Genomic DNA, 57671 nt, shown 5'->3' with positions numbered 1-57671 from the left:
TACCCATTCAGTTTTTCAAAAGTCACAATGTAGTTTCTAATACAGATCCTGCACAAGTAACTTTTACCAGCAGCGGTACAACTGGGATGATTACCAGCAGGCATTTAGTGACCGATGTTTCCCTATACGAGGAAAGTTACCGCAAAGGATTTTCTCAGTTTTACGGCAATATCGAAGATTACGTTGTTTTAGCGCTTTTGCCGTCATATTTAGAACGTGAAGGCTCTTCGTTGATTTATATGGTAGAAGATCTTATAAAACTCTCTAATCAGCCTGAAAGTGGGTTTTATTTGCATAATCACGACGACCTTATCAAAAAACTTCTTGAATTGGACGAAGCAGGCCAAAATGTAATCTTAATTGGGGTTACGTATGCTTTATTAGATTTAATCGAAAAACATCAATTCAACCTTCAAAATACCATTATTATGGAAACTGGAGGAATGAAGGGAAAACGCAAAGAAATGATTCGTGAAGAACTACACGACATTTTATGCAAAGGTTTTGGCGTTTCATCCATTCATTCAGAATACGGAATGACAGAGCTTTTAGCGCAAGCTTATTCTTTAGGCGAAGGTGTTTTCGAATGTCCGTCTTGGATGCATATTTTAGTTCGAGATCCAGAAGACGCTCTCACTTACGTGAATGATGGAAAAACTGGCGGAATTAATGTAATTGATTTAGCCAACATTAATTCATGTTCCTTTATTGCTACGCAGGATTTAGGCAAAAAATATTCCAACAACTCTTTCGAGGTATTGGGACGTTTTGATAATTCTGATATTCGCGGTTGTAATTTGATGGTATTATAGTTTAATCGTTGATTTGTTTAATCGGTTAATCGATATTCACTGCATTGTTCAAACGTTCTTACGAAACTTATAACTGCAAACCAAATTTTAATTCTACTACCGACGAGACATTCCTACGGAATGTTTTTTTCAATAAAAAAATCCCAATATTCTTTCGAACATTGGGATTTATATATTTATTGTAAAGATTTGTGCTAAATCGATTAAACAATTAACCGATTAAACAACTCTTATTACAAAATAATTTTTTTTTCCACTTTGCAACAATACAAACTGATAATTAATTAAATCATTTGCTGTTAAAACAAAATCTTCTTTTATTTTTTCTCTGTTTACAGAAATTGAGTTTGCTGTTAAAGCTCTTCTTGCTTCTCCGTTAGATTTAAAGAAACCCGTTTTTTCATTTAAAACTGTGATAATATCCAATCCGCTTTCTAAATCAGCTTTTGTGATTTCAGCTTGAGGAACTCCGTCAAAAACTTCTAAGAAAGTCGCTTCGTCCAATTTTTTCAAATCTTCTGCAGTTGAATTTCCAAACAAAATATTAGAAGCTTGAATCGCTTTTTCTAATTCTTCTCTATTATGAACAAAAACAGTAATTTCTTCTGCCAGTTTCTTTTGTAAAACTCTCAAATGTGGAGCAGTTTTGTGCTCTTCGATTAAAGCCTCAATAGTATCTTTATCTAAGAAAGTAAAGATTTTAATATATTTCTCAGCATCAACATCTGTTGTGTTTACCCAAAATTGGTAGAATTTGTATACAGAAGTTTTATCAGCATCCAACCAAACGTTTCCACCTTCAGATTTACCGAATTTAGATCCGTCTGCTTTTGTAATTAAAGGCGTTGTTAAGGCGTAAGCTTTAGCATTCTCACCTCCCATTCTACGCACTAATTCTGTTCCTGTGGTAATATTTCCCCATTGGTCAGAACCACCCATTTGCAGAATACAATTGTTGTTTTTATATAAATGATAGAAATCGTAACCTTGAATTAACTGATATGTAAATTCTGTAAAAGACATTCCCTCACCTTCGCCGCTAAATCTCTTTTTTACAGAATCTTTAGCCATCATATAGTTTACGGTAATTCTTTTTCCAACTTCACGTGCAAAATCGATAAAAGAGAATTCTTTCATCCAATCGTAGTTATTTACCATTACTGGTGCATTCGCTTCGGTTGAATTAAAATCTAAGAAACGAGACAAAACGCTTTTAATTCCAGCTACGTTTTTAGCTAGAGCTTCTTCATCAAGCAAGTTTCTTTCATCAGATTTACCAGAAGGATCTCCAATCATTCCTGTTGCTCCACCTACTAAAGCAATCGGTCTGTGACCAAAATTCTTTAAGTGAACCAATAAAATGATCTGTACCATACTTCCGATGTGCAGTGAATCTGCCGTTGGATCAAAACCGATATAGGCAGTGGTTGCTTCTTTTAGCAATTGTTCTTCCGTTCCAGGCATACTATCATGGTATAACCCGCGCCATTTTAATTCTTCAACTAGATTCTTCATTTTTTTAAATAATTTGCGCAAATGTAATCAATGTCAATGGTAATGGCAAAAAAGTCTGCAACGAAGACACTAAGGCACAAAGTTTTTGTTTTTTTACAGTGAAAGTATTTCGTAAAATTTATTGAAATAAAAAATTTTGCACCTTAGTGTCTTTGTGGCAAAATCCAAAAAACCTTTGCAATTTTGTCCCTCTGCACCTTTGCACCTTCCAACCAAAAACTTATCTTTACAACATGATATTAGTAACTGGCGGAACAGGTTTAGTAGGCTCACATTTATTGCTTCATTTAATAGAAAATGGAGAAAATGTTCGGGCAATCTACAGAACTGAAAAGAATGTTCAGAAAACAAAATCGGTTTTTGACTTCTATAAAAAAACAGATTTGTTTGAAAAAATCAATTGGCTTGAAGCCGATATTCTAGACATACCTTCACTTGAAAGTGCTTTTATCAATATTAAACAAGTATATCATTGTGCAGCTTTTATTTCGTTTGATCCAAAAGACGAAGAAATCCTTAGAAAAACTAATATTGAAGGAACTGCAAACATCGTCAATTTTGCTATTGCCAAAAACGTAGAAAAATTTTGTTTTATCAGTTCGATTGCTGCTTTAGGAGACATTGCACCTCACGAAACACAGATTACAGAAGAGACAGATTGGAATCCTGAAAAACCGCATAGCGATTATGCCATTTCTAAATATGGCGCCGAAATGGAAGTCTGGCGCGGACACCAAGAAGGCTTAAATGTTATTATTGTAAATCCAGGAGTAATTTTAGGACCGCCAAAAATGATGGATATTTTTGATGAAGGCAGCAGCGAAATTTATCGAAAAGTTTCTAAAGGACTTCCTTTTTACACACTTGGAAGCACGGGTTTTATTACGGTTGATGACGTGGTAAAAATCAGTTTTGAACTGATGAAAAGCGAAATAAAAAACGAACGCTTCACTCTTATTTCAGACAATATCATTTTTAAAGATCTTTTAAACACCGTTTCTGACGTCTTAAAAGTAAAAAGACCGCATATTCATGCAACACCTTTTTTAATGAATTTATTATGGATGACTGACGGAATATTTTCGACATTGTTTTTCAGAAAAAGAAGCATTACAAAAGCAACGGCAAAAGCTTCGTACTCAAAAAATCTATATAGTAACGAAAAAATAAAAACCGCTCTAGGAACGGTTTTTACTGATATTCATAAATATATTTTAGAAAACTCTAAATTATAATTCTCTTCTTTGCTTTCTTTGCGCCATTCTAATTGAATCGATATTAATTTTCGAAATTCTTTTTTGAACTGAATCTTTCGAAACTTGTTTTGATTCTTTGGGTTTATTTTTATTTTCTTTGGCTGCTTTTTTTTCATCTATTTTAGCTAATGAATCTGCAGCTCTTTGATTGACTTCAATTCTTTTATTGACCTGATCAAACATGTCTTTATAATTATCATAATCAGAAGCATAATACATATTGTTCTGTGCAAATTGAAGACTGTCTACTTTATATTTTTTCAAAACAAACTTTGTCGGATCGTTATCTATAGAATCCAAAGACAATGGTTTCTGATATCTCATTGCTTCCAAAAGAGATAAATCATACATAATATCAATCATTTTATCTTTCTCAATAAGCTTTGCAGGCTGTTTAACCACATCCTTTTTACAGCTTATAGAAAGAAACAAAACCAATATTATTACTATAAAATTCTTCATAGCTGCTTTTTATCTGTCAAACAATAATCTTTTACCCGCTCTGGTATCTTTTACTTTGAAATTATTGTAAACTAATTCACCGTTTACAAAAGTATGCGTTATTCTAGATTTGAAAGTATAACCTTCAAACGGAGACCATCCACATTTGTATAAAATATTTTCTGGCTTCACGCTCCAAGGCAAACTTGGATTAACGATTACTAAGTCGGCGTGGTAACCTTCTTTAATAAATCCTCTTTTTTCTATTTTGAAAAGTTTAGCTGGATTGTGGCACATTTTTTCCACGATTTTCTCCACACTAATTTTTCCCTGATGATGCGCTTCAAACATTGCTACAACTGCGTGTTGCACTAGCGGACCGCCAGATGGTGCATTCAAATAAGATTGCTGTTTTTCTTCTTTTGTATGAGGAGCATGATCTGTTGCAATAACGTCAATTCTTCCGTCATTTAAAGCTTTCCAAAGCTCCGCACGATCATCGGCTGTTTTAACTGCAGGATTCCATTTAATGAAATTTCCTTTTGTTTTATAATCTTCGTCTGTAAACCAAAGATGGTGTACACAAACCTCAGCAGTTATTTTTTTCTCTTCTAATGGAATTTTATTCGTAAACAATTCCATTTCTTTTGCTGTTGAAAGGTGGAAGATATGCAGCCTTGCACCAGTTCTTTTAGCTAAAGCAACCGCTTTTGAAGAAGAAATGTAGCACGCTTCTGCACTTCTAATTAAATTGTGCGCCGTAACAGGAACATCGTCGCCGTATTGTTCTTTAAAAGCCACAAGATTATTTTTAATTGTAGTTTCGTCTTCGCAGTGAACTGCAATCAACATTGGAGTGCTAGAAAATATTTTTTCCAAAACCGCTTCATTATCCACCAGCATATTTCCTGTAGACGAACCTAAGAAAATCTTGATTCCTGCAACATTTTTGGGATTTGTTTTTAAAACTTCTTCCAAATTATCATTTGTCGCTCCCATCATAAACGAATAATTCGCAAATGATTTTTGAGATGCAATTTGATATTTATCTTCTAATATTTCTTGAGTAACCGCATTTGGAACAGTATTCGGCTGTTCGATAAAAGAAGTGATTCCTCCCGCAACAGCAGCACGAGATTCTGATTCAATATCGCCTTTGTGCGTTAAACCAGGTTCTCTAAAATGCACCTGATCGTCTATCGCACCTGGCATTAAATAATTTCCTTCGGCATCTATTACGATACAATCTGAAGTTTTTAGCGAAATACTGTCTGCAATTTCAACAATCAGATCGTTTTCAATTAAAACATCACCTTCAAAAATTGTCCCTTCGTTTACAATTTTGGCGTTTTTTATTAAAATCCTGTTCATTTCGGTTGGTTTATAATGAATTGACTAATTTTCTTAATCTAAGCGAAATCACACCAAGTATAGCTTCTTTAATAATAGCATTGCTCATTTTAGAAACTCCTTTTGTTCTATCTGTAAAAATAATTGGGACTTCGGTAATTTGAAATTTGGCGCAGTAAGTTCTGTACTTCATTTCAATTTGAAACGCGTATCCAACAAACTTTATTTTATTTAAATTGATTTTCTCCAGAACTTCTCTTTTGTAGCAAACAAAACCTGCAGTGGCATCGTGAATTTTCATTCCGGTGATAAATTTCACATAAACAGAAGCAAAATAAGACATAAGAACTCTACTTAAAGGCCAGTTTACAACATTTACACCTTTTACATAACGAGAACCAATTGCAAGATCTGCTCCGCCAAAATGACAAGCATCGTATAATTTTTCTAAATCATTTGGGTTATGCGAAAAATCGGCATCCATTTCAAAAATAAATTGATAATCGCGTTCCAAAGCCCATTTAAAGCCATGGACATATGCAGTTCCCAAACCTGATTTTTTTGTTCTCTGTTCTAAAAAAAGTTTTCCCGGATATTCTTCCTGCAATGCAATTACTTTTTTTGCAGTATGATCTGGAGAATTATCATCGATAATCAGCAAATGAAAAGGTTTATGCTGTGAAAGTACGGCTCTAACTATACTTTCTATGTTTTCAATTTCGTTATAAGTGGGAATTATGACAATACTATCATTCATTTTTTCTCGGTAATTTCACCGCAAAAGTAAACTTTTTATAGCATTTGATTCATAATAAATATATAATAAAAGTATTGCATCAAAAAATTACTAATTTTGCAAGGCTATGATTGAACAATTACATCCTCGAATTCTTGAAAACAAAGACTGGGCAACACTTTTATTTGTGTTGACCTTTGCTGTTGTTGCCATGACAAAATCGGCTTACGAAACAAGATTTAGTGAGTTTAGTAAACTTATTTTTTCTGATAAATACGCTAAAATTTACAGAGACAACAGCCACATGAAAAACAGCTTTACGGTCGGGTTATTTTTTGTGCAGATTGTATCGTTTGCCTTTTTTATTCTGCTTACACTGAATATTTTTGGACATGCTTCAAAAACCGACTGGGTTTTATTTATTCAGATCGCTACTTTCCTACTTTATTTCATTTTAGGAAAATATTTAATCGAGAAAATTGTAGCAGCTTCTTTCAATATTGACGAATTTGTAGAGCTTTTTAACTTACAAAAAGTAACGTACAGGACTTATATTGGCGTTTTAATCCTTCCAATCAATGCAGTTTTGTTCTATTACAACAATATTCCACAAATTATACCGCTAGCAATCATAGGCATTTCGCTGTGTATTAGCGTATACTCTTACTTTATTTCAATTAAAACGTATCAAAACGTAATTATCGGTAAGTTATTTTATTTTATTTTGTATCTTTGCGCTCTTGAAATAGCCCCTTATTATTTTCTCTATTATTGGATAACAAAAGGGAGTGCTTAGAAAATATTTATAATATGAAAGTGAAAACAATTTTGGTGTCACAGCCTGAACCTAAAGTGGAGAATTCTCCTTACTTTGAGCTCCAACAAAAACACAAAATAAAAATTGATTTCAGACCATTTATTCATGTAGAAGGGGTTAGCGCAAAAGAGATTCGATTACAAAAAATCGATCTTAATCATTACACTGCGATCATTTTAACAAGTAGAAATGCTGTAGATCATTTTTTTAGAGTGGCTGATGAAATGCGTTACAAAGTTCCTGAAGGGTTGAAGTATTTTTGTCAATCTGAGGCTGTTGCGTTTTACCTTCAAAAGTATGTTGTGTACAGAAAACGTAAGATTTACGTTGGAGCAAAAGATTTTGCAGATTTATCTCCGTTAATTAAGAAGTACAAAGACGAGAAGTTTTTACTTCCTGCATCTGACCAATTAAATGCAGATGCTCCTGTTACATTAAACGGTTTAAAAGTAGATTGGGCACAAGCAATTTTCTACAGAACTGTAATGAGTGATTTATCTGATTTAGCAGATGTTTATTATGATGTCTTAGCTTTTTTCAGTCCGACAGGAATTAAATCATTGTTTAAAAATTTCCCAGATTTTAAACAAAACGACACCAGAATCGCCGTATTCGGAAGCACAACTCAAAAAGAGGCTTTAGATCATGGTTTAAGAATTGATATTCTTGCTCCAACTCCAGAAACGCCTTCTATGACAATGGCTCTAGAGAAATACGTAGCAGAAGCTAACAAAGGAAAATAACCTTTTATAAAATATACAATTTTTAAAATTCCAAATTCCAAGTTAACCGCTTGAAATTTGGAATTTTTGTTTTTAGGCTTTTTTCGCTCGTTTCCTGTAGTTGGAACTACGGGTTATATTTCAATTGGGAATTTAAAAAATAGGGATTTCTTTTTCCAACGTATTTTAACTACATTTGATTCCTATTGACAACCCAAATCGCAAAAATAGTTTCAAATTGTAAGTTATGAAAATCAACTCCCTCTTAATTGAAATTGACGGAATCGACAAAGAAATCCTTCGCTATCTTATGGACGATGCCCGAAAACCAATCTTGCAAATTGCTAATAAAATAGGAATTTCTGGAGCAGCAATCCACCAGAGATTAAAAAAACTAGAGCAATCTGGAGTTATTTCTGGTTCTAAATTCACCGTTAATCCAAAAGTTCTAGGTTATAATACCATGGCCTTTGTTGGCGTTTATCTAGATAAAGCTTCAAGAAACTCTGAAGCTGTAAAAGAACTCCGCAAAATCCCAGAAGTTTTAGAATGCCACTATACCACAGGAAACTGGTCAGTTTTGATTAAAATTATCTGTCGTGACAACGAACATTTAATGCAGCTTCTTAATACCAAAATTCAAGCTATTGAAGGGGTTTCCAGAACCGAAACTTTTATTTCGTTAGATCAACAAATTGATAGACAGATCCAGCTTTAGAATTAGAAAATGTGCCAATGTGCCAATTTGAAAATTAGATAATTTTATGCTAGCTGTTATTCTGAGTGAAGTCAAAGGGCTTAATTACCTATAAAGGCTTCGACTCCGCTCAGCCTGACAAACTTAATAAAAAAACAAAACCCGACAGATTTTAAAAAACTGTCGGGTTTGCAATAAATTATCTAATTAACTAATTATCTCAATTAACTAATTAGTTCCTTCTGCTTCCAGAATAAATTGATATATAGTACAGCAACGTTGCAATCGAACCAATTGCTGCTACTACATAAGTTCTTGCTGCCCATTTTAAAGCATCTTTTGCTCCAGCTTGTTCTTCTTGCGTAAGCATGTGCTTATTTTCTAGCCAAGCCAATGCACGGTTACTAGCATCATACTCTACCGGAAGTGTAATAACAGAAAACAAAGTTGTTGCCGCGAAAATGATGATTCCGATTAATAATAAACCTGGAAAAACTTTAATCATTAAAATTCCAGCAATTAAAATCCATTGTACATAATTTGAAGCAACACTTACAATTGGCACTAACTTAGAACGCATTGTAAGCCATTCGTAACCAATTGCATGCTGAACTGCGTGACCGCATTCGTGCGCTGCAACAGCTGCTGCGGCTGCATTACGATGGTTATAAACTGCTTCACTTAAATTTACTGTTTTATCTGAAGGATTATAATGATCTGTTAACTGACCTGGCGTTGAAATCACACGAACATCTGTAATTCCGTTATCGGCAAGCATTTTTTCAGCAATTTCTCTTCCGCTCATTCCGTTTCGCAATTGCAATTTCGAATATAATTCAAATTTACTTTTCAGCTGCGAGCTTACCAGCCAGCTGAACAACATTATAGCTCCAGCAATAATTAAATATCCTGATCCCATTTTTTTGTGTTTTTAGATTGATTTTTAAATTTACAAAACAAACTGCAAAATGCGAACCATTTTAACAAAATGCCATTTTGACATTTTTTTACCACTTTTGGCTTAATTCAGCATGTTGTTTTTAAGCAGAAAAGCAATTAATTCTGCCACATTTTTCATTTTGTACTTCTGAAGAATATTACGTCGGTGCGTTTGAACGGTTAGAAAGCTCAAAAACAAATCGTCGGCTATTTCTTGAGTCGATTTTCCTTGCGAAAGCAATAAAGCTATATCACGCTCTCTTCGGCTCAAACCCGGAATTCTTTCCAAATCTTCAGACAAAGGCTGGCTAATTATGGTTTTTACTTCTTCGCTAAAGACAATTTCGCCATCAATTGCTTTGTAAATACATTCTTTAAACTCATCAAAAGAAGCGTTTTTAAGAATATAGCCGTTCCCTCCGTTCTGAATAAACTGCATGACCAAACTTCTTTCAGACTGGCTGCTCATGCCTATAATTACAATTTTAGGATGCTTTTGTTTAATTGTTTTGCACAGATCAACGCCATTTATTACGGGCAGAAAAATATCCATTAAAATCAAGTCCACTTTATGATCTTCGATATAATCTAAAAGCGCAATTCCAGATTCAAATTTTTCTACAATTTCTATATTATCTAAATCCGCCAGCAAACCTGAAATTCCAGAAATCACAATCGGATGATCGTCTACTATTATTGTTTTATACTTCATAATCATGATTTGGGTTATATTTTAATTCAATATAAGTTGACGTTCCTTTATCAAGAACCGAATCAATTTCTATTTTTCCATTCAAAAAAGCCACACGGTTTTTAATATTTCGCAAGCCCATTCCATCTCTTTTTTCTGCATATTCTACATTAAAGCCAATTCCATTATCTTCTACGGTAATAAAAAACACATCTTTGTTCTGCGAACAAGAAACCAGAATCTGCGATGCTTTGGCATATTTTAAAGAATTGTTCAGAAGTTCCTGAATGATTCTGAAAATCATGATTTTAAAATGCTGCGGTAAAGTTGTTTTTTTTATTAAATACTGAAAATCAATCGTAGTTTCGGCGGTTGAATGCGAAGCACATAAATCTCTAAGCGCATGTTCGAGACCCAATTTCATCAAACTTTCGGGCATTAAATTCTGAGAAATATTGCGCAATTCTTTAATCGAATCATTTAACAAACCATTAATATTGGGTGCATTTTCTTTATTCTCACGGTCGGAAAGATTCAAATGCATCTTAAGCCCTGAAAGCATACTTCCGAGTCCATCGTGCAGATCTCTCGCAATTCTTTTACGCTCAACTTCTTCGCCTTCAATCAAAGCATTTGAAATTGATAGTTTCTGCTGGTTTTCTAATGCTTCAAGTTCTTGTTTATGATTGACTTCTTTTTGAAAACTTATTTTTTTCTGATAATTATTCCAGCTCCATAAAAACAAAACCGTCAGAAACAATACAAACGAAAGCACCGCAAAAAGCATCATATTCAAACGATTATTATTAACCTGCAAAACCGCTTTTTCATTTTCTGACTGCAGCAAACCAATTTTCTTTTCACTTTCCGCTTTTTTATATTTTGCCTCAAGCTCAACAATTTCACTTTTCAATTTGGCATCGTTAAGACTGTCGTTTATTACATTGTATTTATTCGAATAATAATACGCTTTCGGATATTCTTTTGTTGCATTATAAACTTTAGACAGTTCTTTATAATAATTTTTTTTATCTACAATAAAAGGCGTTTTTGCGATTAGATATTCTAAATTGCTTTTGGCTTTATCGTAATTTTTCAGTTTAAAAAGCACTTCATATTCTGCAAATTTCAATCTGTTTACTGCAATGGCATTTTGATGGCTTTCTGCCGATTTAATTCCTTTTTCAAAACTCACTAATGCTTCATTGTGTTTATTCTGTTTAGAATAATAAAGCCCTTCTGAGTAAAAATAGGAATCATTTAGATTTGATTCTGGGTATTTTTCTAAAGTCGCATAAGCTTTATCCAGAATTTCTTTTGCATCATAAAAATGTTTCAGCTCAACCAAATTCTCTGCATTTATAATATACGTTTCCATCTTAGACTCTGCTAAGGTTGCAGATTTCTTGGTTGCGCTCTCGATATATTTCTGAGCTTGATCCAGATATTCAGCTGCTTTTTCGCGTTCATCATTATTCATAAAAATAATAGCAACTGCTTTATTTAATGCACTAATTAATTCATAATCGCCACTTCTTTTAGCAATAGGAATTGCTTCATTTACCAGCAATTTCATGTAAGCGTTTTCATTATTTTTGCGCTGCTGCATAATTCCATAATTCTGAAGTATGACAGCACGAAGTTTATAAGCTTCTTTATTTCGGTATTTTTTAAGTTTAGAATTGGCTTCTAGTAAAGCTTTTTCAAAACCTTCCAAATCGCCCTTTTCTATAAAACTATAGGCATTATAGAAAATAGAAGCATCTTTTAGAAAAGGAAATTTGGCTTTAAGCTTATTTGCCTGTTCAAGATATTCTTTGGATTTTTTTGCATCCTGCGCCATCAAAAACAGTTTTGACAATCTAAAACTATTCAAACTTTTGACACTGTCTGATTTTGTGTCTTTTGTGATTTTAACAATACTGTCAATATAAACAGTATCATCATCTAAGGAAAGAATTACTTGTGAATTGGAAATTGCAGTAAAAAATACAAAAAATAAAAAGGCGTAGAGTTTCTTCATAAATGTGGCATTTACTCAAAGTTATTAAAGCTTAATGACTTTCAAAAAGAAATTAAGCGCTTTTACCTGATATCAGGTAATAAAAAATACATTTTATCAGGTATTGCCGCCCCGTAAGTAAGGGTCTAATTTTGTTATGAATCAGATTATTAATTATAAAGAATATATTATGAAATCAATTTTGAAAACCTTAGCAATTGTAATGACTCTTGCTTTTACAGCAGTTTCATGTAGTAGCGATGATGATAAAGACGGAAACAACTCAAGAGACGTTAAATATGAAGTAACAGGAAGCTTTTCTGGACAAATGGATGCAGTTTATATGGAGTCTGGAGATGCTGGACAAAGTGTAGATATTACCAAATTACCTTGGACTAAAGAATTTACTGCTTCCGCAGGTACTACCGGTGCTTCAGTCCAAGTTTCAGGTCATGGAGGTGTTGTTGATCAAACTTTAACTGTAAAAATTTACGTTGGAGGAAAAGTAGAAAAGGAAACGACTGCAATAGCAAAAAGTGACGGAACAATCGTTGCAATCCCTGGTACTTTCATCTTCCCACAATAGTTTATAGAAATTTAAAATTTTAGATTTTTGTTTTTGGTAAAAGAAAGCTTCGCAATTGCGAAGCTTCTTTTTTATGATTCTAATTGATGATTGACTTCTTCAAATTTTTCAATCAGACTATTAATTTTTTCTTGCTGTTTTCTGGTTTGTTTTGGATGGATATAAAACCAATTAAACAACATCCAGAACAATGTCATTCCATAAATCAAAATTGCCATAAAAGGCTTCATTCTACTTGCATATTCATACATATACAAACAAATCCCAACGGTTAGCAAAACAAAATATAAAGTCATCAGTTTCTTCTGCATAAAGTTTTGTTTCCTTTTAATCGAAATCAGATTTTGCAAATACTGCTGATTGGTCTGATTTGCTTCAATGTTTTTATAATTCCCTAACAATTTATTGTAGACCATTAAAAAAATCAACATTGCCAAAATCACCAAAACAATTCCAATCTTAGTCGAAACAAATTGTGGCTGATAATAAAACCAAATAAAGGCAATAAAAGCGCTGGTTGCCAAAAGCAAAATATTCGTAATCCATAAACAACGCAAACTTGTTTTCTTAAACTTATCTATTCGCGCCAGCAAATCGGTCATATCTGGCTGACTTACGGATTGTTTTTTCCATAAATCTTTAAAATCTATATTATTATCGTTGTCCATTTTCTTTAAATTTTTGAGTCAGTTTTTCTTTAATTCTGTGAATTTTCACTCTAACATTTGCTTCAGAAAGTCCGACGATTTTGGCAATTTCATTTTGTTTGATATCTTCTAATTCTAACGAAATAATGATACGATCGGTTTCTGGAAGCTCGGCAATGCATTTGTACAAGAATTGAATCTGAGGTTCTAATGATGTTTGTTTTTCTTCTGAAAGATGAACAGGAAGTTCAGATTTAGGGAAACGCTTTTGTTTTTCTATCTGCCTAAGACAATTATTGGAAGCAATTCTAAAAATCCACGTTCCAATAGAAGATTCGTTTCTAAAAGTTTCCAGTTTCTGCCAGACAATTATAAAAGTTTCCTGAGCCAAATCCTGCGCAGCATCATAATCGTTTACGAAACCCATGCAAAGCCTAAAAATTCGATCCCAATATGTTTTGTAGATTTCTTCGAATTCCATTTTAAGATTTTAAAAAATTATTCAATTGTGCCAAATACCAAGCTGTATCATCATACATTATAAAATGCAAACCTTTATCGGCATATTGAAAATTGGCTGTTTTCAGGTTTGTATATTGCCCTTCTATTACTGGTTTTAAATTTATAAAATAAGATTCTAATAAAACTAACGACGGACATTTTATCTGTGTGATTTTCGCTCTTAAATCGGTATTATAAAAATCGCAATACATTTGCCCAAAAGTGGTTCTATCCGATTTTACACTCCAATCAACCACCATATCCAGTTTAGATTTATCTTCTAAAAGTCTTGGCATAGTTTGCTTCTGCATATCGCGAAATTGAGTCTCGTTCATCGACGTCATTTGAGTAATCATTGGCGAACAGTCATTGTTTTCTTTTGATTTAAAAGAAGCGTCGCTCAAAGCCGCCAAACACGGAAGCGCGTCCACAACCACAATTTTCCCAATTAATTCAGGATAATCTGCAGCAATGGCAAGTGCCAATCCTCCACCCATGCTATGACCAACTAAAATTGGCTTTTCAATTTTATTGTCTTTGATGTAATTGGCGATTTCGTTTTTCCAATTTTCAAATGAAGGATTTGGCTGAGCTTTCACTCCAGCAAATCCTGCCATTGTAAGTGTATAACAGGTGAAATCTTTATCAAAAACTGCTTTGGTATCATTCCAAACTTCTCCAGAAGAAGCAAACCCCGGAATGAAGATTATAGATTGTTTCCCTTTTCCTGTTTTTAAAACTTCAAACGGATATGATTTTGTTTGTGCAAAAACATTTAGACATAATGCTGAGAATAAGAATGCGATAATTAAGATGATATACTTTTTCATTTTTAATAGTTTTTAAGTTGTTAAAATTCTAATAGCAATAAATTGTTAATTAAATCGGATCCATGCTTTTGATACGGCAACTATTAAAATGTTACAACGGAAATGAAAATTTTTATAAAAAAATTACAAATCCCAATGTTGGTGCGGGTTTTAACCGCACAGTATGCAAAGGTTTTTCGCAAAGAACGCTAGGTTATTTGCTCGCAAAGACGCTAAGTCGCAAAGTTTTTTTCATAATCTTGTCATCCTGAGGAACGAAGGATCACACAAGATATTCCGCAAACTAAATCGTCAATCTTTGTCGAGTTGCATGTGTGATCCTTCGTTCCTCAGGATGACAAACTGAACGGTGTACTTCTTGAAAATGACACTCTCATTTTATGTCAGTCTGAGCGAAGTCGAAGACCACGTTAGAAGCTCCACAAGCAAAATCACCAATCTTTATAGAGTCACTCGCATGGTCTTCGACTTCGCTCAGACTGACAAACTATGCACTTTTGAGGAATAAAATTCGAGAAAATTCGTGTAATTCGTGGCGAAAAAAGCATAAAAAAAATCCCAAACTCCAACAATTGGAATTTGGGATTTAAGATATTGGAATTTTAAAACAATTAACCGACTAGGTTAATTATTTTCCCAGGAACGATAATCACTTTATTTGGCGTTCTACCGTCTAAGTGTTTTTGAGTTCTTTCGTCTTTCATAACGATTTCTTCGATTTGTTCTTTTGTTAAGTCTAAAGGCAATTCGATAGTGAAACGCATTTTTCCGTTGAAAGAAACTGGGTATTCTTTATTAGTTTCAACTAAATGTTTTTCTTCAAAAATTGGGAACGCCACTTCAGAAATTGAAGTCGTATGTCCTAATTTTGACCATAATTCTTCAGCGATATGAGGCGCATAAGGTGAAACCAAAATTGCTAATGGTTCTAAAATCGCTCTTGAATGACAGTTTTGAGAAGACAATTCATTAACACAAATCATAAACTGAGAAACCGAAGTATTGAAAGAGAAATTCTCGATATCTTCTGCTACTTTTTTGATGGTTTTATGCAACGATTTTAAGTTGTCTTTTGTTGGTTCGTCGTTGTTTACGATTAAGCCATTATCGTCAAAATACAATTTCCATAATTTTTTCAAGAAACCAAATACTCCTGAAATTCCGGCAGTATTCCAAGGTTTTGCTTGCTCTAATGGACCTAAGAACATTTCGTATAAACGTAATGTATCTGCACCATATTCATTACAAATATCATCTGGAGTTACTACATTATAGTACGATTTAGACATTTTTTCAACTTCACGGCCAACAATGTATTTTCCATTTTCATCAAAAACAAATTCAGCTGTAGCAAAATCTTCTCTCCAAGCTTTGAATTTTTCTATATTTAATTCGTCTGAAGAATTAACAAAATTCACATCAACGCGAATTGGCTGTACATTTTGACCTTCAATTTTATTTTTAGATACAAAAGTATTTGTTCCTTCTAATCTGTAAACATAAGCCGTTGTACCCAAAATCATTCCCTGATTGATCAGTTTTTTAAATGGTTCTTCGGTTGGAGCAAAACCTTTATCTTTTAAGAATTTGTTCCAGAAACGAGAATACAATAAGTGACCAGTTGCGTGCTCACTTCCTCCAATGTATAAATCTACATTTTCCCAGTAAGCCAAAGCTTCTTTAGACGCAAATTCATTTTCATTGTGCGCATCCATATAACGCATCCAATACCATGAACTTCCCGCCCAACCTGGCATTGTATTCAATTCTAAAGGAAAAATCGAAACATTATCAACTAAATCGGTATTAACAACTTTATTTTGTTTTGTATCCCAAGCCCAAACTGCCGCGTTTCCTAATGGAGGCAATCCGTCTTCTGTTGGTAAATATTTCTCTACTTCTGGCAAAATAATTGGCAAATGCTGAGACTCGATCATTTTTGGCAATCCATTCACGTAATAAACTGGAAATGGCTCACCCCAATAACGCTGACGAGAGAAAACTGCATCACGCAAACGGTAATTGGTTTTACCTTTTCCTTGTCCGATTTCTTCTAATTTTTCAATCGCTTTTTGAGTTCCTTTTTTATAATCTAATCCGTTTAAGAAATCAGAGTTTGCGATTTCAACGTTATCTTTTGATCCATAAGCAGCTTCAGAAATATCAACATTAGCGAAGATATTTTTGATTTCCTGCATTCCGTTTTGGCCTTTAAAGAAATTAGCAAAAGCGTAATCTCTTTCGTCTCCGCAAGGAACCGCCATTACAGCGCCAGTTCCGTAACCCGCTAAAACGTAATCTCCAATCCAAACCGGAATTGGCTCTTTTGTAAAAGGATGTTCCGCATAAGCTCCTGTAAATGCACCCGAAATGGTTTTTACATCGGCCATACGCTCGCGCTCAGAACGTTTTGCCGTTTTTTCGATGTATGCCTCAACTTCTTCTTTTTGTTCCGGAGTTGTGATTTTAGCAACCAAATCATGTTCTGGCGCTAAAGTCATAAAAGTTACTCCGAAAATAGTGTCAGGACGAGTAGTGAAAACCTCGATTACTTCATTGTGATCTTTCACATTAAAAGTCACCAATGCTCCTACTGATTTCCCAATCCAGTTTCTTTGTGATTCTTTGATAGACTCACTCCAATCAATATCATTTAGACCTTGAAGCAAGCGTTCGGCATAAGCAGAAATTCGCATACTCCATTGTGTCATTTTTTTTCTTATAACAGGAAAGCCTCCACGCTCCGAAACTCCGTTTACAATTTCGTCATTTGCCAATACAGTTCCTAAGCCCGGACACCAGTTTACTTCGGTTTCTGCCAAATATGTCATTCTGTATTGCAACAAGATTTTTTCTTTTTGCTCTTCAGAATAAGAATTCCATTCATCAGCAGTAAAAATCGCTACGTTATCGTCGCAAACTGCTTCAACTAATGCATTTCCACTTTCTTCAAAAACAGTTACAAGCTCTGAAATATCAAATGCTTTTCCTTGTTTTCGGCAATACCAAGAATTGAACAATTGGATAAAAATCCATTGTGTATGTTTGTAATAATCCGGATTTGATGTACGCACTTCACGCGCCCAATCAAAAGAGAATCCGATTTTATCTAATTGTTTTCTGTAACCAGCGATTTGTTTTCCTTCTTTGTCAACACCACCGTCAATGTTTACGCGCGTAGTATCCTCTGGACGTTGCCCTGTCTGGATTGCATATTGTTCTGCTGGTAATCCGAAACTATCGTAACCCATTGGATGCAAAACATTGAAACCTTGGTGTCTTTTGAAACGAGAATACACATCTGAAGCAATATAACCCAACGGATGCCCTACGTGTAATCCTGCTCCAGACGGATAAGGAAACATGTCGAGAACATAATGTTTCGGTTTTTCGGAGTTATTTTTTGCTGCAAAAGTTTGATTTTCTGCCCAATATTTTTGCCATTTGGCTTCAATTTCGTTTGGATTGTATTTCATTTTATAAGGTTCAAAGTTGCAAAGTGACAAAGATTCAAAGTTTTTCTCACTTAATGAATTATCGCGCAAATTTACATTTATTGTGCATTGTTGCAAAGCTATTTCATTGACAAACAAATAAAATAACAAATTACTTATTTTTAATTAAGTAAAAATACGTATTATTGCAATTATAAATACGTATTTAATTCTTCTGATATGTCTGAAAAAAAGAAATATAATATTGAAGTCCGTATTTGGATTGAAGAAACGGAAGGCGCTTTCTTGGGAATTGGCAAAATCTGGCTTCTTGAAAATATCAGGAAAACGGGATCGATTACCAATGCCGCCAAAGAAATGAAAATGGCGTATCGGCAGGCTTGGCAATTGGTTGAAGAAATGAATCAGCGCGCCGAAAGTCCTTTAGTAGAAAAATTACTTGGCGGAAAAGGCGGAGGCGGCGCTAAATTAACCGAAGCGGGAGAAAGAGCTATTGTTGTATTTTACGAAGTCGAAAAACGCATTAAAGAATTTGCCCAAAAAGAAACTCAGAATTTAAAATTTTAATTTAAAGAAAACCACTCACAGAGATTTTTAATCTCGCAAAGACGCTAAGTCGCAAAGAGAATAATTTTAAAACTTAAAAAAAGAAAAAAAACTTTGCGCCTTTGCGTCTTTGCGAGATTAATAAAAACCAAAATCAGATTAAGCATTTAAACCAAAATCTTTTTTTTAACTACCAGTATTCATTTTAAAACATACTGAAACAAAACTAAAACCATGAACCAAAAACTCTATTTATTATTTCTTTTTATAAGCCTGAAAAATTTTTCGCAAACCGAAAAATCAAAAAACCAACAAGACAGCATCAAAAAAGAAGAACTAAACGAAATCGTGATTACCGCTTCCCGTCGTTCTGAAAACATAATGCGTTCGCCAATTAGTATCGAGCAATTAAAATCGGCGGAAGCCAAAATAATGGGTTCGCCAAGTATTTACGAAGCTTTGGAAAATGTAAAGGGTGTACAGATTATTACACCAAGTTTAGGTTTTAAAGTCATAAATACTCGCGGATTTGCCAATTCGACCAACGTGAGATTTTCGCAATTAGTTGACGGAATCGATAATCAAGCACCACATTTGGGCGCTCCAATTGCAAATGCTTTAGGTGCAAATGATCTGGATATTGATAAAATCGAAATTATTCCGGGAACCGCAGCGGCTTTATATGGAATGAATGCTATTAATGGTTTAGCCAATATTCAGACCAAAAATCCATTCGAATATCAAGGTGTTGCCGTTCAGCAATTAACTGGTGTAAATCATGTTGGGAATATTGATCGGTTTTCACCGAAAGTATATTCACAATTTAATTTGAGATTTGCGAAAGCTTTCAATGAAAAATTTGCCTTCAAAATTAATGCTTCAACAACTGGAGGAACAGATTGGGTTGCCGATGACAGAACCGATTTAGCTCCAAACGCAAATGCTTCAACTGGTTTATTTGGCGCTGATAACCCAGCTTACGACGAAGTAAACGGATACGGAAATGAATCGGCAAACCGAAAAACCTTAAACTTAAATGGCAAAAATTATGTTGTTGCGAGAACGGGTTATCGCGAAACTGATATTACAGATTATGACATTAAAAATTATAAGGCTGATTTTGGATTATATTTTCGTCCAAAGAAAAATCATGAACTTTCTGTGACTTACAAAACAGCTTTAATCAATACAATTTATCAGCGCTCGAACCGATTTAGACTTGACGATTATACTTTAAATCAGTTTTCTGCCGATTATCATACCCCTATTTTTCAAATAAAAGCTTATGCTACTACAGAAAATACTGGAAACTCATACAATCTGCGTTCACTTGCTGAAAATATGGATCGTGCCTATAAATCAGATGATAAATGGTTTGCCGATTACAGCACAGCTTACAAAAATGCAATTTCGGCTGGAGCAAGCGTTGCTGATGCACACAGAATGGCAAGAACTCAATCTGATCAAGGAAGATTTTTGCCAGGAACTGAAGCTTACGAACAAAAGAAAAACGAATTAATCGATATTAACAATTGGGATATTGGTGCGGCTTTACGCGTAAAATCGACTTTGGTTCATGGCGAAGGTTTATTTAATTGGGACAAAGCTTTTACTTCTTTCTTCGAAAAAATCGATGCTAAACTTTTAAGCGGTTTCGATTACAGAAATTATATTATTGTTCCAGACGGAAATTATTTTATCAATCCTGTTCATACTGATGAAAACTTAACGTATCAAAAATATGGTGGCTTTACACAATTGACCAAAGATTTCTTTGCTTCAAAATTGCGTTTGGGCGCTACAATAAGAGCAGATAAAGCCGATTATTTTGACACCAAATTTACGCCTCAGTTCACTACTGTTTATTCACCAAAAGAAACATTGAATTTTAGAGCTTCATATCAAACAGGTTATCGTTTTCCGAGTATTTTTGAAGGATTTTCAAACGTAAATTCTGGAGGTGTAAAACGTGTCGGCGGATTAAGAATAATGTCTGATGGAATTTTCGAGAATTCATACACAAAAGCTTCCATAGACAAATTTCAAGCACAAGTAAATACAGATGTCAATACAAATGGTTTGACTCAGGCACAGGCAATCGAAAAAAACAAAAATATGCTTCAGAAAAATCCGTACACTTATTTGGAACCTGAATTTGTAAAATCGTTTGAAGTTGGTTTTAGAGGAATGGCTTTGAACCGAAATCTTTTTATCGATGCCGATTTCTATTACAACTCTTATAAAAATTTCATTGCTCAAGTCGAAGCTAGTATTCCAAATACGACAGATCCAAATTTGATTCCGACTGCTTTGTATTCGAAAAACACTCAAAATCGTTACCGTCTTTGGACTAATTCCAAAAGTAAAATCTACAATTACGGCGGAAGTTTAGGCTTAAAATACCGTTTTGACGAAACTTTTACGGCACTCACGAATCTTACCTACACAAAATTGGACAGGACAGATGATAAAGACGGTTTAGAAGACGGTTTCAACACACCAGAATTTAATGTAAACGGAACTTTAATGGCTCAAAATATCTGGAGAAATCTGGGCGCGAGTGTAAGTGCGCGTTATCAAAACAATTTCGACTACGTTTCTTTTTTAGTCAGCGGAACGGTTCCTGCATATTGGACAATGGACGCTCAAGTTAATTACTATTTCAAAAAAACTGGAATTACAACAAAATTGGGCGGCACGAACGTATTGAATAAAACATATACTTCAATTCTTGGCGGACCATCAATTGGCGGATTATATTATTTATCTTTAGTTTGGGAAACCAAAAAAATCTAATAACAAAACCCATTATATGAAAACTAAAAATTATATTTTCATTCTTCTGATTGCTTTTTCGTGTTCAATGTGTAATACTTCTAAAAAAGAAGAAAAAGTTTCAACTGAAAAAACTTCTGAAACTAAAAAACATGAACACACAACACTTACGGCAGAAGACAGCTTAAAATTAGTAAATCATCAAATCGAAATAAAAGGAGAAGTTGAAAATCAATTGCAATTAACTGTCGATTCTTTAAAAAAGATGAAAGTAGTAACCATTGAGAATCTCAAAATAACCGGGAAAGGCGGTGTAATTAAAAGAGAGGTTAAATCTTGTAAAGCTGTTCTTTTGAGAGATATTTTAGATAAAGCAAAAATCAAACAAACCGATCATAAAGACAGAAACTTCTATATTGTGGAAAGCGCTTCCGACGATTATAAAGCTACTTTTTCGTGGGCAGAAATTTTCAATAATCCAACGGGAGACAATGCTTATGTCATCTTCGAAGAAAATGGCAAACCAGTCAAAAACGGAGAAATGATTGGGCTGTGCAAAAATGATATTGCAACTGGGCCTCGTCATGTTTATTGGTTAAAAAGCATAGAGGTTTATAAGGTTAAATAAGATGCAAAGGTTCTGAGGCACTAAGTTGCTAAGTTTTTTTTGCTCGCAAAGTCGCGAAGTCGCAAAGTTTTTCTTCTTAAAATATATTAAAACTTTGCGACTTCGCGACTTTGCGAGATTAAAACAGTTTTACATAAAAACTTTAGAGTGCTTTACAATTAAACCCGCTTTTATTCAAGATTTAAATCGTACTTTTAAGTATAAAAGTTTGTTATTAACTTTAAATAAAGAAATTCTTTATTATTTTTACCACATAATTTAAGCAGACTATGAGTTCTAACTTTGATAAATTTCAAAAACGCAGGTTAATTTCCTCTTATTTTTCAGTAGTATTAAGTGTATTCTTGGTTTTATTCCTTTTGGGAGTACTAGGATTATTCATTATTAATTCTAAACAGCTGGCAGACGATTTTAAAGAAAAAATTGCCATGACGGTTTTCTTCAAAAATGAAGCAAACGACAGTATTATCAAAGCATTTGACACCGAATTAAAAAGAGCTCCTTTTGCACTTTCTCATGTTTATGTTTCAAAAGAAAAAGCGGCAAAAGAACATACTGATATTATCGGAGAAGACTTTTTAACCTTTTTGGGAGAAAATCCATTATTGAATTCATACGACATTCACTTAAAAGCAGATTATGTAGAAAGAGACAGCATCGTTAAGATTGAAAGCAACTTCCGCAAAAATGCTATGATTTCAGATATTGTTTACGATAAACAATTGGTAAATCTTGTAAATGATAACATCAGAAAAGTAAGTATGTGGATTTTGATTATTAGTGGTTTCTTGACTGTAATTGCAGTTTTATTAATCAATAGTTCATTGCGTTTATCTATACATTCAAATCGTTTTATTATTAAAACGATGCAGATGGTTGGAGCTACAAAAGCGTTTATCCGTAAACCATTTGTAATGCGAAGTGTAAAACTTGGAATGCTTGGTGCTGGTTTAGCCATCATTGCTTTAATCGCACTATTATTATATGTAGACACTAATTTCCCTGGTTTAGGAATTCTAGAAGACAAGGCTTTAACTGGTTTAGTTTTAGTTGCTGTTTTCGGATTAGGAGTTCTAATTACTTGGGTAAGTACGCATTTTGCTACTCAGCGTTTCCTTAACTTAAGAACTGACGATCTTTACTAATTGTAGATTTTAGATTGCAGATTTTAGATTGCAGATTTTAGATTTAAAAAAAAATGCCTTCGACTTTGCTCGGGCTGACAAATAAATAAAAATGAAAAACAACAATAAAGAAGAACAACAAGTTCAAAAACAGGAATTCCTTTTTGACAGCATCAATTATAAAATCCTTTTAATTGGTATTGCTGTAATTGCCTTAGGATTTATTTTAATGTCTGGCGGAGGAAGTAAAGATCCTAATGTTTTTAACGAAGAAATTTTCAGTTTTAGACGTATTCGTTTAGCTCCAACAACGGTTTTAATCGGTTTCGGAATCACGATTTATTCTATTTTCAAAAAATCTAAATAAATAGATTTATAGATTTTTTTTGTCACCCTGAGCGAAGTCGAAGGGCAATATAAAATCTGAAATCTAAAATCTAAAATTCTAAATGAATACATTACAAGCTATTGTTCTTGCTATTATTGAAGGAATCACAGAATTCTTGCCTGTTTCTTCTACAGGGCACATGATTATCGCGTCTTCTTTTTTCGGAATCGCTCATGACGATTTCACTAAACTTTTTACTATTGTAATTCAGCTTGGTGCAATTCTTTCTGTAGTGATTTTATACTTCAAACGTTTCTTTCAAACTTTTGACTTTTACTTTAAACTTTTAGTTGCTTTTATTCCTGCCGTGGTTTTAGGATTATTATTAAGCGATTTTATTGATGGCTTACTAGAAAATCCTGTTACAGTTGCAATTTCGCTTTTACTTGGAGGTCTTATTTTATTAAAAGTAGACGAATGGTTCAACAAACCAAACGATCCAGAAGTTTCAACTGAGATTACTTATGCAAAGGCTTTTAAAATTGGATTATTTCAATGTTTGGCCATGATCCCTGGAGTTTCTAGAAGTGGAGCAAGTATCGTTGGAGGTATGGCGCAAAAGTTAACTAGAACTTCTGCTGCCGAATTTTCATTTTTCTTAGCTGTTCCAACTATGTTGGGGGCTACTGCAAAAAAATGTTATGATTATTACAAGGCTGGTTTTGAATTATCTCACGACCAAGTTAACATGCTTGTTATTGGAAATATTGTTGCTTTTGCAGTAGCATTATTAGCAATCAAAACTTTTATCGGATTCTTGACTAAAAACGGGTTTAAAGTTTTTGGTTATTACCGAATTATTGCTGGAATCATTTTATTGTTGATTCACTTTTTCATTCACCCGCTTACGATTATATAATGACACCTGAAGAATATTTAAACGGACAAGTTTTATTGATTGACAAACCTTTAAAATGGAGTTCGTTTCAAGCTGTCAATAAATTAAAATACCTTTTAATTAATAAAGTTGGACTTCCTAAAAAGTTCAAAATTGGCCATGCTGGAACTTTAGATCCTTTAGCAACTGGGCTTTTATTAATCTGCACTGGAAAATTCACTAAAAGAATAGCCGAACTTCAAGGTCAGGCAAAAGAATATACCGGAACTTTTTATATCGGAGCCACTACTCCATCTTATGATTTGGAAACAGAAATCGATCAAACCTTTCCAACAGATCATATCGATGAAACTTTAATTTATGAAACTGTAAAACAGTTCTTAGGAGAAATTGATCAAAAACCACCTATCTTTTCTGCCATCAAAAAAGACGGAGTTCGTTTGTACGAGCATGCGCGTGCTGGAGAATCTATCGAAATTGAAAGCAGAAAAACTACTATTCACGAATTTGAAATTACTAGAATTGCATTGCCAGAAGTTGATTTTAGAGTAGTTTGCTCTAAAGGAACTTATATTCGTTCTCTTGCTTTTGATTTTGGAAAAGCAATGAATTCTGGTTCTCATTTAACCGTTTTACGCCGAACCAAAATTGGCGATTACGATGTAAAAAATGCTATCGATATTACTTTATTTGAAGAAAGCTTTAAGTAATTAAAAAACAAAAAGCACATTACGTATTTGAAAGTAATGTGCCAAGCTCCTAAAAATAAGTAAAGTTATTTCATACTTATCTCAGTTTAATAGTGAGGCACATTTTTCCCTCCAAATAAAAATGTAGAAAAGAAATCATAAAATCTTTCGAATAACTTTTTCATAATAGTGTACTTTTTAATTGTTTAACATTAAATAAAACACCAATAAAAAGAGTAAATCTGAAAGCTATAATAGACGTGGGATTAGTTTTACTAAGTTACGAAATTCTATTGAAGTCAAAAAGACTTTAAGATAATTTTATTAACAAATAATCTGTTTATCAACACATTAATCCGATTAAAGGCGATTATACTTAATATTTTCCATAATCTCAACCAGTTCTTCCTGAACCGAAATTCCTTTATCTGCCAGATACCATAACTGCAGATCGGTTTTTATTTTTTCGTCGATAGCACCAACTTCTCTTTTATGTTTTTCCATTAATTCGGTTGCTCCTTTAGGTCTTGGTCCCCAATCGGCACGCACAATTCCGGCTTCTTTGCAAATCACGATTATTTTTGGAATTGCTCTTCCTCCGTTAGTCAGATAATGACTCATTAAATCATCATTTTCATCGCGAAATGCAATTCTCAAATCGATCTTTTTATGAGAAGCCAAAGCCATTTTATTTAAAATTGGAAGTATCTGCGCCGCGTCTCCACACCAGCCTTCAGAAAGTACTAGCCAGATATAATGATTATCCAAGTTTTGAAGTTTCTCGGCAACAGAATCTGAAATAGTTATCGTTTTTTCAAGCCTATTCATTCTAGCTTCATTCAATTTAGAATAATTGGTAAGACTTTCAGATTGTTCATTCCCTGTCGATTTTCCTTCTGTCAATAAATCGGTTACTATTTTTCTGTATTCAGCATAAGAATGACTATTGAATAATGCTTTGGCTACGATGCTTTTCATATTTTTTTATTTTTAGGATACAATAAAAATACAAATTTTAGGAAGATGGAGAAAATGACATTTGTCACATTTCAAATTAAATAACTGTGAAGCCTTTGTATAGTTAAAATTGCAGCGCGAATTAATTTTTTGCAAACATTATTTTTAAAAATCAGAATATGTCTATATTTGCACAAATTAACGCAACACACACATGAAATATAAAAGAATTCTTCTTAAACTTAGCGGCGAAGCCCTAATGGGTGATTTACAATACGGTATTGACCCGAAGAGATTAGGCGAATATGCAGATGAAATCAAGCAGATTCACGACAAAGGAGTAGAAATTGCTATTGTTATTGGAGGAGGAAATATTTTTAGAGGCGTTGCCGGAGCAAGCGCAGGAATGGACAGAGTGCAAGGAGACTATATGGGAATGCTTGCAACTGTTATTAACGGAATGGCTTTGCAAGGCGCTCTTGAAGATAAAGGAATGAAAACGCGTCTGCAGACAGCTTTAAAAATGGAATCTATTGCAGAACCATATATTAAAAGAAGAGCTGACCGTCACCTAGAAAAAGGCAGAATTGTAATTTTTGGAGCTGGAACTGGAAATCCTTATTTTACAACTGATACTGCTGCAGTTTTAAGAGGTATCGAAATCAATGCTGATGTAATTTTAAAAGGAACTCGTGTTGATGGTGTTTACGATTCTGATCCAGAAAAAAATGCTTCGGCTGTAAAATTTGACTTCATTTCTTTTGATGATGTTCTTAAAAAAGGATTGAATGTAATGGACACTACTGCATTTACATTAAGCCAGGAAAACAAATTGCCAATCGTTGTTTTTGATATGAATAAAATTGGAAACCTTTTGAAAATCTGCGAAGGCGAAAATATCGGAACTGTAGTAAATATCTAGACTGCTTAGATTGTTAGAATTTTAGATTTTCTAAATTCGTGACAACCTCTGGCAATCAAAAAACAAATAATATTAGTTAGTAATTTAGAAGATACAATTTTAGAGTCTGAGAATATAATCTTCTATCCCGATAGCTATCGGGACTAAAAATCTAAACAAAATGACTGAAGAAATAGACTTTATTTTAGAAAGTACTGAGGAATCAATGAATGGTACTATTGCACACTTAGAGAAAGAATTTCTTAATATTCGTGCAGGAAAAGCTTCTCCAGCTATGCTTGGAGGTGTTTTTGTAGATTATTACGGATCTGCAACACCGCTTTCTCAAGTATCTAAAATTAGCGTTCCAGATGCTAGAACAATTACATTACAGCCATTTGAAAAAAATATGCTTTCTGCTATTGAAAAGGCAATCTTAATCGCTAACATTGGTTTTAACCCAATGAATAACGGAGACGTTATTATCATCAGTGTACCGCCTCTAACAGAGGAACGTCGTCGTGATTTGGCTAAACAAGCAAAATCTGAAGCTGAAGATGCTAAAATTGGTATTCGTAACTCTCGTAAAGATGCTAATACTGATATCAAAAAATTAGAAAAAGAAGGAACTTCAGAAGATATCTGTAAATCTGCAGAAGAAGAAGTTCAAAACTTAACAAACGCTTACATTAAAAAAATTGATGAGTTATTGGCTGCAAAAGAAGCTGAAATCATGAAAGTCTAAGTAAGATTTGATTATAAAATAAAAATCCGTCTGGTTTATTGTACCAGACGGATTTTTTTATTGCTATTTTTGCATACGAAATTTAATTTCTTTTCGTTTTTGAAACTATATCATTCTGTATGAAGCTATTTTGTTTTTTGACTTTGTTTTTCACGCTTACTCTTCAAGCGCAAATTCAAATAAACGGAATCGTAACCGATTCAAACAGCAAACCGCTTGCGTTTGCCACCATTACCACTTCAGAAAACAATAACACGATTACAGATGTTGATGGAAAATTTATTTTTAAAATCAGTTCCTCTGCGACATCTCTTACGGTTTCTTATATCGGTTTTCAGTCCAAAACTATCGCCTTGATCAACAGCAAAACCTTTTATTCGATTTCACTTTTACAGAAAACAGATGATTTAAAAGAAGTTGTAGTTTCTAATGAAAATCCTGCTCTAACGATAATAAAAAAAGTTATCGCCAATAAATCAACAAACGATCCTCAGAAAAAACTCAATAATTTTGAATATAAAACCTATAACAAACTTATTGTAACAGCTAATCCAGATTCGATCGATGGGCGTATTGATACTACAGCCGCATATAAAGATCTAAACAAAAAAATCATTAACATTGATTCTTCCGATTATAAGTTTAAAGAGATTGTAAGCAAGCAGCACTTATTTCAGACGGAGAAAGTTTCGCAATATCAGTTCGGAAATAACAAACTGAAAGAAACCGTTTTAGGAACAAAAATTGCTGGTTTTAAACAGCCCATTTATGAAGTCCTTGCTTTCAACCTTCAATCTATTTCTATTTACGATCCTAAATATGAATTATTCGAAACTAAATACGAAAATCCGATTTCGAAAAATGCTCCTTCAAACTACAATTACAAACTGTTAGATACCGTTAGTATCCGAGGTCGTGACACGTACATGATTTATTTCAAAAACAAATCAAAGCACAGAACTTCTGGACTTGAAGGTGTTTTGTATATTGATAAAGAAAATTATGCTGTCGCAAAAGCAGTAATGCGAATTAAAGGCGTTTTGGATATTAGTGGCATTCATGAATTTGAATATATTCCGAAAGAGAAAATCTGGTTTCAGAGCAATACCACTTTTAAAATCGTAAAAGGAAAAAATGATGACGACATTCGAATTTTAGGCGGCACTATTCAGTTTGACGGAGATGTAGAAGAGAATTTTGAAACACGGAAAAAAGTAGCCTCCGATTTTACTTATCTCCTTTCAGAAAGTAATAGTTTTGATATTCGCGTTAACACCGGGACTCCAATAAAAAACCCTTCGCTTTACATCGAAATTAACGATGATGCGGCCAAAAAACCTGAAAGTTTCTGGGAAGCTTACCGCAAAGAAAATCTCGATTTAAAAAGCCAGAAAACCTATTTATTACTCGACAGTCTTTCTGTTAGAAATAGAATTGAAAAACGTTTAGGAATTGGTCGAAAAATCATTAATGGTTTTTATCCAATTGGCCCTATCGATTTGGATTTAAAAAAAATTATCAGCTACAACAATTATGAAGGTTTTCGTCTTGGTGTAGGCGGTATTACAAATGACCGTTTGTCTAAATATTTCCGTCTTGAAGGCTATGGCGCTTATGGAACGAAAGATGGTGTTTTTAAATATAGCGTCGGTGGCGGCGTTTTGTTAGATAAACATACCAATACTTGGTTTAATGGCTACTATGCCGATGATGTACGAGAAATAGCAAGTACTGTTTTTAGCGTTGATAAACGTGTTTTTAAAATTTACGATCCACGTCCTATCAACATTAGCACTTTTTATGAATACGTGGGATGGCGTGCTAATGTCCAAACCAAATTTATTCCGAAAACCGAAGCTGTTTTAGAACTTTCGAGAAATTATATCGAACCAAAATTCGATTATCTATTTAATCTAAACGGAAAACTGTACTCTAATTATATTATGACTACAGCAATGCTTTCTATTGTTTGGGCGCCTTTCAGCAATTATATGCAGACTCCGACAGGAAGGAATGAAAGTGATAAAAAGTTTCCGAGATTTACTTTTCAATACACACAATCTCTGCCGAATGTTTTTGAAAACGATTTTACTTTCAGCAAAATAGATTTTAAAGCTGAATACGAAAAGCAATATTTAAACCGTCAAAAAACAAGTCTACTTTTACAGGGAGGTTTAGCAATGGGAGATGTTCCTATTACGCATTTGTACAACACTGCTCCGAACAACTTAACTAAAGAAACGGTTGCCCAGCGTATTACTTTTGCAGGAAGAAATTCTTTTGAAACAATGTTTTTTAACGAATTTTTCTCTAGTCAATATCTGATGTTTCAAATTAAACATGGTTTCGACCGACTTACGCTTTTCAAAAAAGTGAGACCATCATTGGTTTTAGTTACCAGAATGGCTTGGGGAAGTATGGAAAATCCAGAACAGCATGTTGGTCCAGAATATAAAACTCTTGACAAAGGTTATTTTGAATCGGGATTAGAATTGAACAGAATCTTTAAAGGTTTTGGCTTAGGTGGATTCTATCGTTACGGACCAAATCAGTTAATGAGGTTTGAGGATAATATTGCGGTTAAGATTTCTTATGTTCTTGATTTGGGACTATAGTTAAATTCCAATTTTAAAATTCCAAATTCTACTTTTAGCGCAAAATTAACACAACGTATATCTGTAGAGACGCACCGCAGTGCGTCTACGCAACGAATATCATCATGGGGTAGACGCACTAAAGTGCGTCTCTACGAATATTGAAACGAAATAAAAAATCCCAAACTCCAACAATCAATTGGAATTTGGGATTTTAAAATTTTAGAATTTCAATTTTTATGGTTTAAGAATCAAAACTGATGGAGAATTATTCAGCCAAATACTTTGAGATTCTATTAGTTTCTTCCAGCTTTCCAGACTGATGATCATCAAATCTTGGCTTTCTAAAAATTCTTTCTTCAAGGTTCTGTCATTCATAACCATGATATGATTTGGGGCAATCTGCTCAATAGAACGAATGGTTTCTTGAATTTCTCTTGTATTTTTCACTTCTCCACCAGCGTCTAAAACTGTAATCTGTGAACCATTATTATTGATTAGTTTTTTAGCATACTCAATTAAAAAAGCATCTTCTTTACTAAAAACAGGCATCAAAACCTGATTGACTTCTTCCAAATCTTTATCAATAAAAATTCCGACTGGCATTTTAGACTTTGCAATAATATGGCGCGTTCTTTCATCAAAAGGAGAATTCTCAAACAGTCCTTCTTTTCCTGTAAACTTATCAATCAAACGATCCGGATTTACAATTCGAGTAGTAAAACCAAGTATTTTACCGAGTAGAGTCCCATCAAAAATAGATTGTCCTAAACCAACCAGCAATAAATCATATTCGCCTTGATTTGCCGTATCAATAATATCTGAATCAATATCATTAGAAACTTTAAACAAACTCACCACATTCTGATTCAAACGATTTGACTCTTCAATAATCGGAACCAGCATTTTACGTTCGTGCTCTTTAACATCAAAAGAATGCACTTCAGTACTCAGAGACACATGCATCGCTGCTACAACAGAATTATCTCCTTGTTTTTTAACTAAACTATTAGCAATCTGAAGTAATTTTTTACCTCTTTCTGGAGTAGCAAATGAAAGCAGTATTTTATATTTACTCTTAGTTCCGATTTCTTCTGGAACGGCTGTAATTTTATCTTTAAAAATAAATCCAATAAGATCTAATGCTGGACCGGTCATAAAAGTAGTCAGCAACGCCATAATTACCATCATGGTAAAAATTTCTGTAGATAATACGCCGAGATCGTAACCAATATTTAAAACCACAAGTTCCATTAAACCTCTTGTATTCATTAAGGCTCCAATTGCTAAACTGTCTTTCCAATTCTGTCCCATAAATTTTGCTGCCAAAGCACTTCCGAAGAATTTACCAACTACAGCAACCAAAATAATCAAACCTGTGATTTTCCATAATTCAGGATCGTTCAATAACCCGATTTGTGTACGTAACCCTGTAAAAACGAAGAACAAAGGCAATAAAACAATGATCGAAACGTCTTCTACTTTTTCAATAAATATGTTTCTGAATTTATTGTTTTCTGGCATAATTGCTCCAGCCAAGAAAGCTCCAAACAAAGCGTGAATTCCGATTAATTCTGAAGCATAAGCAGAAATTAAAAGCGTAATAAAGAAAATAGCAACAACTGGTTTATTTAAACTTTCACGCGTTGCATTTAAATCTCCTACTCTTTTTAAGAACGGACGAACAATTTTTAGCATGATGATCACATATAAAATCGCCATTCCGATTACATATAATGAACTTGAAAGCGAACCTGCTTTTACAATTGCAATAACAACTGCCAAAATACACCAAGCTGTAATATCATCTGCAGCTGCACAAGTGATTGCAATGGTTCCTAATTTGGTTTTCTGCATGCCGCGTTCTTGGACAATTCTAGCCAAAACAGGAAAAGCCGTAATACTCATCGCGATACCCATAAACAATCCGAAAGAAGAAAATTCGACTCCTTGAGGTGCAAAAGTTTCATATATAAAATAGGCCAATGACAATCCTAAAGCAAACGGAATAACAATACTAGCGTGACTGATGACAACTGCATCGTGCGCTTTATTTTTCAAAACTTTCAGATCCAATTCCATTCCGATAACAAACATGAAAAGGATTAAACCGATTTGGCTTAAAAACTGTAGATTCCCTAAAGATTCTTTTGGAAATAAAGCGACTGAAAACTCCGGAAAATACATTCCGACCAAAGATGGCCCTAAAACAATTCCAGCAATCATTTCGCCAATTACAGAAGGTTGTCCGATTTTTCTAAAAAACCAGCCAAATAAACGTGCCACTAAAATTATAGTAATGATTTGCGCCAATAAAATGGCCAAAGGATGCTGCAAATTATCTACCATCGAATGCAGAAAGTCTTTCCAATGATTACTTTCGACACTTTTCTTTACAATATGACGCCCTGCTTCTAATGAGACGCCTTTTGAAATTACCCAATATATCAGTGCTGTAAAACCACCAATAATTGTTACATAGAATAAAGAGTTCTTAATGTTATTCATAACTCGTTCTTTTAATTTATTGCAGCAAATATCAGAACTGAGTTTTAAGTGAAAAAGCAAACTTCCTGCTAATTTTCAATGTATGTAACAAGTCGGAAAAACTTTGTAATAAGTTATAATTTTACCTTTTTCAAAAAATCAGAACGATAGGTTTCGCTTAAGATTAAAGCTATATTTTTGTTATTTTCTTCTAAATGATGAAGCACAATTTCGTTATGGTTAAAAAATTTTATAGCCTTTACAGCTACAATTTCTTTTTTATTGATTCGACAGAAATCGGCATCTGGCAATTCATTTAAAAGCGTATCGAATTTTACATTTTTCAAATTCAGGAAACTTCCGTCAGCAAGCAGAACTGTTTTGTCTCGGCTATCGCTCAAGGCTGTTTTTATGTATTGAATTTTATTAAAATACAGCAGCGTTTTTCCTTTGTCTGTATTAAGCTGAATAAACTTTTTTGAATTATCTGATTTATCGAAACGTTCAAGCGCTTTCGAAATCGCTTTTTGAAGCCGTTCTAATTTTACAGGTTTGGTAATATAATCTACTGCATCAATATTAAAAGCATCAGCAGCATATTCTTTATATGCCGTACAAAAAATGACCAATTTATGATCTAGCAATTCAGCCAAATGCAGACCGTCCATTCCTGGCATTTCGATATCAGAAATTAAAAGGTCAAAATCCAGTTCTGGAATATCAGATAAAAGTTTTTGCGGATTATTAAATGTTTTTACAATTTCCAATTCTGGAATTTGTTCGCAAAGCATTTTAAGATAAGTTAATCCCGGAAGCTCATCGTCCAGAAGCAAGCATTTCAGTTTTGTATTCAAGTAAATCTATTTTTAGATGAGCAATGTAGACATCATTTTCTACAAACTTATCGAGTTTGAAATTATTCTTATAAATAATGCGAAGGCGGTGTTCGAGAGTCGCATGGCCAAAACCGCTTCGTTCTTTTTTCAGTACTTTTTTATCGGAGATTTTATTAGAAACCGTCATAAAAAAAGCATTGTTTTTAAATTCAAAAACTACCGAAATAAAAGCATCTGCACTTTGAAGATCGGCGTGTTTAAAAGCATTTTCAATTAAATCAATAGAAATTAAAGGCGCCAACAAAGGCTGATCGTACAATTTATCTTCCTCATTAATGTTGGTTTTAACCTTAAGTTCAAAAAGCGGACTGATTTTAATTTTATTGATTTCGATTAAATTCAACGCAAAATCGATTTCCTCTTTGGCCGTTACAAACTTCTTTTTGCTTTCGTAAAGAATATAATCCAGAACATTGGCCAGTTTATCCAAGGCAAAATAAGTCTGATACGCATGCGACTGAATCGAATTTAGAATATTCTTAAACAAATGCGGATTCAGTTTTGATTCTAAATTCTCCAATTGCAAATCATTGACTTTTGATTCTAAAGCATAAAAACTTTTTTCTGCATCTTCTTTTGCTTTTTTGGTTTGCATTAATTGATACACCATAAAACAAATAATGACAATTAAAAGCAATAGGATTGCCAAGAAAATAAAAGTGGTTGTATTGTTTTGTTGCATCTACGTGGTTTTATATTTTGACTCAAATTCAAGAATAAAATTACTGAATCTGCTTCAATCTGTTGAATCTGTGTGAGTCTTTTTCGCTAAGAAAACTATCTAATCTAAGTTTTCTTAAAATCGAAATTGTTTGCAAATATGGGAAAACCTTACGATTTACAGATTAAACAAGACAAATTATAGCAAAAACAGCACTATCAAATTTGTGTTAACGTTAAGTAAAATAGAGTGGAATATTTATGATTTCGAGCACTTTTCACTACATTTGCATCCATTTTTAAAGATTTTATGAAAAACGCTGTCCAAGTTGGATTTTGGGAAAAATTAGCCCGAATCATACTTAAAAACCGAATTACGATTCTGGTTATACTTTCTGCTTTAACTCTTTTCTTTGGTTATCAGTGGAAGAATCTTTCTATGACTTATACTGAAGCTAACTTGCTTCCAAAAGATCATATTGCAAATAAAGATTACCAAAAATTCCTAGACAAATTTGGTGAAGAAGGAAACTTAATTGTTATTGGTTTTAAAGACCCTAAATTCTTTACACCAAAAAATTATGCCGCTTGGACCGAATTGATGAACGGTTTGAAAAAAGCCAAAGAAGTTGATTTGGTTATTTCTTTGAATGATTTAAAGAAATTAGAAAAAGATACTGTAAACCAAAAGTTTGTTCTAGCACCATTTATTGACGAAAGCAAAGCACTTGACGCCAATTATTTAAAAAGTGTCCAGTACGATTTGTTTCACAATCTTCCTTTTTACGAAGGTCTTTTATTTAACAAAGAAAGCGGAAGCGTTCGTTCTGCGATTTACATGAACAAAGCTTTGGTAAACACGGCTGAAAGAAAGACTTTTATCTTAAATGACTTGGTTCCGAAAATCGATAAATTCGAAAAAACAACTGGAATCGATCTTAAAGTTTCTGGAATGCCTTACATCCGTACGATTAATGCGGATAACATGAAAGGCGAAATCGGACTTTTCATTGGAGCGTCTTTATTGACCGTTTCTCTGATTTTCTTTTTCTTCTTCCGTTCATTCAGAGCTACTTTTATTTCAATCTGTATTTTAATTGTTGGTGTAACTTGGTCGTTTGGAACACTTGGTTTATTTGGTTATAAAATCACGATTTTAACAGCAATTATTCCGCCGCTGATTATCGTTATCGGAATTACAAACTGTATTTTCCTGATCAACAAATATCAGCAGGAAATCAAAATACACAACAATCAGGCAAAGGCTTTACAGCGTGTTATTTCAAAAATTGGGCATTCAACTTTTATGACCAACTTAACGGCTGCAATTGGTTTTGCAACTTTGATGATTACAGGAAACGAACTGCTTTTTGAGTTTGGATTGGTAACTTCTATCAACGTGATTTCTGTTTATACTTTGACACTTTTTATCGTGCCAATTATTTACAGTTTTATGCCATTGCCAAAAGAAAAACATTTATATCATTTAGACAAAACTTACATTTCGACACTTTTAAACACAGTTACAACTATCGTTAAAGGTAAAAAGACAATTGTTTATTGCATTTACGCTGTTCTGTTTCTTGTGAGTTTGAATGGAGTTAGACAAATGAAAGTTTCAGGAAGTTTAATTGGAGAAATGCCAAAAAGCGCTTCTTTTTTTAAGGATATTTTATTTTACGAAAAAGAATTCAACGGTGTAATGCCACTTGAAATTATGATTGACACCAAAAAGAAAAAAGGTGTTATGAAGCCTTCGACGATTCGTAAAATGGATGAATTGCAAAATACTATTTCTGAAATTCCAGAATTGGCAAAACCTGTTTCAGTTGTAAACTTGGTTAAATATGCAAAACAGGCTTTCTATAACGGAAACCCTGAATATTACCAATTGCCAACTTCTCAAGAACAGACTTTTATTTTGGGTTATGCTAAAAATGCAACCAAAAACAGCAAAGAAAACTTAATGAAAGCGTATGTTGATTCGACTGGACAATATGCCCGAATCACCACTTTCATGAAAGATATTGGAACAGATGAAATGGCAAAAGTAGAAGGAAAACTTCGAAATAAAATTGACGAAATTTTCCCGAAAGACCGTTATGAAGTTACAATTACAGGAAAAGCATTGGTTTTCCAGAAAGGAACAACTTATTTGGCGCACAACTTAATTGAATCATTATTGTTTGCGATTTTAACTATTGCAATCTTAATGCTGTATTTATTCCGTTCGTTCAAAATGGTAGCAGCTTCTTTGATTACGAATATTTTACCGCTTTGCATCACTTCGGGATTAATGGGTTATTTTGGAATTCCGTTAAAACCTTCGACGATTTTGGTATTCAGTATCGCTTTCGGAATCTCGGTTGATAATGCGATTCAGTTTATGGCGAAATACAAAGACGAGTTGACTCAAAACAAAGGAAAAGTAAAAAAATCTGTTTTCAGCGCTTTAAGAGAAACTGGAGTAAGCACATTCTATACTTCTATCGTTTTGATTTTAGGTTTTGCCACTTTTACTTTATCAAGCTTCAGTGGAACAATCGCGTTAGGAGGATTAATTTCTTGTACTTTGGTTTTTGCCATGTTTGCTAATTTGGTGGTTTTACCATCGTTGGTTTTGACTTTTGAGAAGAAGAAAACGAGAAAAGAGGAATTGGAGAGTTTGGAGAAATAGTATTTTGCCACGAATTTCACAAATTGACACGAATTTAAAAAACATAAATCTTTGTCAAAGTTTAAAACTTTGACAAAGATAGTCGCACAGTTTGTCATTCCAGGAACGAGGAATCTCACACGAAGCTCGACAAAGATTTGCCACAATCTTGTCATTTCGACGAAGGAGAAATCTCCGCAAGTAGCTCCGCTCACTAGTTCCTAACTTTGTCGAGTTTCTTACGAAGATTTCTCCTTCGTCGAAATGACAAAAGTAAAAGAAAGTGTTTCTTTTGAAACCAAATGCCCTAGCCCTGATCGAAGCGGCATCCTTTCTATTTTTCCTTTAAAAATAGAAAGATACAGCGAAGAGCAGGAAACAGCTTCAAAAATTAATTATTATCGATTATATTTGCAGTTGTTCAAAACGAATATTATTTAATATCAATTATATATAAAAATGAAACACACAAAAGTTAGAGACTTATTAAACAGTACGACGACGTTACAGGAAGTGAATGCAAAAGGTTGGGTGAGAACTTTTAGAAATAATCAGTTCATCGCTTTAAATGACGGTTCTACAATTAATAATATTCAATGTGTTGTTGATTTTGAAAATACACCAGAAGAGACTTTAAAAAGAATCACTACTGGAGCTGCGGTTTCTGTAATCGGAACTTTGGTTGAAAGTAAAGGTGCTGGTCAGAAATACGAAATTCAGGTTAACAAACTTGAAATCCTTGGAGATTCTGACGCTGAGAAATTCCCAATGCAGCCTAAAAAACACTCTTTAGAATTTTTACGTGAAAATGCTCACTTACGCGTACGTACAAATGCTTTTGGAGCAATTATGCGTGTGCGTTCGGTATTGTCTTATGCGGTTCACAAATATTTTCAAGATAAAGGTTTCGTATATGTAAACACGCCAATTATTACTGGAGCTGACGCTGAAGGTGCTGGAGAAATGTTCCAAGTTACTTCTTTGCCATTGGATAATCTTCCTAAAAACGAAGAAGGAAACATCGATTTCAAAAAAGATTTCTTTGGAAAACATACCAACTTGACAGTTTCTGGACAATTAGAAGGTGAGACTTTTGCAATGGCTTTGGGTCAGATTTATACTTTTGGACCAACGTTTAGAGCAGAGAATTCAAACACTTCTCGTCACTTAGCAGAATTCTGGATGATCGAGCCGGAAGTTGCTTTCAATGATTTGGATGACAACATGGATTTGGCTGAAGATTTTATTCAGTACGTAATTAAATATGCTTTAGACAACTGTAAAGACGATTTGAAATTCTTAGAAGGAAGACTTCTTGAAGAAGAAAAATCAAAACCACAGGCTGAAAGAAGCGAAATGGCTTTGTTAGAAAAATTGAACTTCGTTTTAGAAAACAACTTCAAACGTGTTTCGTATACTGAAGCTATTGACATTTTAAGAGATTCAACTCCAAATAAAAAGAAGAAGTTCCAATATTTAATCAACGAATGGGGAGCTGATTTACAATCAGAACACGAGCGTTTCTTGGTTGAAAAACACTTTAAATGTCCGGTAATTTTATATGATTACCCAGCAAACATCAAAGCGTTTTACATGCGTTTGAACGACAACACAGAACCAGGAAGAGAAACTGTCCGCGCAATGGATATCCTTTTCCCTGGAATTGGAGAAATTGTTGGTGGTTCTGAAAGAGAAGAGCGTTACGACGTTCTGGTTGAGAAAATGGAAAAACTTGGAATTGACAAAGAAGAATTATACTGGTATTTAGACACCAGAAGATTCGGTTCTGCAACTCACGCAGGTTTCGGTTTAGGTTTTGAGCGTTTGGTATTGTTTGTAACTGGAATGACAAACATTAGAGACGTAATTCCTTTCCCAAGAACTCCTGGGAGTGCAGAGTTCTAAGAAGTTTAAAAAAGTTTCAGGTTTCAAGTTTCAGGTTGTTGGAACTTGAACTAAAATTATAAAATTTGGTTTCAAGTTTCAGGTTTCAGGTTTACCCAGCTCAGTTGGAAAACTTGAAACTTGAAACTTGAAACTTTTAACAAAAACAAATGCTAAAGCAATTTTTAAATTTAAAATTATCCCAAAAATTATCTCCACAGCAAATTCAGCTGATGAAGTTAATTCAATTGCCTACGCAAGCTTTTGAACAGCGTTTATTAGAAGAAATGAACGAAAATCCGGCTTTAGAAGCTGGAAAAGAAGACGATTACGAAGCTGATGAATATGCTAATGAAGATTACGACGATTATGATGATGCAGAATCAGACAGAATCGAAGCAGACGACATTAATATCGACGAATATCTAAGCGACGACGATACTCCTGATTACAAAACTCAGGTAAATAATTACAGCGACGATGAAGAACGTGAAACCCCTTTTGCTGCTCCGATTAGTTTTCATCAGGATTTAATCAATCAGCTGAATACTTTTATTTTGAACGATGAAGAGCGAGAAATCGCTGAATTCCTTGTTGGAAGCATTGATGATATGGGTTACATCCGCAGAAGCGTTCCGGATATCGTAGACGACATGGCTTTTACTCAGGGGATCTACACTGATGAAGCAATGGTTGAAAAAATGTTAACTGTTATTCATGAGCTTGAACCTTCGGGAGTTGGTGCACGTGATTTACAGGAATGTTTACTGCTTCAACTAAAGCACAAAACGCCAACTGAATATGTTGATTTAGCGATTGACATTATTGAAAATCAGTTTGATGCTTTTACGAAGAAACATTATGACAAGCTTTTACAGAAATATAGTGTTTCTAACGAACAGCTTAAAAAAGCGATTCACGAAATTGAAAGATTAAACCCAAAACCAGGTGGTTCTTTTGCAGGAAACAATAAAGTAACAGAAAATATAGTTCCTGATTTTGCCATTAGAATTGTAGACGGCGAATTGGAATTGACTTTGAACGGAAGAAATGCTCCTTCCCTGCACGTCTCTAAAGATTATCAGGAAATGATGCAGACATACAAAGAATCTAAAGACAAATCGACTGCGCAGAAAGATGCTGTTCAGTTTATCAAACAGAAACTGGATTCAGCAAAGTGGTTTATCGACGCGATTAGACAACGTCAAGAAACATTATTTGTAACGATGAATGCCATTATGCATTATCAGGAAGAATATTTCTTAGATGGCGATGAAACCAAACTAAAACCAATGATCTTAAAAGATATTGCAGATATGGTTGGTTTGGATATTTCGACAATTTCGCGTGTAGCAAATAGCAAATATGTAGAAACACCATACGGAACCAAACTGATTAAAGAGTTTTTCTCTGAAGCCATGAAAAATGATCAAGGAGAAGATGTTTCGACTCTTGAAATCAAAAAAATTCTTCAAAATACAATCGAGGAAGAAGATAAGAGAAAACCGCTTCCAGACGATCAACTGGCAGAAATCTTAAAAGAAAAAGGATATCCAATTGCGAGAAGAACTATTGCAAAATACCGTGAGCAACTTGATATTCCGGTAGCGAGAATGAGAAAGAAGATTTAATTTTCAAAAATAAAAAACCCGACAAATTTAAAATCTGTCGGGTTTCTTTTTGCTTTTAATTTTATTTGTATTGATCTGGTAAAATCTTCACATCAAACAAAAAATCTTTCTTTTTATCACTGTAACTATAATTCAAAGTATAATCGTTATCTCTAAAAACCTGAAGTCCTGTATTTGCTTTTGCAGTACTTAAAAGACTTTTTTTAATTTCTTCTTGAATTAAGCTGACCTCAGCCATTTCTTTACTTACATTCAGCAATGTTAAATTGTATTGAACTGTTTTTTCTTCATGCAAACTTACACTGTCTAAACGAATGCCTTCTTGAATATTTAAAGGACAACTTTTATTATATTTTGCAATTAATTCTACTACTTCAGTGTTTACTTCATCTTCTTTTTCGCCTAGGTAAAATTGAAAATAAGCTACGAAAGCGACAGCAATTCCAATTAATACTAACAATAAAACAGTCGATTTTCTCATATTTTGAAATGTTTTTTTCATGGCTTATAATTAGTAAAATAATCTATTTTTCGTGATTTTTTTTCATTGCTTTAAAATACGCTGCACGGCTAAGTGGTTCGTATTCTTCTGTTTCCCCAAGCATAACCAATTTATCATTATCTGTTTTTCTGAAACTGTAATTTGCCAGATTTCCAGTTCTTGTACAAACCGCATGAACTTTTGTAACATATTCAGCGGTTGCCATAAGTCCTGGCATTGGCCCAAACGGATTTCCTTTAAAATCCATATCTAATCCTGCAACAATAACGCGGATCCCTTGATTTGCCAAATCGTTACAAACCGTAATAATTTCGTCATCAAAAAACTGAGCTTCATCAATTCCGATCACATCACAACCTTGAGCTAAAATCAATATATTAGCTGCTGCTGGAACTGGAGTTGAACGAATTTCGTTGGCATCATGAGACACTACCATTTCGTCATGATAACGGGTATCAATAGCAGGTTTAAAGATTTCGACTCTTTGTTTGGCAAATTGGGCGCGCTTTAATCTTCGGATAAGCTCTTCGGTTTTACCCGAAAACATTGATCCACAAATAACTTCAATCCAACCAAATTGTTCTTTGTGATTTACTGTATTTTCGAGAAACATTTTGTATTTTTCTACCTTTAAAAATGAATAGTTTTTATTACTTTGTACTGGCAATAAATTGATGTAAAAATGTACTGTTTTACATTTTTTCAAAAGTAGAAAATTTTTACCAAACCTTAGATTCGCGAAAGCGTATTAACAGAAATTAAAAATTATCTTTTGAATTTCCCTGAGAATAGAGACATTCAGACATCAAATACACTAAAATACCTTATTCACTATAATTTTCAACAGTTATGAAAAAAAAATTGGAAGCTGATTTAATTAGCATTGCGCATCGAATTTTAAAACTTAAAAACAAATCCGATATCAATCAATTGTATCTTGAAACTCAGAAATTATACGAGAAATTAGCGGTATTAAAATTTGTAGAAGAGAATTTCGACGTTGCAAAACCAACAATCGGACAAAACGATATTGTTTCTGAATTGGAAACAATTTTTGACAAACAAGAAGATGTAATTCCTGCAATAATTGAACTTGAAGCTCCAGCCGAAGAAAAAATTATTGCACTTGAAGAATCTTACGAACCTGAAATTTCAGAAGAAAAACCAGCAGAAGTTGTTGAAACTGCTGAACCAATTCTTGCAACGGAAGAACCTCTAATCGAGGAAACTGTTGAGCCAATTGTTGCTGAAATTGAAACTCCTATTATTGAGGAAACGATAGAACCAATTGCTGAGAAAGTAATTGAACCAGAAGTTGAAAAGATTGAAGAATCTAAAGATGCTATTGATGAACTTTCGTTTACAACTGTAAATGAATTGAAACCAATTTCAGATTTCAAACCAGCTTTCGAATTGGAAACTGAACCAATTATAGAAGAGATTAAAGAAGAACCTAAGAAAGAAACTTCTCCACAGCCAACTATTCAATTTGAAGATTTCGGAATTAATTATGCCGATGCACAATTTGTAAAAGTGGATAGTTTTGAAGCTGTTCCATCAACTCCAACTCCTTCAATAAATGATTTCAAAGAACCTAAAAAAGTAGAAACTGCAATTCTTGAAACTCCTGCACAGCCAAAATCAGTTAGTTTAAACGAAAAACTGGCAAGAGGTTTTCATATTGATTTGAATGACAGAATTGCCTTCACCAAAAATCTTTTTGGAAATAGCACAGAAGATTACAGCCGTGTTTTAAATCAATTAATGACTTTTGATTCTTATAGCGAAGCAAAAGATTTTATTGAAGACATGGTAAAACCAGACTACAATAACTGGGAAGGAAAAGACGATTACGCAGAACGTTTTTTGGGAATTATTGAAAAGAAATTCTCGTAAAGAAATTTTCACATCTCACATTTTACATTTCACGAATAAACAACTATGTCAAAATTATATATCGTTCCAACGCCAATTGGCAATCTTGAAGACATGACTTTCAGAGCCATTCGGGTTTTGAAAGAAGTCGATTTGATTTTGGCGGAAGACACTCGCACAAGCGGAAAACTGTTGAAGCATTTTGAAATTGGCACGCACATGCACAGCCATCATATGCACAACGAACATAAAACCACAGAAAACTTAATCGCACGTTTGAAAGCGGGTGAAACTATCGCTTTAATTTCAGACGCAGGAACTCCGGCTATTTCAGATCCAGGTTTTCTATTAACGCGCGCTTGTGTCGAAAATAAAATTGAAGTCGAATGTCTTCCAGGAGCCACTGCTTTTGTCCCTGCTCTAGTAAACAGCGGACTCCCAAATGACAAATTTGTTTTTGAAGGTTTCTTGCCTGATAAAAAAGGACGCCAGACTCGCTTTTTGGCTTTAGCCGAAGAAACCCGAACCATGATTTTATACGTTTCTCCGCATAAACTCGTTAAAACTCTTAGCGAATTTGTTCAGTATTTTGGAGAAGACAGACAGGTCTGCGTTTCCAGAGAATTATCAAAATTGCACGAAGAAAATGTACGCGGAACGGCGAAAGAAGTTCTGGCACATTTTGAAAAAACAGCACCAAGAGGAGAAATCGTCGTTGTGGTTGCTGGAAAAACAATAACTAAAGAACCTAAGAAAAGTAAGTTTTCTAAGGACGAAGAATAATTATCTATGCCACAGATTAAAAAGATTTAAAAGATTATTTTTCCGCCACGACCCGAGCGATAGCGAATAGGCGAAGCAATTACTCGAATTTCCACTAATTTAATTCGTGATAATTCGAGTAATTCGTGGCAAACTTTTATTAATCTGTGTTAATCATTTTAATCTGTGGCAAAAAAAATCAAATTGTAATCATGAGCATTCAAGCCTTTTTAGAAAAAGTAAAACAAACTCCAACGCAAATCACATTTCCTGAGACTATTGCAGTAATTGAAGAAAATTACAATTTTACTCCAACTGCTTTTCAAAATGGAACACAACATAATGCAGCAGGCGAAAATTCAGGTTCTTGTAAATTGTTTTCTTTTGCGAAATTGCAAAATTTAAGCAAAGAAGAAACTTTAGCTTGTTTTGGAGCATTTTATTTTGAAGAAGTTTTAGGAGATCCAAACGGAACGAACCACCAAAATATTAGAAATTTCATCAACTTAGGTTGGGACGGAATTCAGTTTGAAGGAAATGCTTTAGAAACAAAATAACATTTGTCAGGCTGAGCGTACTAGAAGTCTTTTTTTCTGTACAAAATATTTCGCCACAGATTAAAAAGATTAACACAGATTAATAAAAGTTAGCCACGACCCAAGCGATAGCGAATAGGCGAAGCAATTGCACAAATTATCACGAATTAAATTAGTGGAAATTCGTGCAATTAGTGGCAAAAAAAATTACCCATCAGATTAAACGATTTCACAAATCTGAAGTCTAAAATCTAAAATCCAAAATCAACAATGCGTTGGACTCTAAAACCAAAACCTTCTGAAGATAAGATTAAACATTTAGCGCAAGCCTTAAATGTAGAAGATTTTGTTGCAACGCTTTTGATTCAGCGTGGTATTGAAACTTTTGAAGAAGCTAAACATTTTTTCCGCCCATCTTTAGAACATTTGCATGATCCGTATTTGATGAAAGATATGGACAAAGCCGTTGCCCGAATTGAATTGGCAATTGAAAATCAGGAAAACATTATGGTTTTTGGTGATTATGATGTAGACGGAACAACAGCTGTTTCTTTGGTATCATCCTATTTAAAATCACATTATCCTCATATTGCTACTTACATTCCAGATCGTTACGACGAAGGTTACGGAATCTCCTACAAAGGAATTGATTACGCAGATGATAACGGAATTTCGTTAATTATCGCTCTTGACTGCGGAATCAAATCAATCGATCATATCGCTTACGCGAAAGCAAAAAACATCGACTTTATTGTTTGTGATCACCACAGACCAGGGGAATTTCTTCCTAATGCAGTTGCTGTTTTAGATCCAAAAAGAGAAGACTGTCTATATCCGTATGATGAATTATGTGGTTGTGGCGTTGGTTTTAAACTTATTCAGGCTTTGGGTCAGAATCGAAATGAAACTATTGAAGATTTAGTTCCGTATTTAGATTTAGTGGCTACTGCAATTGCTGCCGATATTGTTCCGATTACGGGAGAAAATCGTGTTTTGGCTTATTTTGGATTGAAAGTCATTAATAGCGAACCTAGACCAGGAATTAAAGCACTTGTTCATCAGGTAAAAAAGAAAGTTTTAGACATTACCGATGTTGTTTTTATTATTTCGCCTAGAATTAATGCTGCTGGAAGAATTAAACATGGTAATCATGCTGTCGAATTATTAACCGAATTTAACTTTGAACAAGCACAGCAATTCGCTTCAGAAATTGAACAATACAATGCCGACCGAAAAGATTTAGACAAAAAAATCACGAAAGAAGCTTTTCAGCAAATTTTACAAAATAACGAAGAAGAGCGTTTTTCTACCGTTGTATTTCAGGAAGACTGGCACAAAGGCGTAATCGGAATCGTCGCTTCGAGATTAATAGAAACCTATTATCGTCCGACTTTGGTCTTTACAAAAAGCGGAGACAAATATGCCGCTTCTGCCCGATCTGTAAAAGGATTTGACGTTTACAATGCGCTTGATGCGTGTTCAGATCATTTGGAGCAATTTGGAGGACATATGTACGCAGCAGGAATGACTTTGAAAGCCGAAAACTATCAGCTTTTTAAAGACGCTTTTGAGAAATGCGTACAAGAAACCATTCAGCCCGAAATGCGAACTCCAGAAATCGAAATTGATGCCGAAATTGATTTTTCAGACATCACCCCAAAACTAATTCGAATCTTAAAACAATTTGAACCATTTGGACCGCAGAATATGACACCTGTTTTTATGACTCGGGATTTAAAAGACACTGGTTATGCCAAAACTTTAGGAGCAGAAGAAGAGCATTTAAGACTTTTCGTCAAACAATATAACTCCGACGGAATTGCCGCAATTGGCTTTGGACTCGGAAAAAAAATAAATTTAGCAAAAAATCAAAATCCGTTTCAGCTAGCTTATACAATTGCCGAAAATGAATGGAACGGTACAATTTCAACTCAGCTTATGCTGAAAGACATTAGAACAAATGGAAGAGATTAAATCCAATAAACCTGATCCGTATCAGGCGCTTCGTTATAGAGAATTCAACGTGTTTTTATTATTGCGTTTTGCAATGGTTTTTGCCTGGTCAATGCAATTTATTGTAATCGAATGGGAAGTTTACAGCTTAACTAAAAATCCGCTTTCGTTAGGAATTATTGGTTTGATGGAAGTTATTCCTGCTGTCGGAATGGCATTATTTGCAGGGCATATTGTAGACCAAAGAGAAAAGAAAGGATTATTGGTAAAATGTATTTTAGGATTTTCAATAATCAGTTTCGGACTATTTTTACTGACTTGGCCAAAAGTTGTTGGGGGCTGGTCTTCAAATGTAATTCTATATTCAATTTACGCTTTGGTATTTTTTGGCGGATTGGTTCGTGCTTTTATGGGGCCGACTATCTTCTCTCTTTTATCTTTAATTATTCCTAAAAAAGTATATCCAAATGCTGCAACTTGGAGCAGTTCGGTTTGGCAGATTGGAGCTGTAATGGGGCCTGCATTGGCGGGATTCTCAATCAACTGGATTGGCGTTCACTGGTCGATGTGTCTTGTTTTCGGATTCTCGATTCTTTCCTTAATTGCCTTATCGCAAATCAGCGAAAAACCAATCATCAATCCAAAAATTGGAGAATCAATTAAAGATAGTCTTACCGAAGGTTTAACTTTTGTATTTAAAAACAAAATTGTTCTTGGCGCATTATCACTTGATATGATTGCCGTACTTTTTGGAGGAGCTGTAGCATTATTGCCTGTTTTTGCCCAAGACATCTTGAAAGTAGGTTCTGAAGGTTTCGGAATTTTAAGAGCTGCACCTGCTGTGGGTGCCTTTATTACAATGATTGTTTCGGCGTATGTGCCATTATATAAAAATGCAGGAAAAAAACTTTTGATCGCCATATTTGTCTTCGGATTATCGATCATTCTATTTGGTCTTTCTACTTATTTCTGGCTTTCTGTTTTTGCTTTATTTCTTAGCGGATTGGCTGACGGAATTTCAGTAGTAATTCGCCAAACGATTTTACAACTTAAAACTCCCGATCATATGCGTGGGCGCGTTGGTGCTGTAAATTCAATTTTCGTTGGTTCTTCTAATGAATTAGGTGCTTTTGAAAGCGGAGCAACCGCCAAAATGATGGGCGCTGTAACATCGGTTGTTTTTGGAGGAAGCGTTACGCTCTTAACCGTAGTTTTCACCGCATTGAAATCTCCAACCTTTAGAAATTTAGATTTGAAAAGAGATATGGATGAACATCATAAATTGGAATAAGTGAATTTCAAAAAGATACTTTTAAGAATTCATTTAGGAACACTAATTATATTATTGTTCTCAAATATTATCTTTAATATAGTTTTCGATGTTAGTTTAAGTTCAAATCTACGTTTTGCCCTAAAGATTCTATTTTATGTATCCGCTTGTATTCTTTTCTTCTATTATGTAAAGCCATTCAAAAAGAAAGCTTTATACTTTGGTTTTTATACACTCTCTCCTATTTTCATTTTTTTAAGCTGGTTAGCAGATGGAATTTTTGGAGGACTTCTAGCCTCAGTTTTTCTTTTTTTCTTTGGTTTACCGAACGATGTGAAATTTGCGAATGACCAAATTGAAGTAAAAACTAAGTTTCAAGGTTTTTTAGGAAGTTGTTGTACTTATGAAGTAATTGAAAAGAAATGCTTTTTGTTTGAAAAGAAATTAGCTGAATTTAAAATTGAAGAAGGTCTTGATTTTAATAAAAGTACCTTCGAAATTCAGAAAAACAAAGTGAAAATACGTTATACTTTAGAAGATTATGACATGAAAGAAAATCACTACGTAACGAAAGACACTGTTGTTTATGTTTTATTAAAATAAAAATTTCAAATCGATTCAGTTTTAAACTCCCCTAAATGAAACAGGTTTTAGTTATTCTCCTTTTCGCAATATCTCTTTTTACCAAAGGGCAAAATCTTTACATCAAAACCTACGGAAACGAAAAGAATAAAACCATAATTTTTATTCATGGCGGACCAAGTGGCAACGCAACTTTATTTGAAGGAACAACAGCTCAAAAACTAGCCGATCAAGGTTTTTATGTTATCGCTTACGACCGAAGAGGCGAAGGAAGATCTGAAGATCCTAATGCAAAATTTACTTATGACGAAGCTTTTCAGGATTTAAATTCGATTTATGCAACATATCATTTAAAAAAAGCTATTTTACTTGGCCACAGTTTTGGCGGTTTGGTAGCGACACTTTATGCTAATAAATATCAGCAAAATGTGAGTGCTTTGGTTTTGGCTGGTGCTTTATTTTCACAACAGGAAACGTATGATCATATTATAAATACATTGAAAAGAAAATACAATAATGATTATGAACAACTAAGGAAAATCAGTATTGTAGAGAATCTAAATAAAAATTCAGCTGAATATAGAAAAGGATGTTATGAACTTGCTGCTGAAAATGGCTTTTTCAAAATGCCAAATTCAACAACAGAATCTAAAAAGCTTTACGCCGATTATGAAGCGGGTGAATTTTATAAAACGAATATTCGAAATAAAAATGCGCCGTTAGTTTTTTATCAAAACGAAAAACAAAACAACATCGACAGCAGGCATTTTTTAAAGAAAATCAAAACTGCCGGCATTCCAATATATGGAATTTACGGAAAAGATGACGGTATTTTTTCATCGGCACAAATTAATTCTATGAAAACTATAACTGGAAAAAATCACTTCGCTTTCCTTGATAATTGCTCGCATTATTTGTTTGTTGACCAACAAGTAGCATTTCTTTCTAAATTAAAATATTGGTTGCAATAATCTTTGCAGAACAAACTTTTCAAAACAACATAACAAACTAACAATCAGCAATTAGCAATGTTTTTTAGCTTTTTTTTATGCTTTTATTAATCATGTATTAATACAAACTGGTCGTATCTTTGTGCCCTAAAAAAATTGCCATGAAAGATATTGAGCAGATATACCGAAACGATTTTGGAATTTCATTTTATTGGAAAGAAGGCAACGAAGTTATATCAGACAAAATTCAGTTGCTTTTTAAACAAATGGGATTTTATTTTTCAGTTCAAGAATTAAATGAATTTCACGACTTAATTGAAGACTGTGTAACAGACCATATTGATTATGATACACGTGGTATAAAACGTGCCTTCGATAAATTTTTATTGAAAACACCATACGTTGCGATAGATTTAGAAATATCACCTATGGAATTAAATTCTATAAAAGACTTGGTTGATGGTTCTTTATTTCGACTTCATCTCAATGAATATATTCACGGCTCAGGCATGAATTAAAACTTTGTTTTTTTGCAAAGCTTTTAAATCGTTGCAAAAAGTTCTCTTCAAATGTTAAAAATTGGATAAAACAGTATCCATTTTTAATCTTATTTCATTTCTTTATTCTAAAAATCAAGCAAATGAAATATACCGCATTTTTATTTTCTATTGTTTTTACATCTACCATTTTTGCTCAAGAATCTACCATTTCTGGCAAATTGAAAAACGCACAAAACAACGAAGATCTCGATTATGTAAATATCGGAATCGCTAATAAAAATGTGGGAACGGTTTCAAATTCTAAAGGGATTTTCAAGTTAAAATTAAATGAAAAGGTAAATCCTAACGATACAATTGTCTTTTCTCATATTGGCTTTGAAACCAAAAAAATATTGGTCAATCAATTAAAATCTGACCATAATAGCATTGAAATGATTCCTTCTGAAAATTCTTTGAAAGAAGTTGTGGTCTCTTTCAAAAAACCTAAACCAAAACAATTCGGCAGAAGTTCAAAAGGACTTGGTCTTATGCATTCTAATTTTTTCTATGCATTTGACAAAACAGTCGATGATTATCTAAGCCGTGAAAGAGGAATGGAATTCCAAATTAAAAAAGATTGCAAAGTAGAGAATTTTAATTTCAACATTACTTCAAACGAATTTAAATCGGTTAAATTTAGATTGAACTTTTATAAAGTTGAAAACAAGCTTCCTTCCAAAATCTTAATTGAAAAAGACATTATTTTTGAAGTAAAAGGCAATCAACTTGGATTGTTTACAGTCGATTTAAAACCTTATGATATTTATCTGGATAAAGAAATGGGAGATATTGCTGTGACAATTCAATGGCTTGAGAGCACAAAAACCAACGAAAAAAGCAAATTCTTCTCTATTTCTACAGCTGTGTCTGCAACCGAAAACAGTTTTTACAGAGAAAAAAATATGGCCAATTGGTCAAGAAGCGGACAAAGCTTAACTTTTTACCTCAACACCATGTGTCAGTAAAAATTTTACTCTTTTTTATGATTTTTTTATTTAGAATTAATATAAATAATATCTATATTTGTTGAAATAAAAGGATTTACGATGAGAGAAATTGAACAAATATATCATAATAATTTTGGAATAGCTTTCTACTGGAAAGATCATAATACTACAATTTCAGACAAAGTACAGTTGGTCTTTAAAGAAACCGGTTTTTACTTTACCGTTCAGGAGTTAAATCATTTTTGTGACTTGATTGAAGACAGCATGATAGAAAATGCTTGTTGCGAAGCATGCGAAATGAAATATTCTTGCCATAAATTTTTATTGAAAACACCTTGCAATTCTATAGACCTAGCTGTAAATATGACCGAATTAAAATCGATTAAAGATTTGGTCGAAGGCTCTTTATTTAAAATTGAACTAGATGAATATGTTTACGGAGTTGGCATGAATTAAGAAGCATTCTAAATATTTTAACAGCATTTTTTCATTATTTAAATATATTTTGATTCAATTCAAAAAAAAGTATATTTACAGCAATGAAAAAAGCTGTATTTCTACTTACTACTATTCTTGCGACAATTTTCATTGTTAGCTGCAACAATAAATCTGAAGAATATATTGATCCGCGCGGAACTGATTATGCGGGTTCTGAAAGCTGTGTGCAATGTCATAAAGTACAGTCTGATATGGCATTAAAAAGTTCACATTTCAAAGCAACAGCTCCAGCAATTTTAGGAAATGTTTCTGGTGATTTCGATTCTAAAAATCATACTTTCATTTATGATAAAGACACCAAAATGGTGATGGAAAAACATGGTGACAGTTTATATCAGGTTTTATATAAAAATGGAAAAGAAACTCAAAGATATAAATTCGAAATTGTATTTGGAACCAAACATGCACAGACATCTGTTTATTGGAAAAACAACAATACTTACGAGCTACCGCTTTCTTTTTATCACTCGATAAACAATTGGGCAACAAGTCCAGGATTTCCAGCTGATAAACCATATTTTGATCGAATGGTTGTTAAAGATTGCTACGCTTGTCACAGCTCAAATATTAGTTCTCGAACAGTAGATCAGAGTTCTGCAGAAAAAAACTTCTTGTCTATGGATATTGAAGACATAATTAATAAAAAAACTATTGTCTACGGAATTGATTGCGAGCGCTGTCACGGTCCTGCAAAAAAACATGTAGAATTTCATTTAAAAAACCCAAATGTAAAAGTTGCCAATAGCATTACGAGTTTTAAAACCTTAAGTAGACAGCAAAAATTGGATGCTTGCGCTTTATGCCACGCAGGAAATGACGGAATGAAATTAAAATCCCGTTTTGAATTTAAACCTGGAGATAATTTATCAGAATTCTTTCGTGAAACGAGAAGCATTACCGATACGGCAAAATTTGATGTTCATGGCAATCAGTATCGATTGATGGCACAAAGTAAGTGTTTTATGAAAAGTGATAAAATGGATTGCATTACTTGCCATAATCCGCATGAAAATGCTTCTAAAAACATCTCTTCGTATTCTAAAATCTGTATGAGTTGTCATCAGGGCTTAAAGCACAATGAAACTACTTTGAAAATAATGCCTGAAAAGTTATTAGCAAGCAATTGTGTAGAATGCCATATGCCTAAAAAAGCATCCGGAGCAATTAAATTTCAGCTTTCAAGCAGTAAACAACTTTCAGAATATATTCTGCGAACGCATAAAATTGGTATTTACCCAACGAGTGCAAAATAAAAACTTTGTTTTAAAATTTTTGACAAAGGGCTTTGAATTAAGTCCAATAATACTATTTGCCTTTTCAACTTTTGACTTTTGACTTGCTCATTTTTCGAATTTTTTAAGTTCGAATTTTTCTCCATCAAAAACACCATAAGTAAAATATCCGATCCAATCTCCAAGATTTACATATTCAGAGTTTTCTCCAACAGGAATAATCATTGGTAAATGGCGGTGTCCAAAAATAAAATAATTGTAATGTTTGGTTTCTAGCTTACGTTTGGCATACAAAACCAGCCATTCGTTTTCTTCTCCTAAAAACTTTACATCTTCATCGCCAGAAATCAATTTGTTTTTTACCGATAAATATTGGGCTAAACTTACACCAACATCTGGATGAAGCCAGCGGAAAAGCCATTTTGAAAACGGATTTGTAAATACCTTTTTCATTCTTTTATAGCCTTTATCGCCAGGTCCTTTTCCGTCTCCGTGACCAATTAGAAACGTTTTTCCGTTAAAAGTAAATTCTTTATTATCGTGATAAACTGGAATATTCAATTCGGTTTCAAAATAATCATTCATCCAAAGATCATGGTTTCCAACAAAAAAATAAACTGGGATTCCGCTATCGCGAATTTCAGCCAATTTACCCAAAATGCGTACAAAACCTTTTGGAACAACCGTTTTATATTCAAACCAAAAATCAAATAAATCTCCCAATAAAAAAATTGCTTCAGCATCTTCTTTAACCTCATCAAGCCAAGCCACGAATTTTTTTTCACGCGGTAAGCTCAATTCTGGAGTTGGCGCACCAAAATGCTGATCTGAAGCAAAATATATTTTTTTCATTTGTGAAGTTAGGAGTTATTCGTTAGGGGTTAGGGGTTAGATGTTTAAAATACGTGTTAGAAGTTATTCGTTTCAACGTTTAACTCTTAAACATTTAACTTTTAACATTTTTACAAATTATCAGAAGCGTACCATTCTGCAAAAGACGATTCTGTTTCCTGAAGTTTTAGTGAGAAAAGAGAAATTCCAGCAGGCAGACGATTTTTAATTCTTTCAGCAAAATCAACCACCATATTTTCGCTTGTTGGCTGATAATCTACTAAGATTACGTGATGTCCGCGACTTTTCAATTCATTTGCCAATTCGATATGCGGAGTTGTTTGGTTGAAAACAGTAGCATGATCAAATTGATCGACGATTTCTTCTTTTACAATTTTCTTTAGATCAGAAAAGTCAATCACCATTCCGAACTTTACATTCGATCGGTCTGTAATTGGCGAACCAATAACCGTTACCGATAATTTATAACTATGTCCGTGAACGTTCTTGCATTTTCCGTCGTAACCGTACAAAGCGTGACCGGTTTCGAAACTAAATTGTTTTGTAATTCTGATATTACTCATCGATTTTTAATTTTAAGCTTGCAAATTTACGAATTAATTGCCGTTTTTAGCTCTTTTTTTAGCACGAGTATACATCCACAAAGCAATTCCGCCCAAAACCAGAAACGGAATGAAAGATCCAATGACAACGCCAATTTGATAACCGCTATCTGGAGCATCTTTAATTTTCTCTGCAATGTCAACTTTTTGCATTAACGAAATAATTGTCATATTCAATAATTTATATAGTGAGAAATTGATTTTAAAACATTCTTCAAAACTATGTTGCTATTTGTCAAAAATCAATGACTTATATCATACCTATTTTTTAAACTGAAGCAGAGCATTTCTGCTGAACTCAGACAAAACCAATTTACCCGTAATTGCAGCACGTTCAAACAAAAGAGATTCCCATGTTTCTGTTCCTTCCCAAATAATCTTTTTCATTTCATAAAGCGCTTCGGGATTATAAGAACTTAATCTTTGAGCAAAACTCTCGACATCTTTATCTAAATTTTTGGAGTCACTTATAAGCGAATAAAGACCTTTTTGAAAAGCCCATTCCGCCGATTTCCATTCGTGTGCAGCCAAAGTCATTTCGGTCATTGCTGTTTTGCCAATTTTACGAGAAACAGCAGGTTCTATTACAAAAGGTCCAATTCCGATTGCCAATTCAGACAGCTTTATATCACTTTGCGGGGTCGCAAAAACATAGTCGCAAGCCGAAATAATTCCAACACCGCCACCAACAGCTTTTCCTTGTACACGGCCAACTATAATTTTATTACAATTTCGCATGGCATTCAGTAAATGAGCAAAACCAGAAAAAAATTCTACACCTTGTTCTTCATTTTCGACTTTCAAAAGTTCATCAAAAGAAGCTCCTGAACAAAACGTTTTTTCTCCTTCGCTTTTTAAAATAATAACCGAAACATCTTCATTTCGACTTAAACTATTTATTTCGGAAGTCAATGCATCCAACAAAGTGCGTGGAAAAGAATTACTGGCTGGATGCCCAAATTGTACCGTCGCAATCGTATTTTGAAAAGAAGTTTCTAAACTTCCGTTTGTATTTTCTAGGCTCATAAAAATTACATTTAAAGGTAAAGTTACGCTTTTGAAAATAATTCATCCGAAACTTCTGAAAATTTGTTTTTTGAGAATTAATTGACTTTATTTGTTAAGACTTTGGGGGATTAGCTCATTTGGCTAGAGCGCTACGCTGGCAGCGTAGAGGTGATCGGTTCGAATCCGATATTCTCCACATTTTTTAGCTCCTTATACATTTTATAAGGAGCTTTTCTTTTATTACACCATGCACTAAAATGTCTTATAATGATAGAATTTAGCTTTTTGTAGGCCACAATTAAACTATTTTCGGTTTTCCTTTGAAAATTAAAGCAAAATATTTTATCGCAATGAAAACAAATTATAAATGGAATATCTTATGCGCATTAATTTTCTGCACTGCAATTGGCCATTCACAAAAAAATGCACCTGAGATTCCTGTTAAGAGAATTTACATGGAATTTGCAGATCAAAACCAACCCAAAAAATATGAGTGCACAAGTATTCACTATAAGACTAATCTAAAAGGAAACGACCCAAACGACAACTACGATATGGCAATCAGTGGTATCGCTACAACGGATATCGAAATCTTGGAATGGGCCAATTCATCAATGCCACGAACCATAAAAGTCAGTGTCATAAATTCGCAAAAATTAGAACGCGAATATATCTTAGAAAATGCAGAAGTAAGAGTTTTTCGCGAATCTAATTATTCAAGCAATACAAATAATGAAATCAATTCAAATTTTGATTTCACAATCAATTCGCCTAAAATTATAATAAACGGCATTAGAATGAAAGGCTCAAAGTAATTTAACTACTATTGATTTAAAATTTCATGCATCAAATTTGAAAATACCCTAAACTGTTACAATAAAAACTTTTTGTGGCTATTGAATTAAAACTATGCTAGCAATTTTGCATAAACAAAATACAAAAGTGATGAAAAAAATAATTTTATTATTGAGCCTTGTTTTCATTTGTTCATGTTCTTCAGATGATTCAAATAGCTCAAACAGTGACACAAATCCAAACAATCAAAAATATCACATCACTCCACCTGATTGGATTTTAGGCGAGTGGAGTGATGGTCAGGGCAGAACAATAGAATTTACAAAATCGAATGTAACTATTGACTATTATGGAAATTTTGCGTCAGTTGATTATCAACTAAACAATTATTATGAAGACGGAGATACTCAGCTAATTCAAACGCAAACTAGCACAACTTACAATATACAATTCTATGATAGTCCTTCTACAAAAAAGATTTACAATTTTATAAAAATCTCAGATACACAAATAGAATCGACTGGGTTATTTAAAGGAACTTATACTAAAAAATAATAATCAAAATGAAAAAACCGTATCGCAATTTTGTAGTACGGTTTTTTTATTTTGATTATTGCATCATCTTTCGTTGGCAGTATCTTCGCCATCGACTCTATCTTTTTCTGCTTTCTTAAAATCGTTGTTTAGCATTTTTTCCAATTTCTTTTTTTCTCGCTGATTTTTTCTAATTGTTAGCACCACAAGAATAATTACCAGTATTACTACAATTGATATTATGTTCCAATTGATATCCATAATTAAAATTTTAATTAAAGGTAAACAATCAAAAATATCTATCATGTTATCAAACAGTTAAGTATTTATTTTTTTTAGTAAAATTCATTCTGAAACAACCAAATCTTTTGAAAGATATTTCTTTAAAAATGTTTCTTACTTTTGTACGGGTCTTAAAATACAAAAAGAGAATATTTCTAATAATTATATTAGCCTTTCAAAATGAATCAAACCGTAAAACACAAAATATTCTCATTCATAAAGAAACCTCTTACAATTGCAGTTATACTTTTCGTCTCTACTTTAATAGAAATATATTGGGCTATGGGTAGTTTTTCCAACAAAACATCAAGTGGCTGTTTAGATTGTTCTTTTTTTGACGATGCTTATTTAATGACTTTGTTTTCTACTGTTTTTTTATCAATAGTTTTTCTGCCTATTTCTTTAATTAAAAACAGCAATCTAAAAGTTATACTTCAATTACTAATCCTAATTTTAATATGGTTTTTCTGGAATTATACCATTTTTGTAGATCGAGAATCTGCGTGGAGCACTTATCTTTTTGAAGAAGAAATAATGTACACTTTTAAATTTTCTTTCCTCCCCATTTTAATTTTATCTATTGCTACAGTATTTACTTTAAACTATATCTTAAAAAAACTATGAGTTCGGGCAAAAAAATCCTTTTGCGAATCTATTTTATTATTTGTACTCTCTTTGTACTGAATTGTCTTTTCTACTACTTTAAAGAAATAAGTCTTCGTGGTTATTACAGTGACGTGGTTTTATCATGGCTTTGGCTGATAAGCAATTTTGCAATTATTATTGTTTTTTGGAAAAAACTCTTAGCAAAACTTCTTTTGGCAGCGATAATTGTAACATTTGCAATAAGTATTATGGCTATGATGATGCCTTTTTTTGCTTTATTACTTTCTACAACATCATTAGGATTAATTAAAGAGAAAAGTTTAAATGAAAAATATAGAGCGCAAATTGTGCATTACAGCGCGATGGCATCTCCTTGGCTTGAAGTAATTGAAACAAAAGGAATAATTGAAAAAAGGATACTTAAATGTACTGATTTACAACTTATGGATGAAAATCTGGATATTAAAATCAGAACGACAAAAGATATTCTTTTTAAAAACGAAACCGATAGCACACTGACTTTCACTCTCTTTTATGGCGGACCAAACAAAACCATTACTTTCGACAAAAAGACAGGAAATATTAGGGCAATAAAAAACAATTAATTTTATAATTACTAAAACTATCTAATATGCGTCACTTAAAACTTCTATTTCTTGCCTCTTTACTAATGCTTTCTTTTAAAGGCATTTGTCAAGATAAAATTTCGCAACAAGTACTTGACCGCCTAAAAGCACAGCAAGCCTGTTGGAATAACGGTGATCTTGAAGGTTACCTTGATTTTTATGCTCCTGTAGATTCGGTTCGTATGATTTACAGCACCGCAGTGGTATACGGAAAAAACAATATTGCCGATTTCTTCAAAAAATATTGGCCAAAAGAAAGAATGGGAAAATTGACTATGACCGATTTTGTTGTTGAACCTCTTTCTAAAAAAGATGCTTTTGTAA

56 protein-coding genes and 1 tRNA gene (2 of these 57 cut by a window edge) are annotated in these 57671 nt (G+C 33.5%); 35 read left to right on the top strand and 22 right to left on the bottom strand.

Features of this window, described 5'->3' with window-relative positions; all coding sequences use genetic code 11:
- A protein-coding gene (locus ABXT06_RS12205; protein ID WP_354591059.1) for a LuxE/PaaK family acyltransferase crosses the window boundary here: on the top strand, nt 1-812 show its 3' portion. It extends 169 nt beyond the left edge of the window; only the last 812 of its 981 coding nucleotides appear in the window; its start codon lies off the left edge, out of view; its stop codon occupies nt 810-812.
- 219 nt (nt 813-1031) lie between these two features.
- Here the strand turns inward: ABXT06_RS12205 and tyrS are convergent, their stop codons facing one another.
- Nucleotides 1032-2327 carry a tyrosine--tRNA ligase gene (gene tyrS / locus ABXT06_RS12200; protein ID WP_354591007.1) on the bottom strand — a complete coding sequence of 432 codons (1296 nt, stop codon included), beginning with the start codon at nt 2325-2327 and terminating at the stop codon, nt 1032-1034.
- Nucleotides 2328-2560: 233 nt separating this feature from the next.
- Between tyrS and ABXT06_RS12195 the strand changes: the two genes are divergently transcribed.
- The gene (locus ABXT06_RS12195) at nt 2561-3562 is read left to right on the top strand and encodes an NAD-dependent epimerase/dehydratase family protein (protein ID WP_354591006.1); all 1002 of its coding nucleotides are present in this window, start codon (nt 2561-2563) and stop codon (nt 3560-3562) included.
- On the opposite strand, the gene ABXT06_RS12190 is transcribed toward ABXT06_RS12195, so the two are convergent.
- From ABXT06_RS12190 to ABXT06_RS12180, 3 genes are read right to left on the bottom strand one after another with little or no spacing between them, the layout of a single operon-like run.
- Nucleotides 3557-4045: a DUF4296 domain-containing protein gene (locus tag ABXT06_RS12190; RefSeq protein ID WP_354591005.1), complete on the bottom strand. Its 489-nt coding sequence runs from the start codon at nt 4043-4045 to the stop codon at nt 3557-3559. The two genes, ABXT06_RS12195 and ABXT06_RS12190, sit on opposite strands and share 6 nt — an antisense overlap.
- Nucleotides 4046-4054: 9 nt before the next feature.
- Nucleotides 4055-5395: a dihydroorotase gene (locus ABXT06_RS12185; RefSeq protein WP_354591004.1), complete on the bottom strand. Its 1341-nt coding sequence runs from the start codon at nt 5393-5395 to the stop codon at nt 4055-4057.
- A 10-nt stretch (nt 5396-5405) separates the two neighbouring features.
- Nucleotides 5406-6131 (bottom strand): polyprenol monophosphomannose synthase, encoded by a 726-nt coding sequence (locus ABXT06_RS12180; protein WP_354591003.1) that lies wholly within the window; start codon nt 6129-6131, stop codon nt 5406-5408.
- Nucleotides 6132-6237: 106 nt separating this feature from the next.
- Between ABXT06_RS12180 and ABXT06_RS12175 the strand changes: the two genes are divergently transcribed.
- From ABXT06_RS12175 to ABXT06_RS12165, 3 genes are all read left to right on the top strand, one after another.
- The gene (locus ABXT06_RS12175; RefSeq protein WP_354591002.1) at nt 6238-6906 is read left to right on the top strand and encodes a DUF4271 domain-containing protein; all 669 of its coding nucleotides are present in this window, start codon (nt 6238-6240) and stop codon (nt 6904-6906) included.
- 14 nt (nt 6907-6920) lie between these two features.
- The gene (locus ABXT06_RS12170) at nt 6921-7670 is read left to right on the top strand and encodes a uroporphyrinogen-III synthase (protein ID WP_111365823.1); all 750 of its coding nucleotides are present in this window, start codon (nt 6921-6923) and stop codon (nt 7668-7670) included.
- A 226-nt stretch (nt 7671-7896) separates the two neighbouring features.
- Nucleotides 7897-8367, top strand: coding sequence for an Lrp/AsnC family transcriptional regulator (locus tag ABXT06_RS12165; protein ID WP_008465121.1), 471 nt, complete (start codon nt 7897-7899; stop codon nt 8365-8367).
- A 211-nt stretch (nt 8368-8578) separates the two neighbouring features.
- On the opposite strand, the gene ABXT06_RS12160 is transcribed toward ABXT06_RS12165, so the two are convergent.
- The 3 genes from ABXT06_RS12160 to ABXT06_RS12150 all read right to left on the bottom strand — a co-directional run bounded on the left by ABXT06_RS12160 (nt 8579) and on the right by ABXT06_RS12150 (nt 11999).
- Complete coding sequence (locus ABXT06_RS12160; protein WP_095928287.1) at nt 8579-9265, bottom strand: zinc metallopeptidase; 687 nt, start codon at nt 9263-9265, stop codon at nt 8579-8581.
- A 102-nt stretch (nt 9266-9367) separates the two neighbouring features.
- A complete protein-coding gene (locus ABXT06_RS12155) occupies nt 9368-9997 on the bottom strand; it encodes a response regulator (RefSeq protein ID WP_354591001.1) in 630 nt (209 codons plus the stop codon).
- A complete protein-coding gene (locus ABXT06_RS12150) occupies nt 9987-11999 on the bottom strand; it encodes a tetratricopeptide repeat-containing sensor histidine kinase (RefSeq protein ID WP_354591000.1) in 2013 nt (670 codons plus the stop codon). The genes ABXT06_RS12155 and ABXT06_RS12150 overlap by 11 nt, the downstream gene beginning before the upstream one ends.
- A gap of 169 nt (nt 12000-12168) precedes the next feature.
- Here ABXT06_RS12150 and ABXT06_RS12145 point away from each other — a divergent pair, with 169 nt between their 5' ends.
- Nucleotides 12169-12564, top strand: a complete 396-nt coding sequence (locus tag ABXT06_RS12145) for an MmpS family transport accessory protein (RefSeq protein ID WP_354590999.1) — start codon at nt 12169-12171, stop codon at nt 12562-12564.
- 71 nt (nt 12565-12635) lie between these two features.
- Here the strand turns inward: ABXT06_RS12145 and ABXT06_RS12140 are convergent, their stop codons facing one another.
- From ABXT06_RS12140 to leuS, 4 genes are all read right to left on the bottom strand, one after another.
- Complete coding sequence (locus tag ABXT06_RS12140; protein WP_354590998.1) at nt 12636-13232, bottom strand: hypothetical protein; 597 nt, start codon at nt 13230-13232, stop codon at nt 12636-12638.
- Complete coding sequence (locus ABXT06_RS12135) at nt 13219-13692, bottom strand: RNA polymerase sigma factor (RefSeq protein WP_354590997.1); 474 nt, start codon at nt 13690-13692, stop codon at nt 13219-13221. The genes ABXT06_RS12140 and ABXT06_RS12135 overlap by 14 nt, the downstream gene beginning before the upstream one ends.
- Nucleotide 13693: 1 nt before the next feature.
- Entirely contained in the window at nt 13694-14542 is an 849-nt protein-coding gene (locus ABXT06_RS12130; RefSeq protein WP_354590996.1) for an alpha/beta fold hydrolase, read from the bottom strand.
- A gap of 611 nt (nt 14543-15153) precedes the next feature.
- Nucleotides 15154-18018, bottom strand: coding sequence for a leucine--tRNA ligase (gene leuS / locus ABXT06_RS12125; RefSeq protein WP_354590995.1), 2865 nt, complete (start codon nt 18016-18018; stop codon nt 15154-15156).
- 198 nt (nt 18019-18216) lie between these two features.
- On the opposite strand from leuS, the gene ABXT06_RS12120 reads away from it, so the two are divergent.
- The 7 genes from ABXT06_RS12120 (at nt 18217) to truB (ending at nt 25006) form a co-directional block, all read left to right on the top strand.
- Complete coding sequence (locus ABXT06_RS12120) at nt 18217-18564, top strand: winged helix-turn-helix domain-containing protein (protein ID WP_354590994.1); 348 nt, start codon at nt 18217-18219, stop codon at nt 18562-18564.
- A gap of 213 nt (nt 18565-18777) precedes the next feature.
- Nucleotides 18778-21339, top strand: a complete 2562-nt coding sequence (locus ABXT06_RS12115; protein ID WP_354590993.1) for a TonB-dependent receptor — start codon at nt 18778-18780, stop codon at nt 21337-21339.
- A gap of 16 nt (nt 21340-21355) precedes the next feature.
- Entirely contained in the window at nt 21356-21946 is a 591-nt protein-coding gene (locus tag ABXT06_RS12110) for a molybdopterin-dependent oxidoreductase (RefSeq protein WP_354590992.1), read from the top strand.
- 269 nt (nt 21947-22215) lie between these two features.
- Complete coding sequence (locus ABXT06_RS12105; RefSeq protein WP_354590991.1) at nt 22216-23091, top strand: cell division protein FtsX; 876 nt, start codon at nt 22216-22218, stop codon at nt 23089-23091.
- 91 nt (nt 23092-23182) lie between these two features.
- On the top strand, nt 23183-23437 hold the full coding sequence (locus ABXT06_RS12100; RefSeq protein WP_354590990.1) for a DUF3098 domain-containing protein: 255 nt from the start codon (nt 23183-23185) through the stop codon (nt 23435-23437).
- Between the two features lie 82 nt (nt 23438-23519).
- Nucleotides 23520-24317, top strand: a complete 798-nt coding sequence (locus ABXT06_RS12095) for an undecaprenyl-diphosphate phosphatase (protein WP_354590989.1) — start codon at nt 23520-23522, stop codon at nt 24315-24317.
- On the top strand, nt 24317-25006 hold the full coding sequence (truB, locus tag ABXT06_RS12090; RefSeq protein ID WP_354590988.1) for a tRNA pseudouridine(55) synthase TruB: 690 nt from the start codon (nt 24317-24319) through the stop codon (nt 25004-25006). Before ABXT06_RS12095 ends, truB begins: the two co-directional genes overlap by 1 nt.
- Nucleotides 25007-25345: 339 nt before the next feature.
- Here the strand turns inward: truB and ABXT06_RS12085 are convergent, their stop codons facing one another.
- On the bottom strand, nt 25346-25963 hold the full coding sequence (locus ABXT06_RS12085; RefSeq protein WP_111365800.1) for a thioredoxin family protein: 618 nt from the start codon (nt 25961-25963) through the stop codon (nt 25346-25348).
- A 193-nt stretch (nt 25964-26156) separates the two neighbouring features.
- Between ABXT06_RS12085 and pyrH the strand changes: the two genes are divergently transcribed.
- The 3 genes from pyrH (at nt 26157) to ABXT06_RS12070 (ending at nt 30203) form a co-directional block, all read left to right on the top strand.
- Complete coding sequence (gene pyrH / locus ABXT06_RS12080) at nt 26157-26864, top strand: UMP kinase (RefSeq protein ID WP_012022665.1); 708 nt, start codon at nt 26157-26159, stop codon at nt 26862-26864.
- A 160-nt stretch (nt 26865-27024) separates the two neighbouring features.
- Nucleotides 27025-27588: a ribosome recycling factor gene (gene frr / locus ABXT06_RS12075; RefSeq protein ID WP_354590987.1), complete on the top strand. Its 564-nt coding sequence runs from the start codon at nt 27025-27027 to the stop codon at nt 27586-27588.
- Nucleotides 27589-27707: 119 nt separating this feature from the next.
- Nucleotides 27708-30203: a DUF5686 family protein gene (locus ABXT06_RS12070; RefSeq protein WP_354590986.1), complete on the top strand. Its 2496-nt coding sequence runs from the start codon at nt 27708-27710 to the stop codon at nt 30201-30203.
- A 216-nt stretch (nt 30204-30419) separates the two neighbouring features.
- Here ABXT06_RS12070 and ABXT06_RS12065 read toward each other — a convergent pair whose 3' ends face one another.
- The 3 genes from ABXT06_RS12065 to ABXT06_RS12055 all read right to left on the bottom strand — a co-directional run bounded on the left by ABXT06_RS12065 (nt 30420) and on the right by ABXT06_RS12055 (nt 34247).
- The gene (locus ABXT06_RS12065) at nt 30420-32690 is read right to left on the bottom strand and encodes a cation:proton antiporter (protein WP_354590985.1); all 2271 of its coding nucleotides are present in this window, start codon (nt 32688-32690) and stop codon (nt 30420-30422) included.
- Nucleotides 32691-32803: 113 nt separating this feature from the next.
- Entirely contained in the window at nt 32804-33523 is a 720-nt protein-coding gene (locus ABXT06_RS12060; RefSeq protein WP_354590984.1) for a LytR/AlgR family response regulator transcription factor, read from the bottom strand.
- The gene (locus ABXT06_RS12055) at nt 33486-34247 is read right to left on the bottom strand and encodes a sensor histidine kinase (RefSeq protein ID WP_354590983.1); all 762 of its coding nucleotides are present in this window, start codon (nt 34245-34247) and stop codon (nt 33486-33488) included. Before ABXT06_RS12055 ends, ABXT06_RS12060 begins: the two co-directional genes overlap by 38 nt.
- A 288-nt stretch (nt 34248-34535) precedes the next feature.
- Between ABXT06_RS12055 and ABXT06_RS12050 the strand changes: the two genes are divergently transcribed.
- The 3 genes from ABXT06_RS12050 (at nt 34536) to rpoN (ending at nt 40396) form a co-directional block, all read left to right on the top strand.
- The gene (locus ABXT06_RS12050) at nt 34536-36902 is read left to right on the top strand and encodes an efflux RND transporter permease subunit (RefSeq protein ID WP_354590982.1); all 2367 of its coding nucleotides are present in this window, start codon (nt 34536-34538) and stop codon (nt 36900-36902) included.
- A 438-nt stretch (nt 36903-37340) separates the two neighbouring features.
- Complete coding sequence (gene asnS / locus ABXT06_RS12045) at nt 37341-38786, top strand: asparagine--tRNA ligase (RefSeq protein WP_111377431.1); 1446 nt, start codon at nt 37341-37343, stop codon at nt 38784-38786.
- Nucleotides 38787-38935: 149 nt separating this feature from the next.
- Entirely contained in the window at nt 38936-40396 is a 1461-nt protein-coding gene (gene rpoN / locus ABXT06_RS12040) for an RNA polymerase factor sigma-54 (protein WP_354590981.1), read from the top strand.
- 61 nt (nt 40397-40457) lie between these two features.
- On the opposite strand, the gene ABXT06_RS12035 is transcribed toward rpoN, so the two are convergent.
- Nucleotides 40458-40898: a DUF8479 domain-containing protein gene (locus ABXT06_RS12035; RefSeq protein WP_354590980.1), complete on the bottom strand. Its 441-nt coding sequence runs from the start codon at nt 40896-40898 to the stop codon at nt 40458-40460.
- Between the two features lie 22 nt (nt 40899-40920).
- Nucleotides 40921-41511, bottom strand: a complete 591-nt coding sequence (locus ABXT06_RS12030) for a thymidine kinase (RefSeq protein WP_066033411.1) — start codon at nt 41509-41511, stop codon at nt 40921-40923.
- Nucleotides 41512-41747: 236 nt separating this feature from the next.
- On the opposite strand from ABXT06_RS12030, the gene ABXT06_RS12025 reads away from it, so the two are divergent.
- From ABXT06_RS12025 to ABXT06_RS11975, 11 genes are all read left to right on the top strand, one after another.
- Nucleotides 41748-42794: a DUF8457 domain-containing protein gene (locus tag ABXT06_RS12025; RefSeq protein WP_354590979.1), complete on the top strand. Its 1047-nt coding sequence runs from the start codon at nt 41748-41750 to the stop codon at nt 42792-42794.
- A 45-nt stretch (nt 42795-42839) separates the two neighbouring features.
- Nucleotides 42840-43556, top strand: a complete 717-nt coding sequence (gene rsmI, locus ABXT06_RS12020) for a 16S rRNA (cytidine(1402)-2'-O)-methyltransferase (protein ID WP_354590978.1) — start codon at nt 42840-42842, stop codon at nt 43554-43556.
- A 191-nt stretch (nt 43557-43747) separates the two neighbouring features.
- Nucleotides 43748-44092, top strand: coding sequence for a HopJ type III effector protein (locus ABXT06_RS12015; protein ID WP_354590977.1), 345 nt, complete (start codon nt 43748-43750; stop codon nt 44090-44092).
- A 249-nt stretch (nt 44093-44341) separates the two neighbouring features.
- Nucleotides 44342-46045 (top strand): single-stranded-DNA-specific exonuclease RecJ, encoded by a 1704-nt coding sequence (gene recJ / locus ABXT06_RS12010; RefSeq protein ID WP_354590976.1) that lies wholly within the window; start codon nt 44342-44344, stop codon nt 46043-46045.
- Nucleotides 46032-47315 (top strand): MFS transporter, encoded by a 1284-nt coding sequence (locus ABXT06_RS12005; protein ID WP_354590975.1) that lies wholly within the window; start codon nt 46032-46034, stop codon nt 47313-47315. Before recJ ends, ABXT06_RS12005 begins: the two co-directional genes overlap by 14 nt.
- On the top strand, nt 47316-47897 hold the full coding sequence (locus ABXT06_RS12000) for a hypothetical protein (protein ID WP_354590974.1): 582 nt from the start codon (nt 47316-47318) through the stop codon (nt 47895-47897). It abuts the gene before it with no gap.
- A gap of 35 nt (nt 47898-47932) precedes the next feature.
- Nucleotides 47933-48847 carry an alpha/beta hydrolase gene (locus tag ABXT06_RS11995; protein WP_354590973.1) on the top strand — a complete coding sequence of 305 codons (915 nt, stop codon included), beginning with the start codon at nt 47933-47935 and terminating at the stop codon, nt 48845-48847.
- A gap of 140 nt (nt 48848-48987) precedes the next feature.
- On the top strand, nt 48988-49344 hold the full coding sequence (locus tag ABXT06_RS11990; protein WP_354590972.1) for a hypothetical protein: 357 nt from the start codon (nt 48988-48990) through the stop codon (nt 49342-49344).
- Between the two features lie 122 nt (nt 49345-49466).
- Complete coding sequence (locus ABXT06_RS11985) at nt 49467-50330, top strand: carboxypeptidase-like regulatory domain-containing protein (RefSeq protein WP_354590971.1); 864 nt, start codon at nt 49467-49469, stop codon at nt 50328-50330.
- A gap of 81 nt (nt 50331-50411) precedes the next feature.
- Nucleotides 50412-50768 carry a hypothetical protein gene (locus ABXT06_RS11980; RefSeq protein ID WP_111425144.1) on the top strand — a complete coding sequence of 119 codons (357 nt, stop codon included), beginning with the start codon at nt 50412-50414 and terminating at the stop codon, nt 50766-50768.
- A gap of 83 nt (nt 50769-50851) precedes the next feature.
- Complete coding sequence (locus tag ABXT06_RS11975) at nt 50852-52063, top strand: hypothetical protein (protein WP_354590970.1); 1212 nt, start codon at nt 50852-50854, stop codon at nt 52061-52063.
- Between the two features lie 87 nt (nt 52064-52150).
- Here ABXT06_RS11975 and ABXT06_RS11970 read toward each other — a convergent pair whose 3' ends face one another.
- The 4 genes from ABXT06_RS11970 to ABXT06_RS11955 form a co-directional block, all read right to left on the bottom strand.
- Nucleotides 52151-52894: a UDP-2,3-diacylglucosamine diphosphatase gene (locus ABXT06_RS11970; protein WP_201999536.1), complete on the bottom strand. Its 744-nt coding sequence runs from the start codon at nt 52892-52894 to the stop codon at nt 52151-52153.
- A 110-nt stretch (nt 52895-53004) separates the two neighbouring features.
- Nucleotides 53005-53457 carry a 6-pyruvoyl trahydropterin synthase family protein gene (locus tag ABXT06_RS11965; protein ID WP_354590969.1) on the bottom strand — a complete coding sequence of 151 codons (453 nt, stop codon included), beginning with the start codon at nt 53455-53457 and terminating at the stop codon, nt 53005-53007.
- Nucleotides 53458-53490: 33 nt separating this feature from the next.
- Entirely contained in the window at nt 53491-53667 is a 177-nt protein-coding gene (locus ABXT06_RS11960) for a hypothetical protein (RefSeq protein ID WP_008465178.1), read from the bottom strand.
- A gap of 90 nt (nt 53668-53757) precedes the next feature.
- Complete coding sequence (locus ABXT06_RS11955; protein WP_354590968.1) at nt 53758-54522, bottom strand: enoyl-CoA hydratase/isomerase family protein; 765 nt, start codon at nt 54520-54522, stop codon at nt 53758-53760.
- A gap of 104 nt (nt 54523-54626) precedes the next feature.
- Here ABXT06_RS11955 and ABXT06_RS11950 point away from each other — a divergent pair.
- The 3 genes from ABXT06_RS11950 (at nt 54627) to ABXT06_RS11940 (ending at nt 55854) form a co-directional block, all read left to right on the top strand.
- A tRNA-Ala gene (locus ABXT06_RS11950) sits at nt 54627-54700 on the top strand.
- A 154-nt stretch (nt 54701-54854) separates the two neighbouring features.
- The gene (locus tag ABXT06_RS11945; RefSeq protein ID WP_354590967.1) at nt 54855-55319 is read left to right on the top strand and encodes a hypothetical protein; all 465 of its coding nucleotides are present in this window, start codon (nt 54855-54857) and stop codon (nt 55317-55319) included.
- Nucleotides 55320-55413: 94 nt separating this feature from the next.
- On the top strand, nt 55414-55854 hold the full coding sequence (locus ABXT06_RS11940; protein WP_354590966.1) for a hypothetical protein: 441 nt from the start codon (nt 55414-55416) through the stop codon (nt 55852-55854).
- 63 nt (nt 55855-55917) lie between these two features.
- Here the strand turns inward: ABXT06_RS11940 and ABXT06_RS11935 are convergent, their stop codons facing one another.
- The gene (locus ABXT06_RS11935; protein ID WP_354590965.1) at nt 55918-56094 is read right to left on the bottom strand and encodes a hypothetical protein; all 177 of its coding nucleotides are present in this window, start codon (nt 56092-56094) and stop codon (nt 55918-55920) included.
- An 839-nt stretch (nt 56095-56933) separates the two neighbouring features.
- Here ABXT06_RS11935 and ABXT06_RS11930 point away from each other — a divergent pair.
- Together ABXT06_RS11930 and ABXT06_RS11925 are read left to right on the top strand one after the other, a co-directional pair.
- Nucleotides 56934-57326 carry a hypothetical protein gene (locus ABXT06_RS11930; RefSeq protein ID WP_354590964.1) on the top strand — a complete coding sequence of 131 codons (393 nt, stop codon included), beginning with the start codon at nt 56934-56936 and terminating at the stop codon, nt 57324-57326.
- 26 nt (nt 57327-57352) lie between these two features.
- On the top strand, nt 57353-57671 hold the 5' portion of the coding sequence (locus tag ABXT06_RS11925) for a YybH family protein (RefSeq protein WP_354590963.1). Its footprint extends 113 nt past the window's final position; the window shows 319 of its 432 coding nt (coding positions 1-319); the start codon lies at nt 57353-57355; the stop codon falls past the right edge of the window.

The organism is Flavobacterium sp. UW10123 (genome assembly GCF_040538975.1).
In the GTDB taxonomy this organism is placed as follows: domain Bacteria; phylum Bacteroidota; class Bacteroidia; order Flavobacteriales; family Flavobacteriaceae; genus Flavobacterium.
Note: the sequence above shows the minus strand (reverse complement) of the source record. Positions and strands in the feature narration are given on the sequence as shown.

Bases quoted from the DNA above. Each gene is read 5' to 3' on its own strand.
- tyrS (WP_354591007.1), bottom strand. From the start codon at position 2,327: ATGAAGAATCTAGTTGAAGAATTAAAATGGCGCGGGTTATACCATGAT.
- ABXT06_RS12195 (WP_354591006.1), top strand. From the start codon at position 2,561: ATGATATTAGTAACTGGCGGAACAGGTTTAGTAGGCTCACATTTATTG.
- ABXT06_RS12190 (WP_354591005.1), bottom strand. From the start codon at position 4,045: ATGAAGAATTTTATAGTAATAATATTGGTTTTGTTTCTTTCTATAAGC.
- ABXT06_RS12185 (WP_354591004.1), bottom strand. From the start codon at position 5,395: ATGAACAGGATTTTAATAAAAAACGCCAAAATTGTAAACGAAGGGACA.
- ABXT06_RS12180 (WP_354591003.1), bottom strand. From the start codon at position 6,131: ATGAATGATAGTATTGTCATAATTCCCACTTATAACGAAATTGAAAAC.
- ABXT06_RS12175 (WP_354591002.1), top strand. From the start codon at position 6,238: ATGATTGAACAATTACATCCTCGAATTCTTGAAAACAAAGACTGGGCA.
- ABXT06_RS12170 (WP_111365823.1), top strand. From the start codon at position 6,921: ATGAAAGTGAAAACAATTTTGGTGTCACAGCCTGAACCTAAAGTGGAG.
- ABXT06_RS12165 (WP_008465121.1), top strand. From the start codon at position 7,897: ATGAAAATCAACTCCCTCTTAATTGAAATTGACGGAATCGACAAAGAA.
- ABXT06_RS12160 (WP_095928287.1), bottom strand. From the start codon at position 9,265: ATGGGATCAGGATATTTAATTATTGCTGGAGCTATAATGTTGTTCAGC.
- ABXT06_RS12155 (WP_354591001.1), bottom strand. From the start codon at position 9,997: ATGAAGTATAAAACAATAATAGTAGACGATCATCCGATTGTGATTTCT.
- ABXT06_RS12150 (WP_354591000.1), bottom strand. From the start codon at position 11,999: ATGAAGAAACTCTACGCCTTTTTATTTTTTGTATTTTTTACTGCAATT.
- ABXT06_RS12145 (WP_354590999.1), top strand. From the start codon at position 12,169: ATGAAATCAATTTTGAAAACCTTAGCAATTGTAATGACTCTTGCTTTT.
- ABXT06_RS12140 (WP_354590998.1), bottom strand. From the start codon at position 13,232: ATGGACAACGATAATAATATAGATTTTAAAGATTTATGGAAAAAACAA.
- ABXT06_RS12135 (WP_354590997.1), bottom strand. From the start codon at position 13,692: ATGGAATTCGAAGAAATCTACAAAACATATTGGGATCGAATTTTTAGG.
- ABXT06_RS12130 (WP_354590996.1), bottom strand. From the start codon at position 14,542: ATGAAAAAGTATATCATCTTAATTATCGCATTCTTATTCTCAGCATTA.
- leuS (WP_354590995.1), bottom strand. From the start codon at position 18,018: ATGAAATACAATCCAAACGAAATTGAAGCCAAATGGCAAAAATATTGG.
- ABXT06_RS12120 (WP_354590994.1), top strand. From the start codon at position 18,217: ATGTCTGAAAAAAAGAAATATAATATTGAAGTCCGTATTTGGATTGAA.
- ABXT06_RS12115 (WP_354590993.1), top strand. From the start codon at position 18,778: ATGAACCAAAAACTCTATTTATTATTTCTTTTTATAAGCCTGAAAAAT.
- ABXT06_RS12110 (WP_354590992.1), top strand. From the start codon at position 21,356: ATGAAAACTAAAAATTATATTTTCATTCTTCTGATTGCTTTTTCGTGT.
- ABXT06_RS12105 (WP_354590991.1), top strand. From the start codon at position 22,216: ATGAGTTCTAACTTTGATAAATTTCAAAAACGCAGGTTAATTTCCTCT.
- ABXT06_RS12100 (WP_354590990.1), top strand. From the start codon at position 23,183: ATGAAAAACAACAATAAAGAAGAACAACAAGTTCAAAAACAGGAATTC.
- ABXT06_RS12095 (WP_354590989.1), top strand. From the start codon at position 23,520: ATGAATACATTACAAGCTATTGTTCTTGCTATTATTGAAGGAATCACA.
- truB (WP_354590988.1), top strand. From the start codon at position 24,317: ATGACACCTGAAGAATATTTAAACGGACAAGTTTTATTGATTGACAAA.
- ABXT06_RS12085 (WP_111365800.1), bottom strand. From the start codon at position 25,963: ATGAAAAGCATCGTAGCCAAAGCATTATTCAATAGTCATTCTTATGCT.
- pyrH (WP_012022665.1), top strand. From the start codon at position 26,157: ATGAAATATAAAAGAATTCTTCTTAAACTTAGCGGCGAAGCCCTAATG.
- frr (WP_354590987.1), top strand. From the start codon at position 27,025: ATGACTGAAGAAATAGACTTTATTTTAGAAAGTACTGAGGAATCAATG.
- ABXT06_RS12070 (WP_354590986.1), top strand. From the start codon at position 27,708: ATGAAGCTATTTTGTTTTTTGACTTTGTTTTTCACGCTTACTCTTCAA.
- ABXT06_RS12065 (WP_354590985.1), bottom strand. From the start codon at position 32,690: ATGAATAACATTAAGAACTCTTTATTCTATGTAACAATTATTGGTGGT.
- ABXT06_RS12055 (WP_354590983.1), bottom strand. From the start codon at position 34,247: ATGCAACAAAACAATACAACCACTTTTATTTTCTTGGCAATCCTATTG.
- ABXT06_RS12050 (WP_354590982.1), top strand. From the start codon at position 34,536: ATGAAAAACGCTGTCCAAGTTGGATTTTGGGAAAAATTAGCCCGAATC.
- asnS (WP_111377431.1), top strand. From the start codon at position 37,341: ATGAAACACACAAAAGTTAGAGACTTATTAAACAGTACGACGACGTTA.
- rpoN (WP_354590981.1), top strand. From the start codon at position 38,936: ATGCTAAAGCAATTTTTAAATTTAAAATTATCCCAAAAATTATCTCCA.
- ABXT06_RS12035 (WP_354590980.1), bottom strand. From the start codon at position 40,898: ATGAAAAAAACATTTCAAAATATGAGAAAATCGACTGTTTTATTGTTA.
- ABXT06_RS12030 (WP_066033411.1), bottom strand. From the start codon at position 41,511: ATGTTTCTCGAAAATACAGTAAATCACAAAGAACAATTTGGTTGGATT.
- ABXT06_RS12025 (WP_354590979.1), top strand. From the start codon at position 41,748: ATGAAAAAAAAATTGGAAGCTGATTTAATTAGCATTGCGCATCGAATT.
- rsmI (WP_354590978.1), top strand. From the start codon at position 42,840: ATGTCAAAATTATATATCGTTCCAACGCCAATTGGCAATCTTGAAGAC.
- ABXT06_RS12015 (WP_354590977.1), top strand. From the start codon at position 43,748: ATGAGCATTCAAGCCTTTTTAGAAAAAGTAAAACAAACTCCAACGCAA.
- recJ (WP_354590976.1), top strand. From the start codon at position 44,342: ATGCGTTGGACTCTAAAACCAAAACCTTCTGAAGATAAGATTAAACAT.
- ABXT06_RS12005 (WP_354590975.1), top strand. From the start codon at position 46,032: ATGGAAGAGATTAAATCCAATAAACCTGATCCGTATCAGGCGCTTCGT.
- ABXT06_RS11995 (WP_354590973.1), top strand. From the start codon at position 47,933: ATGAAACAGGTTTTAGTTATTCTCCTTTTCGCAATATCTCTTTTTACC.
- ABXT06_RS11990 (WP_354590972.1), top strand. From the start codon at position 48,988: ATGAAAGATATTGAGCAGATATACCGAAACGATTTTGGAATTTCATTT.
- ABXT06_RS11985 (WP_354590971.1), top strand. From the start codon at position 49,467: ATGAAATATACCGCATTTTTATTTTCTATTGTTTTTACATCTACCATT.
- ABXT06_RS11980 (WP_111425144.1), top strand. From the start codon at position 50,412: ATGAGAGAAATTGAACAAATATATCATAATAATTTTGGAATAGCTTTC.
- ABXT06_RS11975 (WP_354590970.1), top strand. From the start codon at position 50,852: ATGAAAAAAGCTGTATTTCTACTTACTACTATTCTTGCGACAATTTTC.
- ABXT06_RS11970 (WP_201999536.1), bottom strand. From the start codon at position 52,894: ATGAAAAAAATATATTTTGCTTCAGATCAGCATTTTGGTGCGCCAACT.
- ABXT06_RS11965 (WP_354590969.1), bottom strand. From the start codon at position 53,457: ATGAGTAATATCAGAATTACAAAACAATTTAGTTTCGAAACCGGTCAC.
- ABXT06_RS11960 (WP_008465178.1), bottom strand. From the start codon at position 53,667: ATGACAATTATTTCGTTAATGCAAAAAGTTGACATTGCAGAGAAAATT.
- ABXT06_RS11955 (WP_354590968.1), bottom strand. From the start codon at position 54,522: ATGAGCCTAGAAAATACAAACGGAAGTTTAGAAACTTCTTTTCAAAAT.
- ABXT06_RS11945 (WP_354590967.1), top strand. From the start codon at position 54,855: ATGAAAACAAATTATAAATGGAATATCTTATGCGCATTAATTTTCTGC.
- ABXT06_RS11940 (WP_354590966.1), top strand. From the start codon at position 55,414: ATGCTAGCAATTTTGCATAAACAAAATACAAAAGTGATGAAAAAAATA.
- ABXT06_RS11935 (WP_354590965.1), bottom strand. From the start codon at position 56,094: ATGGATATCAATTGGAACATAATATCAATTGTAGTAATACTGGTAATT.